Source organism: Glycomyces tenuis DSM 44171, from assembly GCF_000427885.1.
GTDB lineage: Bacteria > Actinomycetota > Actinomycetes > Mycobacteriales > Micromonosporaceae > Glycomyces > Glycomyces tenuis.
In genome coordinates this window covers 1-57077 of sequence record NZ_ATYW01000025.1, presented here as the reverse complement: position 1 = coordinate 57077, position 57077 = coordinate 1, and the positions used below count along the sequence as shown (strand labels likewise).

Sequence of the window (57077 nt, the reverse complement as noted above, 5' to 3'; positions counted from 1 at the left end):
GCCCGCCGCACGGCACGGCGGAGCTCGGCTTGGATGATCAGGTATAGGAACTGTGTGTTCATGTCGTCTCACTCCTCTTTGTGCTCCTTGAGCGTTCGTGGTGTCGGTTCACAGTCCGGTCATGATGCGCTCCAGCGCGGGGTAGCCGACGATGACGACGAAGGCCGTGGCCATGGCGACGATCGGCAGGCTCATACGTTCGGTCGCGGCCAGCGCGTCGGCTTCGATATCGGCCAAGCGCTGGCCGCGCATCGCGGTGGCGCGGTCGGTCAGGCTGGTGCGGATGCGGGCCCCTTCGGTCCCTGCCAGGGCGGTGGTCGCGGCCAGTTGGGTGTAGGCACCGACGCCAAGCCGCTCGCCGAGCTCACCGAGGGTCTCCCAGGGGGTGCGGGTGAGCAGGGCGGCCTTGTCGAGCACGGCCCTGATCCGCTCGAACGGCACCCCGTGCCCGGCACCGGCGGCGGACCGGAGCGCGGAGTCGATGCCGGCGCCGCCGGAGAGCGCCATCGCCGTCAAGGAGAGCACCACCGCCAAGGCGCGAGCGGCCTCGGCGCGGGCGCGTCCGGCTCGGGTGTGAAGATCGGCTTCGACCACCGCCCACGTCAGGGCCGCGAACGCCACGGCCGCTGTCGCGATCACCATGGGGTCGACTGCGGTACCGGCGGCGGCGAGCACGAGCCCGAGAGTGATCGGGAGGGCGGCGCTGAGCGCGACCAAGCGGGCGAGGCGTCCGAGATACGCGGCCGGTGCTTGGTCGAGGGCGTCCAGGTCGGCCCGGATGCGTTCGCGCACCAGCCCGAGGCGGCCGAGCACGGCGATCAGCCGACCGGTCAATGCCGCCGGGCCCGGCTCGGTGCCCGGCGCGGGGCCGGTGAGGTCGTCGAGGGCGGTGGCCAGGTCGGGTTTGGCCGGGACGGCGAGCGCCAAGGCGGCCCAGACCGCGGCCCCTGCGAACGCGCCGAGCAGACCGGCGATGAGCGGGCTCATGGCCGTGCTCCGTCCATCTCGGTAGTCTCGGCGCGCAGGAAGCTCGGCGGAGCTTGCGGTGTGGCGAGGCGGTGAAGCCACCACAGCCCGAAGCCGAACAGCCCCAGGGCGCAGGCGAGGACGAGCTGCCCGGTGATCGAGTCGTAGGCGGCGAGGTAGTCCCCGGCGATGGCCAAGAGCATGACCAGCATGGCCGCGGTCGCGCCGGTGATGACGCGGGTGGCGGTGCGGGTGCGGGCCTGGGTGGTGTGGACCCGGGAGCGCATCGCGGCCTCGGCGCGGGCAGTGCGGGCCAGGTCGTCGAGGACCTGGGCAAGGTTGCCAGCCTGGCGCGAGGCCACGCCGAGCGCCATCGTGACCAGATCGGCGGTCTCGTCACCGAGCCGAGCCGCGAAATGGGCCAGCGCGGTCTTCATGCCCTGGCCATCGCGCAAGTCAGCGGCGAGCTGTTCGACCTCGGTCTTGATGGCCGGTGGCGGGTGGGCGGCCGAGCGTTGGATGGCCTGCTCCAGGCCAGCGGCGGCACCGATGACGTCCCGCAGCGACTCGGCCCACGCCGCGATCGCATCGATCCGCGCCAGCTCGGCCTTGAACGCCTTGTCCCCGCCGAACAGCATCGGCCAGAACCACGCCAACGCCCCGGCCCCGGCGGCGGCCACCGGCCACCCGGTCCACCACCAAATCACGGCCCCCGCCGCTACCACCGCCATAATGCGGGCCCACGGCGCCCGGGCCGCCCACCCGGTCACCCCACGCGGCCCGGCGGCGGCAGGTTCGCCCGAACCGACTCGGCGCGGATCGGAGAAAAGCACGATGAGGACGCCCCAGACGGCCAGTCCTGAGGCGACCCCGAGCACTCCAGCGACCACTGGTGTCATCGTCACCACCGCCCTTGCATGGTCGGCGGGCGCCAGCCGTGTTCGGCCAGTCGTTCGGCGCGGGCGGCGCTGAGCGGCGTGGCCGCCTGCGCGACCCGGTCCGGACCGGTCGGCGCGTACAGCTCGTTGGAGACCACCATCGCCCCCTCCGAGCCGCACACCTCCCGAACCGAGGCCACCCACCGGCGCTCACGCACCTGCGTCAGCTGGATCACCAGGTCGAGCGAGCCGCCGATCAACTCGGCGGTCGCCTCCGGCTCATACCCTGCCGGGGCCTTGCGCGCGTAGGTCTTCATCTTGGTGAACACGCCCGCCGAGGACGAGGTGTGGATCGTCGACAACGACCCGTCCGCCCCGTTCGACATCGCGTCCAACATGACCGCGACCTCGGGGCCGCGGACCTCGCCGACGATGACCCGGTCCGGGCGCATCCGCAACGACTCGCGGAACAACTCCCCCGCCGAGATCCCACCGGCCCCTTCGATGTTTGGCTCCCGCACTTGGAGTGCGACCACGTTGCCGTGGCGCGCATCGGTGTGCAGGCCCAGCTCGTAGTTGTCCTCGATGGTCACGATCCGCTCATCGGCCGGCAGCAGCCCGGCCAGCGCGCGCAGCAGCGTGGTCTTGCCCGAGCCCATCGGCCCGGCCACGACCATGTTGCAATCGGCCGCCACCGCGGCGCGCAGCAGCGAGGCGACCTGGGGCGAGAACATCCCGCCGCGCTCGAGTTGTCCCAGGTCGACCTCGGCCAGCCGGTGGCGGCGGATGGACACGCTCGGTCGATGCGCGACATCACGGATCGCATGCAGCCGGGACCCGTCAGGCAGTTGGAGATTGAGCGCTGGTGCGGCGCGGTCGAAGCGCCGCTCGGTATCCGACAGGCCCGCTCCGGCGGCGAGGACCTGGACGGCGGCGATCAGCTCCGCATCGGAGTCGGCGACCGGCGCGGCCTGTTCCCTGGTGCCATCGGACCGCTGAATCCAGACGTTATCGCAGCCGTTGCACACGATGTCCTCGATCGACGCATCGGCCAACAGCACCGCGAGCCCACCGAGCCCGGCCAACCGAGCCGCGGTCCACTGCCGCAACTGCGTCTGGGCAGCTCCGGCAATCGGCTCGCGGCCTGCGGTGAGTAGGTCACGGTTGATCTGACGGACCGCCTCGTCCACGGCCTGTTCGAACGCCTCGGCTCGCTCACTCGCGTCAGGAACCGGGCCGGCTTCGAGCACGCGCCTGGCCACGGCGAACACCTGCTCGCCCAACTCCGGCTCGGCCGCCCCGGTGGTGCTGTGGGCGCCTCGGGAGGCGCCGATGACGGTCATGACGCCTCTCCGGTACGGGTTGTCGCAGCGCCGGTCAACGCGGGCCGGTCGAGGGCTGCGGCGAAGTCGGCGACGGAGGCGGCCAGCGCGCTCCATGCCCGGTGGGCACGGCGATCCCGCCGTCGACTGCCGGCATCGGCGGTGACGGAGGCGGCCGTTCCGGACGGGCCGAGCAGGTGCAGGGGCAGATCGGCGGCGAGGAAGACCTCCTCGACCTCGGCGGCGGTGTAGTCGGCCTCGGCCACGGCCAGCGCCGCCCGGGACCCCAACCGGGCCTGGGTCTCGGCCTCGTCGAGCCGCGACCGCAGATGCGCCAAATGCGCGAGCGTGCCCTCGACGACCAGCACGACCGCGTCCGCTGCGGCGAGCGCCTGCCACGCCGGTGAGACCGCGTACAGGTTCCCCAGATCGGCTATCACGACCCCTTCGGCGGGGTTGAGGACCTTCGAGCCCGGCGCGGTCAGCAAGGGCAGCGCCTGACGGACCACCTGTCCTCCAGGTGGGGCGCACACCACCTCCACCACGGCTCCGGCGGCCTCGATCGGTTGCAGTCCCGCCGACAGGAACTCGGGCCCCGCATCGACGGTGGAGGCGACCGCGGCAGCCACGTCGGCCAGCCCCGGCTCGGGATGCACCTGCCAGCGCCCGGCGATATCGCCGCCTTCGGGATCCAACTCGACCACCACCGGCCGGCGGTTGTCAGGCCAATGCGTGGCCAGGCCCATCGCCGTCGTCGTGACTCCTGGACTGTTCAAACTCGCGACCGTGACCAACATCAGTCGCCACTCCTTTCTTCAGTAGTTGCGGTCGCCGGTGCGGTATCGACCGCGGTCGCGACCATCAGCAACGAGGCCGGCTCGGCGGTCACCAGACCGGCCGCGGCCGACTCGGGAAGCTCCAAGCCCACCAGGGCGCCACCGGATTCGACACGTTCGACCGCCAGGACCGTCCCCGGAGCCGACCACACGCCCGTCTCGGCCACCGGGGAGGCGGCCATGAGCGAGATACTCTGCCCGGCTTGGATCGACATCGGCCACCGGCCATCGGCGAGCGCGACGGTCACTTCCACGAACCCGGCCCTAGGCACCGCCGGGGAGCCGACCATGTCCACACTCAGCAAGGTCCCCTCGCGCAGCGGCACCGCCGCGACCTGGCCGACCACCTCCGAGGCCCGTGCCACCGGCACCAGCCCCAGCGTGGCGACCTCGCTGGCCGCGACAGCGACGGCCGCGACGTCGCCTTGGCCGATCACCTGACCGGCCGCCAACGGCTCGGCCACCCGCAGCACCGACGCCTCCTCCGGCTCGGCGGTGATCGACCACGCCGCGAACGCGGTGCATAGCACCAGCACCGCGGCCAGTCCGGTCACGTGCAGCCACGCCCGCCGAGGCAGACGCCGACGTCGGCCCTCACGCGATTTCCTATCGCTCATAACAACCCCCGTAACTTCTGAGCAGTGCTATCCGGTCACCAACGCATGCGACTCGACCACCGGCCATGCGACCGACGCGGTCGTCACCATTCCCGGCACCGAACCGGACTCGCCACCACCAGACCACGTGACCTCCCACGACACCGTCACCTCCACCCTGAGATCCTCAGTAGAGGGACGGGTGTAGGTGTGGCCGCAGTCCGGCGACTCGGCCTCGGGGTCCATGCCCTGCTCCCAGACCGTTCCCGGCCCTGAACAGGTCACGGCCGTGCCGTCACCCATCGCCCACGACGCCTCGACAGGTACGGCTGTGGCCGTCACCGTCAAGCCCGGCACCGAGGCCGACGCCGACTGCGACGTCCACGACGCCCCTTCCAGCCACAACCACACCGGCAGCCGCACGAGTTGCGCCACCTCCGGCGAGGCCGCGATCTGCGGGCGCGGCAACTGGAGCGAGTCCACCGCCTGAGCCGCCAGGACCGCCGGATCGACCGCCGGAGTGCCGTCATCGCCGACCAGCACCCAGTCCGCGCCGACCATGGTCGAACCGGAATCGGGATCGGTGCAGGAACGCCCCATCAACTGGTGTTCCTCCGAAGGCCGCTCACCGGCGAACGCGCCCTGGTAATAGCCCGAATCTGAATCGACCAGCTCGTACTCCCAATTCGGGCAGATGCCTGTCGGCACCGCCTCGCCTCCGCCGCCCGAGTCGTCTGCTGCAGTCCCGGTTCCCTCACCGGCGTCTCCTGGCAGGCCGGGTAGTTCCTCATTGAGGTCGACGCCGATCTCCAGGCTGTCGTCATCTGCCTCCTGGTGCGTGTCGTAGTCGGCACGGGCGACTGCCGGGGCGGCAAAGAGGCCGACGCTCAAGCAGCCGAACCAGATCAGTGCGGCACGAATCGACCTGGTAAACATGACCCGATACTCCTCACCAGCAGCTCGGTGACCCGCCAGCCGTCTTCGCGCAACTCGACCATCGCGTCAATGGAGCGCCGTCCGTATTCCTCGCCCTTTACGGGCTCGCCGGTATCGGCCTCGACCACCGGCCACGAGGTCGTGTCCGAGCAATCGAGGACCACAACTTGGACCGGGTCTCCCTCAATCGCGTACTCCTTGACCTTGGCCGACGTCTCAGGCGCGCCCTCCGTCCGTTGGCCTGCGTCGAGCAGCTGCTGCAGGGATGACCTGGTAGTCGCCAAGGCGTCATCCGCAGCGACCTGTTCGAGTTGGGCGTAGCCGGGGTCCGGAATCGAAGCGGCCTCAGCCGTCACCGATCGGAATCGCTCATAGGCCGCTACGGCAGCCTGAAGCGGATCTTCGATGTCCTCCGGAGCCGGAGACGACGAAGAGCCGATGTTCTGCGAGATCGGATCGGTCGAGGACGCGGCGGGAGCGGGGTTCGGAGTATCGCTGTCGGAGCAGGCGACGACGCTCATCGACATGGTCAGCGCCGCCAGGGCGAGCAGTGGAACGCGAAGGGTAGTCAGGTACCGGGAGGTAGTCTGTGTAATCATGGGATCACCATGCGTCAGATTGACGACAGAAAACAAGCACAAAGCCGACAGCACCTGAACGTGATCGGCGCGGAGTGGCCGCACGGAGCACTCTGATAGCGAATGACCGTTTCAGGAAGGCGGCTCGAAACGTGGAGTACAGCCCATGCGCACGCTCGACCAGCCTGACCAGCCCGATTCAGGCTCCCGGAGGCACAGCTTCCAGATGCTCACGAGAGCGATCGATGTTTTCGTGGTGATCAGCCATAGCAAAGATGGCCGCAGCAAGCAGAGTCTCGCTAATGATTTCCGCATCCCCGAACGCACGATGGGCCGCTGCCTGGAGTTCCTCAAAGACCGCGGATGGGTCTACCGGAACAGGAAGGGCAGGTACGTCGTCAATCCCGCCGCCCGAATTCCGGCTGGGGCCGCCGACCACGACGGCATAGATGAAGCCCTCCGCAAGTTCACCAAGCGCACACGCCGCGATGTCGCACTCGCGACCCTCGACGGCCCACATCTCGTGCTGACCCATCTGCACAAGAAGGAAGGAGAGAAGTCGCTGCTCGAAGACATCCACCCCGAGGCGATTCATGCCACGGCCGCCGGGAAATGCCTGATCAAGCAACTGCCCTCCACCGAAGAGCGCCTCCGCCTGCTCGTTCTCAACGGCATGCGGCGCTACACCGACCTGACGATCACCGATCCCCGCCAGCTCGAGGCGAGCCTCGAACCCGGCGAAGACATGGTCTGGAGCGCCCAGGGCGAATACTGCGAGACCGGCGCCTGCCTGGCAATCCTGATCCATCGAGGAGCAACCTACGGCGACGCGATCGCCTTGACCACCTCGGTGACCACAGCCGAATTCGAGGAGGCCAGGGAGAAGCTCGTCTTCAATCTGTACTTCACCTTGGCGGAGATCCAGCCCGTACTCGGCCCCCTGCTGCCACTGACGCTCGGACGCGCTCCTGCATGAAAAGCGGAGCCTGCGTACTCCTGCTCAGGTGAAACAGCGTCGCCCGCGCCACACTCGGCTTACAGGTCGGTCTTGATGTTCTGAAGCTCGACGGTCTCGAGCAGGGCATCGAAGGCATGCACGGTGTTGAAACCCTCGCCCGAGGTGTCAGCGACAGACTCGTCGAGCACGGCCGGGGCATCGGCCAGACGTTGCAGCATGAGCTGCTCGTAGACGGCCAGAGCGCCGGTCGACTCGGGATGGGCGTCCCACAAGGCGATGATCGCCCTCATGACCTCGGACAGCACCCGTGTCTCCTCGGGCCATGACAGGCTCTTGCTGGGCACGAAGGTGACCATCGAGAGGTGGTCGGCGCCAAGCAACTCCGCCTCTTCCTCCCAGTCATCGTCGAGATCGACTCGAATCGAGACCCAGAGCGCATCGCTGACCAGTGGGACCGGTTTGTCCTCGAAGTTCCGATGCAGCCTGAGCGCCCCGCCGAAGTGGTCGGCAAGCACATCCTGGGATCGGATGGAGGTGTACAAGGTGTAATCGACGGACATCGCTCGACCTCGTTTCAGACGGTGAGTGGAACGGGTAGAAATCGGTGACCGTGCCACCGCGGACGATCTTGATCTCCTCCAGACCGGCAATCGGCCGGCGGCGAAGCAGCGCTTCGAGCTCGGCAGGGTCGCCAGGATTGTCATCCATGTTGAGGAGGATCCTGGAGGCTTGACGATCGTCCTCGTCAACCCCGACCTTGTCCTTGATCGACTTGCGGATCTTATCAATGCTGCGGGTCTTCGACGGCGCGTAACAGTCCCAGCTCTCCCCTTCCACCCGGTAGTCGGGGTTCTTGCCGTTCGGCAGGGTCGGCGGGTTCTGCTCGACGTCGAACCCACGCTGGGACAGCAGCACCGCCGCCTCGTTCTCCCGACCGATCGCCCGTTTCCGGTCGGGAGTGCCTTCGACGATCGCGGGCTCCCCTCGCGGTCGACGCGAAGGATCCGGCGCCAACGAGGGGCGGGTGGCCCCACCTCCGCGACTCGGTGGAACCGAGCGCTCTACGGACCCAAACGCCTTCCCGCTGGTGGCGCCTCCACTCCCGCGGAGCGCCGCAGCCCGTGCCGCCAGACCGTTCAACTCTTCACCGACTGCTGCGAGCTGCTGTTGGATTTTCGCAAGCTCGCGTGCCACCTCGTCGACTTGGGTGCCCTTGCCCTCGGCGCTGAGCGTCCGGAACGCACCGGCGAGCTCTTCGGCCTTGGCGATCGACTGGACGAGCGAACTGCCAGCGTCGCCTACGCTGCCATGGGCGGTGCCGATAGCCGCCGTGAATTCGTCGATGCTCGCCATCGCTCACCGTTCACCAGGGGGAGGTTGCGCCCCTACGATACTCAATCGACGGCACTACCAGCACTGCAGCCGACAGCTGAACCGCAACCCAGTACTCGACCGTCTGAACAAGGCAGGCGAACGTGTCGGAGTCCTTGGCGTCAGTGATCCAGGACGGCGGCCGCGCAGGCCATCACCGGGCACGTCCTGAACCACCTCGCGGCCTACCTGCCCGGGCTCGAAGCCCCACCGCCGCACCACCTCCTACCCGCACAGCCGCTGTGTAACGCCGCCCAGGCGTGGGTCGTCAACCGCCTCGATGACCTCGTGCGGGCCATCGGCATCCATTTACTGGCCGGGCTACCGAACGTCTTCGGCGACATCATCATCAAGGAGACCATCGCCTTCACCGAACGCAACTGGACCTGAGAGCCGTGGTTGGTGCGCCCGGCCCTGGCGTGCACCGGCCAGAACCCACGTCCGTTTATCCGGCTGATTCCTAGGAGATCAAGACAAGTGCTCATCCCGGACGTGATCGGTGCCGAGGGCAGTGATGATGCGGACTTGAGGAGCCGTCCACGTGGGAGTCAGTTCACCAACGGCAGTCTTGACGGCTTCGATGCTGGCGTCCTCCCATGCCTCATGTGTGGTGGCGAGGACGACTTCGTCGGCGTGAAGCGCCGTCGCAAGCCGCACCTTCTTGCGAGCGGCGCCGAGCCTGGTGCCTTTCCCTGTCTTCGGTCGCAGGTGGTTGGAGCTCTTCGCCTCCGCAACTAGGAGTCGGCGGTCGCTCAGCGCAATGAGGTCAGCTTCAGCGACTCGCTTCCCCTCCTTGAAGAGTTCCATCTCCGGCGCATCGGTGTAAGTTCGTGAATTCAGCCGAAGGTGATGGGAGAGAAGAACGGGAACTTCACCATTCTCATGGAGGAAGTCTCGGACGATGGGATGGAGGTCGTAGAACCAGGCCGGCTCGATCCCGTCCCTGTTCCAGCTTGCCGCGGTGAGCGGGTTCGACCCGTCGCATCGAAGACACCGGTTGTTCTGGGAGAGCCGGTCGATCGCGATGAACGCCACGCGGCCACAGTGCATGCACCCAAGGACGAGGCCGCGCTTCAGTACACCGAGCTTCAGGAGAGCATCAACCTCGTCTCGCAGGACCTCGGGCTCTCCCCCATGGAACTGCACAATTCCCTTGAAGTAGAGGTAGCCCTCCCTCGGCTGGCTTGCCGACCCGCCGGAAGCGAGCACGACGCCCTCACCTCCAGGGTATGCCTCTCTTGACGATTTCGCGGAAGGGTTGAAGGACCTCAACACCTCCAACATCGGACTTGCCATCGTCTCGGCGACCGATTCAGGCGAGCCCCAGAGCCGCACGAGGCTCATGAACCGAGACCCCGCCGGTGAGTACTCCATCGACCTCCCGGACGACTTGGCGGCGAGATCCGCCCATGTCGCGAGGCTCGGCCGGCGAAGGCGCGGCTCGGCGAGCTTCGAGGCCCTGGACCAGCCGTTATGGACAAAATCCCACTTCCGGGACTCGAAGGAGATGCCATCTCTCCCGCTCCGCACCCAAGTGAGATGACGATTCTCTTCGCTGGCGAGCAAGTCATGTCCATCCACCCCTCTGCCCGCGGGCACACTGTGGGGCATGAAGGAGACATCGACTTGCCACTGAAGCTCTTCACAGCCGACAAGTGCCGGATGTGCGATGTCGGGGTATCGAGGGCCCGCGGTCATCTCGATACTGCCCTGGTCGCTGTGGTGGACGCCGACCTGGGTTTTTATGTCGAACTGCTCGGCAATCACCAGCCGCGATGCCGACTCAGGATCTGCCGTCGCCGGTTTGACCTGGACAGATTCGCGATGCCGTTCGGGGAAGTCCTGTTGGGGCTCTGAGACCGCCGCATTGAACGGTGAGTCCCGAAGGTATGCGGCCATCGATTCGAGCGCGTCATCGGGTTCGGAGAGGGAGGAGATCAAGAGGGTTCTTCGCTCGCGATTGATCCTTGAGATGAGCGGGTGGAGGTGGTGCAACCCGGCGCGCGCTGCTTCATGATCCCACAGAGCCCGCGGCATCCATACGGATCGACCGTAAAGGCGTTCAGAAATATGGGCCAGCGCGAAGTCGTCGGCTGTGTCGCCGAGGACGAGATCAGCGGCTTTACGGGGCCGAGCCGAGTTGTACACCGAGACGAGCCCGTTCCGAGTCTTGGAGAAGACGAGTGGGAACTCGTTGTAAATACTGAAATTGCCCGTCAGGTTTTCCCGCACTACCATCTCGTACACGAGCGGGGCGATCTGGTCGGCGTTTCGATAGTCGTTCCAGAGCAGCCAGTTCCAAAGCTGTCGTACCTGGGCTTCTTCGAGGTCAGGCTCGGCGCCTTGCACTGGCCGAAGGGCCGCTCCGCATCGTGCGGTAAGCGCGACGCCAAGGGCGCCACCCCAATGCTCGGGCGCAGTCGCGTAAGTCCCACGCCTGTAGGAGTTGTTCGTGGCGTCTTCCACCGGCGTGAATCGCTGCCATCCGCCCGACGCGGAGATGAAGTGAACATCTTCATCCCATTCGCCATCCTCTTCCCGGCGGCGGTGCGGGGAACATATGCTGGCGACGGCCTCTCGCGCGACTCGACCAGGCTCATCCGGAACAGCATGGTCTCCGATCATCTCCAGATGCCGCCGCCGTTCTACTTCTTCCACGGGGAGATTGATCGATCCCGGATTGACCTGCTCAATGTCAGCAACAGTCTTGGTCAGCGCGACAACATAGTCGGGATCATATACGCGAATCATGGCGAGGAGCTCGGGCCGTACTTTGCCATTGTGGTGTGGGATGACCGCGAAGCCTTGCCCACCCCACACCTGAGTAGCGCAGTGCAATGCCATTCTCGCCCAGTAATGCCAATGGTCATCTCCATCAAAGAGGATGACGGCACGAGGTGGCCGCAACGCGACCTGAATCGGGACACTATCGAACTGCATTTCAGACTCCGACCGATGAAGGGATCGTCCCGATCGTACCTTCCATCGTGCCCTGTCGCAGGTGCGGACAGATCGGTGGGGGTGCCTCCACCTGGCGTCATTCGAAGGTCGCCGCTTTCGCCGCATGGGCGAGAAGCGTCTGCTGCTGAGAGCTGAGTCCGATCCGGTTCCAGTGGAATATGACGTGGTAGGCGAGCACGGACCGGAGACCGCGCTGGAGGTCACCGACGTCGGCAAACGTCCTGAGCGTCGCACCTGCATCGGCGAATGCGCGGACCCAGCGGGTGTACGGATGGAGTGGGCTGCGGTCGGCGAAGAGTTCAGTGTGGGGACCGGCGCCGATGCTCAGGAGCGGCTTGATGTCCTTCGCGAGGACTTTCAGCCGTTCGGACGGAACTTCGGCGGGCATGGGGCGGAGGCGCGTGACGTGGTGCCAGACGTCCCCCATTTCGAACCACTCCAGGTTCGCGGCATGGAGCAGTCTGGTGCACAACAGGATCGAGGTTTCTCGGATGCCCAATGGCGGGTCGGTGCGGATCAAATGGTCGAGGACGGTTCGGCTGTCGGCGCTGAAGAGCTCGTGCGCGACACGCATGCCGCTCGTGCCACCGAACGCGAGCGTCTCCGGTTCGTAGACGGTCGGCTGCCAGGCCGAGATTGAGCCCGCGTCGGTGAGATTGGCCCATATCCGGTCCAGCCGGGCGGCGAGTTCGGGTCGGTGTTCCGGGCTTGTGGCTTGTACGCGGATGCGCCAGCGGGGGTATTTGCGGATAAACCACCAGCGTCGGGCGAAACCCGTCGCGCACAGGCTGTCAAGTTCCGGGGCGATTTCATCGGCCGCGTAGTGGTGGGCCTGGTCCCACGAGGTGAATTCGACATGGGTTTGCAGCCAGGTCTCTGCGGCGGTGGCGGTTTCGACTGCGGCGCGTCCGGCTTCGTGATAGACCTCGACAGCCGAGAGCAAGGTCGTAGTGGAGACGCGATGTTCATCGGCGATCTGCGCGGGGTCGGTGTCGCGATCGATCTGGGCGATAGCGTCGAGGAGCCGCTGAGCCGTCTCGGGGGTTCGGCTGGGCCCGGCGGTCAGGTCAGGAGTAGGCATTGTTCCCATCCGGTTGTCGAGGTTGCATCGGCGGCGAGCTGCATCGCGGTCAAGGCGATGCCCGCGGTACCGCCGAGGAGGCTCCGGTTCGAGGTCGAGCGCTCGAATCCGGTCACGAAGGATGCCGTTGTCTCAGGTAGGAGCCGTGCGAGGTCGGGGCTGGCGGCGTCGCGTGCGGCGTACCAAGCGGTGAGGCAGGCGCCGGCCCAGCCGTGGCACAGCCCGGCTTCGGTGAGCTGCTCGTGATGGGCCGGGTGGGCGAGGCTGACGGCGAGGGCCTGTTCGGCGAGGCGCTGGAGCGTGGCATTGCAGGTGGCGATGGCGGCCAGTTGGACCGCCCTGGCGATGCCTGGCGTCCCGTAGCACCACGATGGGCGGGGCGGGTGCCCGTGTTCGTGGGAGTTCCCAGCGGCGGCGGTCCATTGCGGCCACCACGTCCCGGTGGGGCCGTGCTGGGCGATGCCGCTGAGGTGCTCGGTGATCGCGGTGATGGCCTCGAGCTGGCCTTCGACGGTCCGTCCAGTGGTGTAGGCGATGGACAGGAAGGCGAGTGGCCCGCTGATGCCGTGGGCGAGGCCGAAGTTGGCGTGGCCCCCGTGCGTGGGCAGGATCGGGTCGGGGTCGTGGTCGACCCACCATCCGATGCGACGGTCAGCGCCGCGCCGAATGGGATGGGTGAGTGCTATCAGGTGTTCGAGGATCCGGCCGAGCACGGCTTCGTCCGGACGAATACGCAGGAGCAGGCGCCCGATGCCGGTCAAGCCGCTGATGAGGTCGTATTCGGCGAAGTGGGTGGGTCGGCCTGCTCGGAGGCGCTCCCCGGCGGTGTCGAGGCGTTGGTGGGCGGCTTGGACGACGAGGTCGAGGAGGCGGTCACGGTGGGGTGTGTAGCGGCCGGGGAAGGACCGCTCGGCGATGTCGAGGACGAAGGCGAGGGCGGGAGCGCCAGCGTAGAGTCCGGCGCGGGCGGTGGCGCTGACCGGCTCACCGGCGGCGGCCTGCAACCATGCGTGTGCCGTCGCCGGGTCTCCTGCGCCGGTTGCGGCACGTTCGAGGTGCAGCAGCGCGATTCCGGCTGCGCCTTGTCCCAGGGATTGAGCCAGGCCCGGTGCGAGGTCGCTATCGGGTTCGGCCAGGTCATCGGCGAGGAACGTGATGAGGTCGCCCAGACTCGGCGTGTAGGCGGCTGTCGTCATGACTGTGCTCCGATGTGGATGTTTCTGGTGGCCGTGGCCCGGATGGTGCGGTTCATGGCGCGCTCCCGGTCGGGGTCGACGCCGAGGCGGCGGGTGACCAGGTCGTGGACGAGCGAGCGCAGCACGTCCTGGGCGTCACGGTCGGAGGTCAGCGACTGGCGGTAGGCGTCGAGCGCCTTCCGGCGCGCGGCCCACGCTTCAATGACTCCTCGGTCGCCGCCGTGTCGGTCGACAATGCTGAAGGCGGCCTTACGTATGCGGCGGTCGGTGCGGACTTCCTCGTGCGGGAACACCCTGGTCAGCCACTGCCAGCCTTCCGATGAGGTCGGGGCGAGAGCAGCGGCAAGGTCGACGGCAGAGGCGGCTGTAAATGCCTCGATCGGGGCCGTCTCGTCTACCGCCAGTTCGGCCAGTGCAGCGGCGCTGTCGGTCGTGAAGACCAGTTCCGCGATGGCGGGATCATCGCCCCATCGTCCAGCATGGTGGCGGTATCCGGTCAGGTCGAGATCGGCGACCAGGCCCTTGCGGTGCAGTCTCGCTGCCCAATCTCGCAGGGCGGTGGCAATATCGCGGGCAGCGGGCTCATCTACGGCACGCAGGCGGATCTGCAGGAGATGTTCGCTGTCGGGCCGGGCGTGGTCGTGGAAGCGGGTGAACCAGCGGGCCTCGGTGCTCGGTGTGACGGCATCGAGCAATTCGGGGAGGTGTCCGGTCAGGATCTGGTCAATACGGCGCGGATGGGCATGAACGGTGGCGGCGACCAGGCGGTCAGCCGGGAGTTCGAGTGCGGCGGCCGGTACCGGACGGCGCAAGGGGGCGGGTGGGAGTTCCACCGTGTGGAGGGCGAGGGCGAACTCGCAGGCGCGGCCGATCCAACTGGGTCGGGGTTCGTGTTCGGCGACTTCGAGCTTGCCGGCCCCGGCGAGGTGTGTACGCAGCAGGTGGCGGTCGAGCCGGTCGCGCAGGTCGAGCGGGAGACGGGAGTCGCCCACGGTGAACTCGACCGAGTCGGGCATTCGCCACCGCTGCCGCCATGCGTCGAACTCGGCGTCCCATTGGTGCGCCGGTGCTTTTGGGCTAGGGAAGTCCGCGGCGTCCAGGAGCCAGCGCGCCGGGGCCAGGACAGTGCGACCTGAGCGGAGACGAGGCAGGTAGGGCAAGGTGCGGGCGATGCCCAGATCGAGCGGTCCCCACCAGGTCCGGCCCGCTCCGGAGACTTCAGCGAGGAAGCGCGCCAGTGGTGGGGTGTGGACGGTCGCGTCGAGCGCGTGGAGGGCATGGGCCTCCACAACCCGGCCGGTGGTGGTGTGGATCAGGTGAAGCTGGGTGGGGTCGGCGGTGACGGCGAGCTCGTCGAGACCGATGAGGCCGGCCCTTCCAGGTGGCGGGTGTTCGCCGAGCACGATCAGGTGCGTCAGGAGGGGCGGTACGGCGGCGACGTTGCCGTTGCGGGCGCGGCGGGGCGGGAAGGACAACTGCGCGACGATCCGCTCCGGCGTCTCGGGGAACGACGCGGCAAGACGATCGGTCTCGGCCGGTCCGAGGAACGGCGCGAAGCGACCGGCCAGCGAGGACTCCGGGCGCGGGATGCCGGTCAGCCACAGCCGAAACTGCCCTCGGTCGATCGCTGCCGGGCCGGCGGCGTCCAGGCGGAACATCAGCTCGACGCGGGGCGGCGGCACGCGGTCGGTGCCGTCGCCGACCTGGAGGCGCTGGGTCACCTGTTCGGTGATGGCGATTTCTCCGGCTCCGTCGGTCTGGGCGGCTTGGATCAGTTCGATCGCGACCGCATCGCGGTCGGTCAGTTCGCGGGGGCCTTTGGCGCAGGCAGCGCCGAGGTACCCGGTTGGGTAGCCGAGTCCGGCATCGCTGACCAGGTCGCGGACCGGCACCATCGCTCCGGGCCCGTAGCGTTCCAAGAAGCGTTGGAGGTAGTCCCGCCACGGCGGCGTGCCGTACGGGTGAACCGAGAGTCGGAGCAGCGTCTCGGCGGCTGACTCGGCTTCGGCGACCACGGACGCGGGGAGGCAGAACTCGGCGTCCAGGCCCAGATGCACCGCACCGTCTCCTGTCGGTAGTTCGCTGATCGCCGTCGTCTTGGACGCGGCGGTCCCGAGGGTGGTCATGGCCGGTCGCGCGCTGGTCACCAACGCTCCGGCCTGGACCATCTGCACTACGAGGGCGCGGCACCGGCCCAGGGCAGTGCCGGGGAACCGTTCATGGAGCCGACTGGCGAGGTCGTCGAAACCGATCGGTTCGCCGGCCAGTTCGATCGCGGCCAACACGGGCGCCGAAGCACGCACCGACGCCTCGGCGACGGTGCCGTTGGACAGGTGCGTCTCGCTTGCCGGGGAAGGGATCGTGAGGCGGTCGCCCCGCACCTGGGCGAAGTCGTTCACGCATATGGAAAGTCCCGCAAGCTCGTCCGGATCGGTCTCGTACCGCGCCGCCCGGGTGTGGAGTGCGGCGGCATCGGGGAGCCGGTAGGCGGTGTGGTCGGTGCCGAGGCGGGTCTTCGTCTCGGTGCCGATGCGGGCGGGCGCGACTCCGGCGAACAGCCCGAAGGGGGTGGAGCGTCGCTCCCAGCGGGCCAGATAGGCGTAGATCGAGCCTAGGAGGCTTCGAAGGCGTTTCGGCTGGCTCTGCGTGCCGTTGAGGATCTCTTCGATGCGTTCGGCCAGGTCTGCGGAGGCGACGGTCAGCACTTGGCGGATGTCGTCTCGATCCCACAACTGCTGCAGCCAGCGGACACCGGCGCGGGCGAGGATGGCGTCGTGGTCATTGAAGTCGAAGGCTGGGCGCGGCCATGGTCGTTCCAGCGTGGAGGCGCGAGCGTAGGCGAAGCCACTGAAGGTGTAGGTGCCGGGCATGAGGAGCCTCCTGGATGGGAGCCGGAACGGGCAGGATGATGCGTTCGGGTTCCGGGCCCGCCCCGTGAGGCCGGGACGGGCCCTGCCGGGGGTCAGACCGGGTTGTTGGTGAACGAGCTGCAGGCGCTGGTCTGGCAGGTGTTGCCGCACCCGTCGCTGGTGTCGCAGCGCAGTTGCGCGATCGGTTCGAAGCTCTCGATGACGCGCAGGTCCAGCGCGAAGTCGTCGTCTTCGACGGTCATGGTCGGCGTTTCGGGTTCGGCCAGGAGCGTCGGCATGCTGGCTCTCCTTCCATCAGGGTTTCGGCCGAGCCGGAAGGCTCGGCTTCGGGTCAGGTCCGCTCCGTCCAGGAGAGGACGATCCTCCGGTGGTGCTTGTCCAGGACGAAGCCCTCCGGAAGTGCTGTTGCCCCGCGCGGCCAGATGGTGATCTTCGGGGCTGTGTGATCGGGACGCAGTGCGTCCCAGGATCGGATCTGTTCGGCCATGCGAGCGGCGGCCCGCTCGGCTCCGCCACCGAAGGCCGCCGCGGCGAACTCGAAGCGGCCGTCGTCGCGTTTGCGCGACAGGAGGTAGGCGAAGGCGTCATCGTCGACATGCGCGAGCCGGAACTGGCGTTCGTCATCCTCGGTCAGACCCGCCTCGGCAGCGGCGCCCGGCACGGTCGCCAGCAGGCAGAAGTGCGGCAGCGTGCCGGCCAGGTACAACTCCAGCGAGGCGAACGACTCTCCGGCGGACATGGTCACTCCGGTCCACTCGACTCGGCGGTCGGTGGCGAGGGCCCCGTCCAGCGAGCGCATGTCGGCCGGTGCGTTCTCGTCGTCGAATCGAAGACCGATAGCCTTGCCGAGCAGGAGGAACAGCCGCTCGTCGTGTCCGAGAGCGCCCTGCATCTGCACGAATCCGCACACCTCGGAAGAGACCGCCTCGAAGTGCTCGTCGACGGGTTCGAGGGCGAGCGAGCGCGTGATTCCCCGCATACGCAGCGGCACGACCAGCCGTCCGCCGGGGGCGAGCCGCTCGGTCCAGGCAGGCGGGAGATCCCAAGCGCCGACGGTCACGATGATCCGATCCCACTCATCGTCGCCGGGGAGGGACTCAGAGGCGTCGGTGCAGACGACCTCGACCTGGTCATAGCCGGTGGCTTCCAGCAGCTCGCCTGCCCGCGAGGTCACGTCGCGGTCGATGTCGACGGTTGTCACGTGACCGGAGGGGCCGACCAGTTCGGCGATGAGCGCCGCGTTGAACCCGCCCGAGCCGATCTCGAGTACCCGCATACCCGGCTCGATGGCGGCCTGTTCGAGCATGAACGCCTGGATCTCCGGCGCTGAGACCGAGGAAATCGCGACGCCGTGCTCATCGCGCTTGGTGATCACCGCGTCCCGGGCGCTGTAGACCTCTTCCAGCGGCGCCTCTGGGGCGAACCGATAGCGAGGCACGGCCTTGAAAGCCGCTTCCACCGGTGCCGAGCGCAGTGCGTGCAGGCTCCGCATCTCTTCGAGCATGGCTTCGGCCAATGCCCGAACCGCTGCGGGCTCGCCGTCGATCGGTTGCTCGTCCGCGCTCGGGTTCGTCTCGGTCATGGTCACCTGTTCCTCCTCGATGGTGCTGTTCATGAATGGATCGGGCGCTCAGCTGCCCTATCCCGTCTCCCGTTGGGGGAAGTCCCCGTCCGGTCGGCGGTTCCTCGACCGGTAAACGACAAGGCGGGCGAATCTCGGATGGATCGCCACCGGCAGCATCGGGTCGAGCGGCTGCGTTTCCACGACACACCACCACACCGCCATGGCGAGGCCGACCATGCCGACGACCTCGACCGAGTGGGGATGGTCGAAGTTCCCGTCACGCGGGTCGAGGATGATCTGCGGACTTTTGCCGAGGTCCCAGCGAATGACGCCGATCGCCGTTCGGAGGTCACCGTCGCGACACAGCCACATCGACCGGCCATCGTGCAGGTGGAGGCTCAGCCACTCACCTCGCACAAGGCAACGCCCGAGTTCCGTGCCGGGAGCGAGCGCTCGTCTACCGGCCCGGTCATCGCTCATCGGTTCGTCGTCTCCCTGGCCCAGGTGCGCTCCGAAGTCGATTGCGGCCGGGAGACGGGTCGACCGCGCAGGATCAGCGCGATACGCGGTCGACCCGGCCGGTCGGAGACGGCTCTGCGATCGCCTCATCCTGCCGTACTCCCGGCCTTGTGGCGGCACTTTCCACACCAGGCCCGATCTTCGCCGCATCGGCCCGGTTTGTAGCGCCAGCCGGCCGCCTCCACCCGTCGCACCCTGTCTCCGTATCCCATGAAGACGACCTCCAGGTGCGCCGGGCATCGGCAGCATGACACCGTATCGGTTCGAAGAGCACCCACCTGTTCCTCGACCTCGACGATGTCCGTATTGCGATCGTTCGTTTCCCAGGAGCGGTCGTCACGATCCGTGTTGGCGGAGGCTGCGGCCGCGGTCTCGGGCGGAATCGCCGAGATCGCGGCCGCAGCCTCCCGGGAGGAAGCCGAATCCCAGCAGCGCCCTACGGGACCGGCTTGAGTGTTAGCTCCATGTGCCTCGATCTGCCGGCGCAGCCGAGACCCGACCAGGCAGTCTCCGCGTTCCGGACGCCCGACCGCCCTTCGGCAGCGGCCGCAGTCCAGCAGGTGCCGCCCGAGGTCGGCCCTCGCCTGTTCGACCGGCGCACCGCGAACGGCGCTGTGCCCGCGGTTCTCGGGGCCGGTGTCAAGAGCGGCGCTCCGGGTCCGTCCCCACCGGAACCAGGCCACTGGGAGTGCATGATCGGTTGCCATGTATGTAGCCTGAAATACGACACCGCGCTAGACAAGCATCTGAAGCGGACAGCAACCTGGTAGGGGCTTTGTCCGCTTCGGACGAGGAGGCGGTCATGCCCTACCCGGAGAAGCAACTCCAGCCAGAGAACGGCCTCGCCGAGTGGTTCGGCGCTGAGCTGCGCCACCATCGCAAGCGCAGCCGTCTGTCCCAAGACGAGCTCGGCCAGCGCGTTTACACTTCCGGTTCCAAGATCGGCAAGATCGAGAAGGCGCAACGCGGCTGCTCGGTGGAACTCGCTGAAGCGCTCGACCGGGAGCTGGGAACCGGCGGTGTGCTGGCCCGCGCCTGGCGTCTGATCGAGGCTCAAGCGGACATACTCCCTTCTGAAGCGGACACTTTCGAGAATCGCGGCTCAGGGGTTGACGTCAGCCCCGTCGTCCGAGAGATGCTGGACTCGCATTCGTCAACTGCTCCAGGAGAGTCCGTGGATCGGAGAAGCCTTCTCCTCGCAAGCGCGGGGCTGGCGGCCGGAGCCGTCCTCGCCGACGGCGGCGTTCCCTCCGCAAAGCCGCAACTCGATCTGATGGCACAGGTCGATCAGATCGCGACCGCTTGCATCAGGATGAGTGGACAGCGCCGTATTGGACGGGCCGATCTGGCAAGGCTGGGTGCCGTCCACGACCTCTACCAGTCGCTCGACTACCAGTACGGCGGCGGGCTGGTCCACCGGAGCTTGAACCAGGTGGCGGACGCCGCCGCAGCGCTCCTGGACAGCTCCTACCCTGACCAGCTGCGGAGCGAGCTGTTCACCACCGTCGCCAACCTCCGTCTTCTGGCGGGCTGGACTGCGTTCGACCTGTGCTACCACTCCACCGCGCAGCGCCACTTCGCAGCGGCCGAGCGACTCGCGGTGTCCACGGAGAACATGAGTCTGGCCGTCTTCGTCCACTACTGCCAGGCTCGCCAGTTCCAGCACCAGCGGCACAACCGCGACGCCGTCGAAGTCCTCCGACTCGCCTCCGACCGCGTCAGATCCACGGCGACACCGGGAACGAAAGCCGTCCTCAACGCCACCATCGCGACGTCGTTCGCCGCTCTCGGCGACCGAGCAGCCGCGATCGCGTCGTTGAACCACGCGAACGACGACTTCGACCGCATCACCTCCGGCGGCGAGCCCCCGTGGATCAGCTGGATCGACCGCGCCGAGCTCGACGCCCAGTTCGGCCGGGTCTACCGTGACTTCGCCCGCCAAGACCCCCGGTTCGCCGATGAGGCCGCCGAATGGACCCGCAGGGCGATCGAAGGATTCGACGAGGGGATGCAGCGCAGTAGCGTCCTCAACCAGGTCGGACTATGCTCGGCCTGGTTCCTGGCGGGGGAGCCGGACACCGCGCTGGACATCGGCGCTCGACTGGTCGCCGACGACGGTCAGGTGCTCTCGCAGCGGGTGCGGGAGCGCATCGTGAACATGGGCCGCGACGCGCAGCGCTGTTCGGGCAGCTCGGACGTCGACGACTTCGTCCACATGATCACCCTACGGTAGGGAGCGAGCATTGACCGCCGGACGGTTCACCGACGACCGAATGCGCCGAGCCCTGGGCGGCATCGCGGCCCAGCTCGGTGTCGACGACAGCGACGCCCAGGTCCTGCACATGGCGAACAACGCCGTCTACGCGCTGCCAGAAGCGGGCATCGTGGTCCGGATAACCCGCTCGACCAAGCTCCACGAGCGCATCCGGAAAGGGGCCCGTCTCGGCTCCTGGTTCGCCGAGGTCGACGCCCCGACGATCCGCCTCCACGGCTCCACTCGGCAACCCCTGGAATACGAGGGCCTCCTCGCCACGGTCTGGGACCTCATTCCACCCGCGTCGGCCCCGAACGCCGACGATCTCGGCAACGTCCTCAAGGAGTTCCACAGTCTCCCGGCCCCCGACTTCGACCTGCCGAGATGGGACCCGGTCGGCACTGCGCGCAAACGCATCGCCGACGCCGAGGCCCTCGAAGACGACGACCGCGAAACGCTTCTGACCTGGTGTGACCGGCTGGAGCCCGAGGTCGACGCCCTCATAACCGAATCAGCAGGTTCCCTCGTCCACGGCGACGCCCATGTCGGCAATCTCCTCCGCCGTCCCGACGGCCGGGTGGTTCTGTGCGACTTCGACTCGACCTGCCTCGGCCCCTCCGGAGTCGATCTCGCCGCAGTGGCCGCCGCGGCGATCTGGTTCGCCGACACCGACGAACACGCCCGCCTCGCCGCGTCCTACGGCCGCGACATCACGACCGATCCGGCCTGGCCCGTCCTTCGAGACGCTCGCGAACTCACCTTCGTCGTCGGCGGAGTCCCTCTCATGGCGAGCACGCCCGGTGTGGCCGAGGAATTCAAGCTCCGGCTCGAGAGCGTCATGGCAGGCGACACCGACGCCTCGTGGACCCCGTACGCCGTCTTCGGCAAGGCCGACTGAACGTCGATGCTCCAGGCAAGGGAGAGGTCATGCCATACCCGGACAAGAAACTCGAACCGGAGGACGGGCTCCTGGAGTGGTTCGGCGCTGAGCTGCGCCACCACCGCAAGCGCAACGACCTGACACAGGCCGAACTCGGTCAGCGCGTCTACATCTCCGGCTCCCAGATCGGCAAGATCGAGAAGGCTGAGCGCGGCTGCACCGATGAGCTCGCGGAGGCCCTCGACCAGGCTCTGCAAACCGGCGGCGTCCTCGCCCGTGCTTGGCGCCTCGTCGAGGCCCAAGCAGACAAACAAGCTCTCGAAGCGGACGATGCCCCGAACCGCGGCTCATCAGCATGCGAAACACCGGTAGGTCGGGACATGCTGGGGCATGCCGAAGTTCAACCGTCCGAGGAGCCTCCGGTGAAGCGCCGTGAATTCCTCGCCAGTGCCGCCACCTGGTCCGCACTACTCACCACCGAGACCACCCGGATTCCCGGCCTGGCCGACCTCATCACCGCCGTTCTCAACAACGCGCCGGAGCGCTCAGGCGACCTCCCCGCCTTGAGCGAGCTCCGGGCGGGAGTATCGGCCGCCAAGCGCGAATACCAGTCCTGCCGCTACCGCGAAGTGCTCCAGCGCCTCCCTGGGCTGCTCCAAGATCTGCATCGAGCCGAAGACGACCTCGGCGAGGAGGCGACCGCGCTCCGCGCCGACGCCTACCAGATCGTCTCGGGTGTCATGCTCAAGCATTCCGAGCAAAGCCTGGCGACGCTCGCGGCAGACCGCTCCATGTCGGCGGCGACCGCCACAGGCGCTCCGATCACCATCGCTTCCAGCGCCCGCGCCGTCACCCATGTGCTCATGCGCACCGGCTACCCCGACTTCGCCGCCGACTTCGCGTCGAGCCACGCTGAGAAACTCGATTCGGATCCGCCGACGCCGGAAACGCTGTCGGTCTCCGGGGCGCTGCTGCTTCGGGGTGCCGTGGCTGCAGCTGACGCGGGGAAGCGGGCGATGGCGACCGAACTCCTCGATGCCGCCGACGACGCCGGCGGCAGGCTCGATCCCAACGGCAACGTTCGGGGCACCGGATTCAATCCCGTCAACGTCGCCGTACATCGCGTTCACATCGCGCTGGTGCTTGGCGACGCCGGTCGCGCCATCGAACTCGCACGCCGGATTGACATGGACCAGATTCGCCTCGTCGAACGCCGCGTGAGTCTCGCCATCGACGTCGCCACCGCGTTCGCCCAGTGGGGCCGCTACGATCGTGCCCTCGACACCCTCTATTTCGCCGAGGCAGCGGCACCGCAGGAGGTTAGAGTGCGCAAGAACGTCACCGAGCTGGTTTCGATCATCGAGGGGGCCGCGCCGATCTCCATCCGCCCGCACGCCACCGCGTTCGCCCGGAAGCTGGCCACGGCATGACCCGAGTCGTCTACCTCGTCATCTGCGGTGCCGGTCCAGCATCGGATGCCACGAGGTTCATCGAGGCCGCCCGTGCCGACGGCTGGGACTGCTACGTGCTCACCACGCCAACCGGAAGCGCCTTCGTCGACATCGAAACCCTCGAATCCGCCTCAGGGCATCCAGTGATCAGCGAGCACCGCAGCCCTGGAACTCCCAGGCGAGAACGTCCACCGGCCGACGCGGTCGTGGTCGCCCCGGCTACGGCGAACACCATCTGCAAACTCGCGGCGGGCATCTCGGACACCTACGCCTTGGACATAGTCTCGGAATGCATCGGCCTCGGCGTCCCGGTGGTCGTCGTACCGTTCGTCAACTCCGCCCTCGCCAACCGTGCCAGCTACCGGAAAGCCGTCTCTGCTCTGAAGACCGAAGAAGTCGCGGTCTACGACGTGCCCGCTCACCTTCCTCACCAGGGCGCGGCGCATCTGGGGAGCTTCCCATGGTCGGGTGCTCTCGCGATGTCCACCACGATGACGTCCAAGCAGTCGAGGTAGGTCCGGAACAAGTAGAGAGCCTTACTCTATTTTCGCTTTTTGTGTCGTTTACCGGATTTCTTGGCAAGAGTGAGCGACCTGCGGGCCTCGAGTTCGCTGTCGCAGAAGTCCTTCAGGATATGGAACGCGTCCTGCGACGTCCTGGTCCCCAGCCAGCCTTCCTTGATCAGGTCGATAGTGAAGGTGCTGCTCAAGTGCCGTGAGACGTTCTTACGCGAGAAGCAGGTACCGCCCTTAGGACCGGTGCCCTCGATCTCGGAATGGACCTGTTCGAACAGCGACAACGGCAGCATCATCCCGGGAACCGGCTTGGTTCCGAGGTCCAGACTGTCGACCGGATCGCACAGCTTGACATAGCACGGCTCCGGAAGGAGCCGGAAGGACCACGAGTTCGCCGCGGGCGGGCGTTCGTCGAAGTGGTCCCGAACGGCTCGAAGTCGTACGAGTTCCTTCTCAAGCTGCTTGTCCGGACGGTATCCTGGCCCGCCTCCTGGGGCCTTGTCCTTCATTCGCTTGTACTGGATCAGAACGAGCGCGTTTCGGATCTCGTCGATATAGATCAAGTCGGCACCGGTACCGTGCTCCAGCCGCTCCTTGTTGGCGTAGATGACGGTAAGCTCCCCGTCACCGTCGGGGTTGGTGAACGTCAACGCGTCGAAATCCGTCTCGACAGGCGGGTTCCAGCCGGTCAGGTTGATCCAATCATGGCGAATCATGGCGTCCTCGCCTACCCGCTGTCCGGTCGTCATACCGCGTAGGAAGCTGCGATGACCTCGTTCGTAGCCATGCGCCTCTATTCGGGCGATCGGCTGGCCGGCTATACCGAAGGTCGTGCGCATCACGTCCCGTTCGAGCGAGAGCTGACCGAGAACCTCGTTCGGAATCGGGGCAGGCTCGGTCTGCTGCCGCCACGCTTCGATCACCCCGGGCAGCCAGGGGATGCGACGTCCCAGTTCGGCTATCAGGTCTCGTTCCTGGACTTCTGTCAGATCCGTCGAACGGTCGAGCGCGTTCTTGACCGTGCGCCCTACCTGTCGGACCTCCTCGACCGAGACCCTGGCGTCGAACGGCCTCCAGGCTCGGACTTCAAAGGTCGATTCAACCCGCCCCGCGCGTTTGCCCCGACGAGCGATGACGACAGCCTGGAGTTCACCGTCAGTGCGCAGCAGTGCGACCTGCCAGCCCTTCCGAAGCTCGCAGCGGTCGGTCGGATAGGTGAAGCGCGGCCAGCCCTCGGCATCAGGTTCGACGGCGCCCGCAGGGCAGCGGTCCAGCCACCTCAGGACTTCACTGGTACACGGGATGATCGAGACGGGTGTCACCGGTCCAGTTAAGCAAAGTGTGACAACCTATGCACGCCATGCCCGTCCGGGTGGCGCGACGATGTCGGCGGGCGGCCGTAGACTGTGCGAGTGATTCAAGGCAACCTTCGCAGCAGTATCGACCGTATTTGGGACACGTTCTGGTCAGGCGGGATCTCCAACCCGCTGGAGGTGATCGAGCAGATCACTTACCTGATGTTCCTTCAGCGGCTCGACCAGGCTCAGGAGCGGGCCGAGAAGAAGGCCAACCTCAACGAGGAGCCGATCGAGAACCCCGTCTTCGACCCCGATGACAAGGAGATCCAGAAGCTTCGCTGGTCAAAGTTCAAGCAAGAAGCGCCTTCCGACATGTTCGCGATCGTCGCGGATAAGGTCTTCCCGTGGCTGCGTGAGCTCGGCGGCGAGGACTCAACCTACGAGCGCCACATGAAGGACGCCCGCTTCACCATCCCGACTCCGTCCTTGCTGGCGAAGGTGGTCGAGATGCTCGATGAGCTGCCGATCGAGGACGGTGACACCAAAGGCGACCTGTACGAGTACATGCTCTCGAAGATCGCTACATCAGGGCAGAACGGCCAGTTCCGCACACCGAGGCACATCATCGAGCTCATGGTCGAGATGACTCAGCCGAAGCCCGGAGATGAAATCTGCGATCCCGCATGCGGCAGCGCTGGGTTCCTCGTGGCAAGCGCGGCCTACCTGAACCGCGAACACCGTGAAGCGCTGTTCGACAAGAGCCAGGCCCACCACTTCCACAACAGCATGTTTCACGGCTTCGACTTCGACCGGACCATGCTCCGCATCGGCTCGATGAACATGCTCCTGCACAACGTCCAGAACCCTGACATCCGCTACCGCGATTCTCTGTCGAAGGCCGTCGAGGACGAGCATTCCAGGTACTCGTTGATCCTGGCGAACCCACCATTCGCTGGCAGCCTCGACCTCTCGTCTTCTTCCAAGAAACTTCAGGACGTGGTGAAGACCAGGAAGACCGAGCTGCTGTTCATGTCGCTGTTTCTGCGCCTGCTCAAGCCTGGCGGTCGGGCTGCAGTCATCGTCCCCGAGGGGGTCCTGTTCGGCTCCACAAAGGCTCACAAGGCCCTACGCCAGAAGCTAGTTGACGATCACAAGCTCGATGCGGTCGTGAAGCTGCCTTCCGGGGTATTTAAACCATACGCGGGAGTGTCAACCGCGATCCTCTTCTTCACCCGCACCGATTCAGGCGGTACCGACAACGTCTGGTTCTACGATGTGCAGGCCGACGGTCAAAGCCTCGACGACAAGCGGCTCCTGCTGCTAGACGAAGCCAAGTTTGGCGCCGTCCCGCGTGAACAGCTTGATGATGAGGACCACACCAAGAACAATCTCCCTGATGTCCTCGCTCGCTGGCACGAGAGGAAGACCGATGAGCTCGACCGAGCCAGAACCGAACAGAGTTTCTGTGTCCCGCGCGGGGAAATCGAAGCAACCGACTACGATCTCAGCCTCAATCGCTACAAGGAAATTGTTTATGAGGAGACCGAACATCGCCCTCCACTAGAAATCATCGAGGAGCTCGAAAACATAGAAAATAGTATTCAACATGGGTTGAGTGATTTGAAGGGGCTGATCAAGTGAGCACTCTTTCTACCTCATGGGACCTTGTGCCCTTGTCAGAGGTGTTCACTAGTATCAAATCCGGATTTGCCTACGGCAAAGATTCGCCTACCGGCATCCTCCAAATTCGAATGAACAACATTACCCCCGAGGGAACATGGGATCTCTCGAAACAGCGACGCGTTCCGCAGGACCATAAGGCGATCGCCAAATCCGATCTGACCACTGGTGACATACTGTTCAATGTCACCAACACTCCCAACCTAGTGGGAAAAACTGCTCTCTTCAAAGATTTCCCAGAGACAGCAACCTTTAGCAACCATTTTCTACGCCTCCGCACCAATGATCGTATAGCCAACTCTTCATATGTTGCCCGCTGGATGCAGTTCCTGTTTTCAATTAGAGCATTCGAGGGAATGTGTCGCCAATGGGTCAACCAGGCAACAATTAATACGGATACTTTCCTCTCCACCGAAATCCCTCTCCCTCCAATGAAAGAGCAGCGGAAGATTGTGTCTCTGCTGGACCAAATAGCTGCCCTCCGCGAGCAACGCCGTAAAACACTCTCACTGCTCGACAATCTTGAACAATCAACATTTCTTCAGATGTTCGGAGAGGCTATTCTTGGCCGTGGCAATTGGCCCATGGTGACGATTGGGGACCTAATCGAATCAACTCAATATGGCTCGAGCGAAAAAGCAGCCAATCATGGTATCCTACCAATCCTTAGAATGGGAAACATAACTAGCTCGGGTCAAGTTAGTCTTCACGATATGAAATACCTGCCAGACGCTCCAGGTGATGATCGATTTCTCGTGAAAAATGGGGAACTCTTGTTCAATAGGACTAATAGTCCAGATCTCGTCGGAAAGACGGCAATTTACCGTGGTCCAGAGCCGATGGCATATGCTGGATATCTCATTAGAGTCCGAACTGGCTCAAAGAGTGATCCCGCATACCTGAATGGATTTTTGAACTCAAAGTTCGGGAAGTTGACCTTGCGCAACATGTGCAAAAGCATTGTCGGCATGGCGAACATCAACGCCAAAGAACTGCGAGGGATTAAGGTACCCAAACCTCCGCTGGAATTGCAGCGAGAGTTTACTCGGCAAGTTCAGCAGATCAGCCGTCTGCGTGATATCCAGGAGTCGCATTTGGCTGAGCTGGACTCGCTGTTTTCGTCGGTGCAGGCACGTGCGTTCCGTGGCGAGCTGTGGGAGACTGTCTCAGGTTAGTTCCCTTGTGGCGGAAGGACACCCCCATGGCCAGTAACTTCGACTTCCTTCGGCCGGTCCGGCCTGACTGGTTCGAGCAGGCCGCTCGAGCTGAGAGGTATGCTTTTGGCGACCCGCGCGCCTCCTGCTTCTATGCACGCCACACGCTGGAACTGTTGGTGACCTGGCTGTACGAGGTCGAGCCCCACCTCGAGCTGCCCTACCGTTCCGAACTGGGTGCCAAGATCGGGGAGTCCGACTTCAAGAACCTGGTCGGTGGCGAAGTCTGGCCGAAGATGGACGCGATCCGACGCATCGGGAACTACGCCGTCCATCGCCCCGCCCCACCCCAGGATCGGGACTCGATGCACCTGGTCAAGGAGCTGTGGCATGTCATGTTCTGGGCAACTCGGCGCTACAGCCGCCGCGGTGTCGAGCTGGCCGAGAACCCACCGAGGTTCGATCATTCGCTGATCGAGCGGCCTCTCCCCGAAGGGGAGCGTAAGAAGCGCCAGGCCGAGATCCAGAAGATGGCTGACGACCATGCCCGCCAGGCCGAAGCCCTAGAACAGGCCCGGCGGGAAAACACCGAAATCAGGGAGGCGTACGAGGCAGAGCTGGCCGGACTGCGGCGTCGGATCGCCGAGGAGAAGGCCGCTGCTGCCACTGTCCCGGACAGCCATGACTACGACGAGGGCGAGACTCGCGCGTACCTGATCGATGTGCTGTTGAAGGAGTCCGGCTGGGTCCACGGTGAGAACCTCGATGTCGAGGTGCCGGTCGAGGGGATGCCGAACACGTCAGGACGCGGCGAAGTCGACTACGTCCTGCGCGCCCGAAACGGCATCCCGCTCGCAGTGGTGGAGGCCAAACGGACGAGCAAGGATCCCGAACTCGGCCGCCAGCAGGCGGTCTACTATGCTAACTGCTTGCAACGGCAATACGGCCAGCGACCGATCATCTTCTACACCAACGGATACAAGACCTGGCTGTGGGACGACGGGCCGAAGTTCTACCCTCCGCGCCTGGTCGCCGGATTCTATACGCCCGATGAGCTCGAGTCACTCTTGCAACGACGGGCCGCGAGGCTGAGCCTGCCCCAGACCGGCGTGAATCCGAAGATCGCCGGTCGGCGCTACCAGAAGCGGGCGATCGCGGCGGTCGGCCACGCCTTCGAGGACCAGCACCAACGGCACGCCCTGCTGGTGATGGCTACCGGCACGGGCAAGACCCGCACCACCATCGCCCTGGTTGACCAGCTCATGCGGGCTGGATGGGTGAAACGCGCCCTGTTCTTGGCCGACAGAAAAGCCCTGGTCAAGCAGGCCGCCGAGGCGTTCACCGAGCATTTCCCCGACTCTGCTCCGGTGAACCTGCTCAAGGACAAGAACGAGAAGGGCAGGATGTTCTTCTCCACCTACAACACCATGTCCAACCTGGTGGAGAACCGCGGCGACGACACCCAGCACCGCTTCGGTCCGGGCTATTTCGACCTGGTGATCGTCGACGAGGCCCACCGGTCGATCTACCAGAAGTACGGCGCGCTGTTCGACCACTTCGACTCGCTGCTGCTCGGGCTCACCGCCACCCCGAAGGACGAGATCGACCGCAACACCTACCGCCGGTTCCAGCTCGAGGACGGCATGCCCACCGACGTCTACGACCTGCAGGAGGCCGTCGACGAGGCGTGGCTCGTACCGCCGCGGGCGATCCAGGTACCGCTCCGGTTCCCTCGCAGCGGTCTGCGCTACGACGACCTCTCCGAGGAAGACAAGGAGCTGTGGGATGCCGCCGAGTGGGACTCGGAGGGGAACGTCCCCGACTTCGTCGAGGCCGACGCTGTCAACAAGTACCTGATGAACGCCGACACCATCGACAAGGCCCTCGAAGTGCTCATGGAGTACGGGCTGAAAGTCGACGGCGGGGAGCGGATCGGCAAGACCATCGTCTTCGCCCGCAACGAGCTGCACGCCCGCGAGATCGTCAAGCGGTTCGACGTCCGCTACCCCCAGTACGCCGGGCAGACCGCCCGGGTCATTACCTACAGCGAGCCCTACGCCGAGCAGCTCATCGACGACTTCTCCGACCCCGACAATCCGCTGGACGTGGCGGTCTCGGTCGACATGCTCGATACCGGCATCGACGTGCCCGAAGTCGCCAACCTCCTGCTGTTCAAACCGATCCGGTCCAAGACGAAGTTCTGGCAGATGATCGGTCGCGGGACCCGCCTGCGTAAGGACTTGTTCGGCCCCGGCCGCGACAAGACCGAGTTCCTGGTCTTCGACGTCTGCGGCAACCTCGACTTCTTCAACCAGAACATGCCCAGCAGCGAAGGCCGCGTGGCTCCGTCGTTGTCCGAGCAGCTGTTCCGCCACCGGGCCGAACTGGTCTTCGAGCTCGACCACAACGACCACGACACTCCGGCAGTCGACGGGGCGAACGTCGACCCCGAGCAGACGACATCCGCGCTCCGTGAGGCTTCAGCTCGTCGGCTCCACGACGAAGTGGCCGGCATGAACCGAGACAACTTCCGGGTCCGCCCGCATCTCGAGCAGGTCGAGCACTTCGCCGAGTTCTCCGCCTGGGAGCCGCCCCTGACCAGCGAGTCTTACGGCAATGCCGTCGATCTGGCCGGGCTCCCCACCGCCTACAAGCCCGACGAGGACACCAGTCCCGAAGCCAAACGGTTCGACCTGCTCGCCCTGCGTCTCCAGCTCGCCGTGCTCCAGCACGACCCGTCATTCGACCGGCTGCGGGACCGCGCCGCGACAACGGCACGGCTGCTGCTCGACCAGACGACGATCCCCATGGTCGCCGAACAGGCGGTGTTCCTCGAGGAGCTCGCCGGCGACGAGTGGTGGGTGGATGTCACGGTTCCGCTGCTGGAGCGGATGCGCCGCAGGATCCGCGGCCTGGTCCGATTCATCGAGAAGACCCGACGCAATCCCGTGTACACGGACTTCGAGGACACCCTCGGCGAGGTCTCGGAAGCCAGCCTCATCGGCGCGTCCAGCACCGTCGACCACAAGAACTTCCACATCAAGATCCGCTCCTACCTTCGCAATCGAACCGACCAGGAGACCGTCGACAAGCTCTATCGCAATCAACCTGTCACCGCGGTGGAGCTGGAACTTCTGGAGAGGATCTTCATCGAACTCGGCATGGCCACGGCCGAGGACCTCAGCTGGGCTGCCGAACAGCACAGCGGGCTCGGCCTGTACCTGCGCACGATCGTCGGTATGGACCCCGACAGCGTCCGCAAGACGCTAGACGATTTCTGCAGGAACCGCGACCTCACTCGGCCTCAGCACGCCTTTTTGGAGCAGTTGGTCGACTACATCGCCGTCAACGGGCTGCTGGAGAAGCCGGGCATGATGTACGATCCGCCGTTCACCAACATCCACCCCGACGGTCCGGCCGGCCTCTTCGAGCCCGCGGAGGTCAGGCAGATCGCAGAGGTCATCAAGTCCATCAAGCGGAATGCTCAGCCGATGTCCTGACGCAGGTTCGTAGAATGCCGCGATGGACGACACCGAGCGATTAACCTGCGAACGTGTACGTCGCGGTGTTGGGTGTCTCTGGGCTGTTGTTGGCGGCGTTGTCGTGGGGCTTCTCCCTTCGGCTCGCTCCTGACGGGCGCGGGTCGAGTCTCCACAGCCTCGAGGTCGGCCGTCAAGCGCTAATGGGGGGGATGCTCGTCCTCCTCGGCGCGGGCGGCGGACTGTTGGCGGCGGTAGGTCTCGGTGAGCAGCCTTCGACGGTCGCGTTCGCGCTGTTCGCCTCCGTGACCCCGGTGGTGGCGGGGATTGATGCGTTCAGCCACCGTTTGCCCTTCGTCTTCAGCGGTGGGGCGCTTGTTCTGGGGCTGATCTGCTTCGGCGTCGACGCGCTCTCAAGCGGGACGGTTCAGCTTCAGCGTGCTGTTCTAGCGTTTCTGGTGGTGGGAGTGCTCGCACTGGCGTGGTGGTGGGGTTTCGGCGGGCAGGTCGGCCTCGGGGATGTGATGCTGCTGGCGGCGATCGGGCTCTACACCGGATGGTGGTCGTGGGCGGCGGTGTGGGCCGGGGTCACCTTGGGGTTTCTACTGGCGGCGGTAGCCGCCCTGGTGGGCCGCTGGCGGGCTGGCCATAGCGGCGGGTACCTGCCGTTGGGGCCGTGGCTGTTGGGCGGGTGCTGGGGCGCGGTGGCACTCGCGGCGGCCCAGATCCTATGAGTCCAAAGTAGACTTATTGGATACGAAAAAAGACCCGCTTCATGCGGGGGTCGTGGAGCCGGAGCCTTCGCTCCGACTCCACGGGCGTGGACTACCTCCTTCCTCTGGGGACGCGGTGACGTCCGGGTTGAAGTGTCGTGAAGAACGCCTCGTGAAGACCTCGAACGCTTTCGCGGATCACTTCGCGAGCCTCCTCGTCGTCCCAAGCCAGCAGCGCCCGCTGAAGCAGCGCCTTCTTCGAGCGGCGTTCGATGAGCCGGGCGCACAGCTCGCAAGCGGCCCAGTCGCTGCTGGAGTGGTGCCGCCCGACCGGAGCGTCGTCCTCGCCGATAACGATCATCTGGATACCCGGGGCCCGATAGCGCCATCTGACCTTCGTGGAGGTGCAGAAGTCGCAGAACTGGGTGAGGTCTTCCTCGAAGTGCTCGGCCCGCGGCTGCGGGACCGCTTCGTGGTCAGCCTCATGGTGCCTGACGTGGGTGTAGACCACGTCCCCGACCTGTTCACCGAACTCGTTGAGCGGAATGCGGCGGCTCAGCGGCTGCGAGCAGGCTGCGCAGACCATGGCCGCCGGGAGATCGCCTTCGTCGATCATGCCGTCTGCCCCTTTCCGGGCTCGTGGATCAGGTCGGACAGCAGCTCGGGGAGCGCCATGGACAGGAAGCCCAGGGCGTTCATGCCCTTCAGAGCGTTGGCGACGGCGGCGTCGATGCCGTTGGGCGAGGACCAGCCGTAGACGACGGCGGAACGTTCAATCACGACCGTCTGCCAGACATGTCGCCCGCGACTCACTCGGTAGACGGCCGCGAGCGCCTGGAGCTTCTCGACCGCCAGGTTCTCCCGGTCTCGACGCACGTCGTCGATACAGCGGGAGAAGATCTCCCGGATATTGACGTCCGTGCCTCGGGCCAGGTGACGCTGGTCGGCGTCGTCGTAGACGAAGTTGATCTCGAAGCGTTGGCCTTGCGGAGCGGGGAAAACACCCCACAGGCCGCCCAGGCGCTGAGCACGGCACTCCTTGGCCAGTTGGGCGATCTGCCAGGCGAGCTTCGGGTCGATCCGGATCACGACAGCTCACCTCCGGTCAGGGCACGGAGGACAGCGGTCACGCCCGCCACGAACGGATCGCCTTTCAGATCGTGATCTGCCGGAACCGTGATCAGCCCCGTCGGGCTGGCCTCGTCTCGGCTCCAGCCGATCCGATGCACCGTGCGGTCATTGAAGACGGCGGTGAGCAGGTGCATCGGTCGGCCCTCCGGCTGGACTTCGAGCACGAACGCGATGCCGATCAGCCGCCTGGACTCGGCGGACACTTCGCCGCGCTCGATCTGCTCGGCGACCTCGGTCAGCCGCTTCTCGACCTCCTTTCCGGCTCCGGAGAAGACCCCCAGTGCCTGTCCGACCTCGGACAGGCGCATCGTGACGATGGCCGGTTCGTGCCGGTAGACGCCGAGGATCGTGCTGGTCCCGTTGATGACGTTGCGCTCCATCTCGTTGGCGAGGAGCTGGTTGATGCAGACGTGCGTCGCGTCGTCCATCAGGCGGCCTCGCCTTCGCGCCAGGCTCCCGAGAGGAGCCGCACCGACTCGGGTGCCGTACCCGTACAGGTGAGGTTCCAGACCGTCCAGGCCAGTGGGCCGTCGGGGTCGGCGTCGAGCGCGATCTCGGCGAACACGATCGCGACCTCGTCACCCTCGCTCCAGGCCGACAGCGCCGCGAGAGCCGCTGCCGTGGCACGCTCGGTGCCGGTCGTCTCCCGGGCGACCTGGCACCACAGCATGTGGGCGCGGTCGCTGCCCTCGAGGATGTCGTCGATCGCGTCCGAGACGACGTCGGGGTTGGCCACGGCGGCGATGCCGAGGGCGATCGCGCAGGGCATGCTCGGTCCCAACGGGTCGGCCATGCAGCGCCGGTAGAGGCGCTCGTCGTGATCGGCCTGCAGAGCCGGGTCGGTGTATTCGGCCCGGTCGGCGCGGCACTTCGCGGCGATGCGTTCGGCGGTCGCGGCTCGGTCGCCGTCGAGGGGGCGAAGCACCCGTGCCGCGTAGCGCTTGCGACAGGCCGCTCGGAACAGGAGCGCTTCGAGGCGGCCTTGGGCCGGGTTGGGGCGGACGATCGCGGCCAGCGGAGCCGCATCGTCGCGGTGGACGTCGTCGGCGAAGGCCCACTGCGTACGGGTGGCGGCCAGGCTCCGCACGCGGGTGACGGTCTTGACGCCGATCTCGTCGAGAGCAGCGCGCGCCCTGACGACTGCACTCGCCGCCACGTCGGCCTCGGTGTGGTAGCCGATGAGGTAGATCGCGTCGAACTCGTCGCCGGCCCAGTCGCGGGCCAGAGACATGCGCGATTCGGCGGCGGTCAGTGCGGCCATCGGCCAGGACGTGTAGGCGCGGGGTTCGCCGCCGAAGGCGCCGATGACGACGAGTTCCTGGTTGAGCGGACGTTCGAAGATGTAGGTCGGGAGTCCGACCATCTCGGCGGGTTCGAGGGTGTCGAGCACCCCGGAGATGCCGTACGATTGCAGGTTCACTGCACTTTCCTTTCAACGGGTTTGGTGTTGTGGCGTGCGGCCGAGCGGGTCCTAATCGACTCGGCCGCACTGGTTTTCGGCTCTGGTGAGCGCCGCTGTCAGGCGGCGTTCACCGGGTTTCGCTGCCGCACGATGTACGGCACCGGTCCTTCCTCGGCTCGGAGGCGGACGATGTGGTTGTGCGCCCGGTAGAGGGCGAATCGGTCGAGCCAGTCGTCAGCGCTCATCACGTCTTCGATCGGCAGCACGCCGACTGCGGTGGCATCGAGCCCGTGCGCATTGCCGGTGAAGACGATTCCGTGACCGAGGACGATCAGTTCGTCTTGGAATGGGATGCTCGGTGCCACGCCGCGTTCGGTGTCGGCTTTCAGGACCGGGCCCCTGACGGTGCGGACGACGGCGGTCAGCCGCATGACCTTCCCGACCGGCGGGTTCGCGAAGCGCACCCACTGGTTGCCCTCGCCGAGCAAGGCAACGCAGTTCTCCGACACGAACGGCGCCTCTCCTACCGGCCAGGTGAGGACGCCTTCGCCGAGTTCGTGGATCTTCCTGCGTTTCGGCATGCCTCATGCCTCCTTTCTCTGGTTCGTTTCCCGTTCCCGCCGACGCACTTCGGGCGTGCGGTGGAGTTCGAGGCGGACCGGTCGGCCCTCGACTTCTCGGAGCGCCGCGACGTCGAGCCACGGGTTCGGGGCAGGACGGGCGGGTTTGACTCCGATCGCGTCGGGAGTCGGTGCCTCGCCGAGCGCAGCGGTGAAGACCTCGCCTTCGCCGAGAAGGACGGGAATCTCCACGGTCTTGGTGCGCACCTTCACCCCGGGCTTCAACCAGCGTCGGCGTCTCGTGGTGACCTTCTTGAGCTTCACCGCGACCAGCTGCGCTCGAACGCCTTTGGGAACCCCGGTGAGCATCGCTCTGCCGCCGTCGACGACGAGGGCTACCATGCCGAATCGGCGTGTCTCACCTTCGGGCTTGGGAATCCGGAGAACCCCTTCCCCGACGACCTCGATGACGGTGACGGTCATAGCGCACCACCGCGCCTTCGCGATCGGTCTCCGCGCTTCCGGCGATCGGGCTTCTCCTGGACGGGCAGGCAGGCGCATCGCGGCCATGAACGGTGAGCCTCGATCTGGACCTGGATGTCCTTCAGCCTCCCCAGCGTTCCGGGCTCGAGCCACCACGCTTGGCGGCCGTCGCGGGGTCGCACGCCCACCGCCAGCGCGGGCCGGTCGTTCCAGCTGGAGCGTTCGAAGAACAACGCGCCGACGCCGAGCAGTTCGGTGCATGCCCGTCGCCCCTCGGCCTGCGCTATCGGCGCGGGGACGGTGGCGGTCAGCGCTGCCGCGTGGGCGGCCTTCATCTCGCGCAGTTGCACCGGGTTGCCGTGCTCGTCGAGGAGCAGGACGGTGCCGTATCGGCGTGAGTCGGACTCTGCCGGTGGGACGACCAGGCGTCCCTCTCCTATCAGGTGTGGTTGAGTTCGATCTGTCAAGAACTTCCCCTTTCATGGGGTAGGGTGTTGCCGCCGAAGAGCCGAGGCTCTTCGGCGGCAACACGTTTCTGAATCGGAATGCCGACTCGTCAGATGCCGAGGCAGCGGTAGGTGCGGGGGCCGGTCTCGCGAACCAGCGCAACGAGCGCCTTGCTCGGGTGCTTGAGGCGGCGGTGGTCGGGGCGGCACAGCCGGTCCAAGGCGTTCTTGACCGCCCCGTCGGAGTTGTCGCTGACCTTGTCCGGGTGGGCCGCCACCAGTTCCTTCGTGATCTGGCGGACGGTGATCTCCTCGCCCGTGTTCTGCGGGTCGGTCACCCAGTCGATCACCATGCCGGTCAGCTCCCCGGGTGCGAGCGTCCGCTTGCCGTCGTTGCGGACTCCGGTGCCCGCCTTGCGCGGCCGGGACGTGCCCCCGATCGTCTTCGTCTGCCCGCAGGTGGGGCAGGTGATGGCGTCGGGGGCGTCGTGGAGCTGCACCCGCGCGGCGGCTTCCATCAGGTCGCCGCCGTGGACGACCGTCCAGATCGTTCCGGGCTGGTCCGGGTTGTACGGGTTGGAGCACTCGACCAGGCCGTGCTCGGCCATCGCGCGCAGCGCATTGAGCACCAGGCGGCGCTTGGTCGGGAGGTAGGCCCGGTCGCACAGGTCCAGCAGACCGATCGGTTCGCCGATGTCGGCGAGGGTCCTGGCGATGTGGAGGACCTGCGGGTCCGGGTCGGGCAGCGGCTCGAAGGTGGCGGGCGGCTCGTCCGCTGCTGTTTCGGTCTCGGGCCTGCCGCCCTCTTCCTGGTTCCCGTCCGATTCGGCCTCGTCGGTGTCGCTGTCGGCCTCGGTGTCTTCGGACGCTTCCTCGTCGCTCTTGTCAGAGCTGCCGGCCGTCTCGCCATCGGCCGTGTCCTCACCGGCGTCGAGCTCTGTTGCCTCGGGTTCTTCCTCTTCGGCGGGTTCCGGCTCACCGTCTGCTTCAGCCGGTGCGGCGGCCCTCCAACGGCGCTCGTCTCCTTCCCCGGTGACGACGGTGCGGCCTTCCTTGACCAGGCGGTCCAGGGCTCGGACGGCCTGGTTTTCGGTCATCTCGGTGGATTCGAGGGCCGCAGTCCCCTCAATGACTTCGGCGAGGCTGTATTCCCCAGGGTTGTTCCCCAGCAGCGCCGCTACGGCGCGGCTGGCCTCTTTGGCATTCGCCATGATGGTTTATCACCTTTCAATGGTTTTGGTGTGCATGAAAAATGGCTTGGCTCCGGTGCGGCGCCAAGCCATGCGGAGTGCCCATGCCTCCGGACAGAGCCGGTTCGTATCGGCACTCGGGTATTCGTCGGTGAGTCCCTGGATCAGCTCAGAGGCGTTGCTCCTTCCAGTCGGTTATGCCCGGGGCGTTATTCCTCGTCGGTCTCGTCGTGCTTGAGGACGTCGGCCAGATCGATCTCGACCTTGTAGCGCTCCCCGTCTTCACCGGTGCCATCGAAGTGGCCGGGAAACCGGCAGAAGTGCCCCTCCTCATTGGCGAGGGCCGCGATGTGCGCCAGGCAGCGCAGCGCGCCCACCATCGCCGCGGACTTGACCCCGTACGGGCCTGGTTCGACGGCGACGACCGTGCGGCCGTCCTCGCTGAGGATCGGCAGGACGTCCGGATCGAGGATCTTCGGGACGTCGGAATCGATCGCTCCAAAGCTGGGGTGCGGTTGAAGCAGACGCCTCCAGGTCCCGGCATCGAGCGGCGGTTCGACCTCGATCCGTCCCTCGTAGCTGATCTCGTATCCCATGAAGCTGTTCTCCCTTTCTCTATGTGCCCTATCTTGGGCAAACGAAAGGCGACACCGATCGGCGCCGCCTCGTCTATGCGGGGGGTTGATGGACGCGGGGCTCAGTAGTCGAAGAGGTTCTCAAACTTCGTCCACGCGACGCTGGCCCAGCGGCGGACGCGGGCACGGGTGTAGTCGAGGCCGCTGCTGGCCGGGCGCTTGGTGCAGCGGCGACACGTGCACTTGAACGGGTGGAGCTCCTTCGGCGGGACGAGCATGTTGCGCTCGCCGGAGCGCATCACCAAGCTCTGGTGCTCGTCGAGGACGACGCGGATGAAAGTCCCCACCGGGTGGTGGAGCGTCTCGACCACGGTCGCCGGGTAGGTGTGCGCGGCCTTCTTCCGGTAGGTCGTGAACGGGGTGGCGGGCAGGTGCAGGATGGGGCGGACACGGACGCGCTGGCCGACCTCGAATTGGCGGATCATGGTTTTCTCCTTTGAGTTGCGGTGGAGGCTTCGTGGTGCGTAGGCACGGCGAAGCTGCGCGTCGGTAACCGGCGCGCGTGGATACAGGAGAGTCCCGGTCTGGCACGGTGTCGCCGTGCGCGCCGCCCGTGATTGGGTGGTCCGAGAAGGAATCCTCAGCACAGACTGAGGTTGCCGCCGTCGAGGGCGGTCGGGCCGAGCATGAAGCTCGGTGTGCCGCCTTTGGTGGGCGGCTGAGTGCAAGTGATGAGTCCGCCGAGTTGGGCGGCTGCCGGGTCCGACCAGCGTCGGCTGGTGGGAGGTCCGGTAGCGGTGCCCCGCTCGTGTCAGGCTCGGCCTGCGCTCGGTGTGTACGGATGAAAAATTGCTATGCCTCGACGCTAGCCGGTTACCCAGGCGATACGACCGGTTCTACGGGAGGGTAACCGGCTACCCTCGACTACCCTCGCGTCGCGAGCCTGCGACTACCCGACGCTCGACGAGCGGTGACCGGTCCGACCTCCGTCCGAGGTACACCAGGGCCAGCAGAGCTCTGCTACAACAGGAAGGTGCGCAATCCCTTCTCTCGTCCCAGGTCAACGCCCGGATCCGTCCTAGAGTCGTCAGGGGCAAGCGAGCTCGCTACTAGGAGACTGCCATGGTGGCGATCCCTGTCATTCGCCGTTGCCGTGGTAATCACGGTCGCGCTCGCGGCCACTTATGGGCTGTGGGTACTGTTCACCGGCTCGCCCGCGCTGCCCTCATACAGCGCCGATGACGACCAGGTACGCATTGACGTACTCCGGCTGGTGTTCTACGCCGTTGCGGGCATCGGCGGCGTCGTCGCTCTCACCATCGCCTACCGGAGGCAGCGGCTTCACGAGGCCGCCGAACGCCGCGATGACACCCGATTGTTCAACGAACGGTTTACTGCTGCGGCCGAACAGCTCGCCTCCGAACAGGCGGCGAATCGGCTCGCCGGAGTGTACACCATGGCCAGACTTGCCGACGACTGGAACGTCGAAAGACAGACATGTGTGGATGTCCTGTGTGCCTATTTGCGCATGCCCTACGACCCACCTCGCCTGCGTAAGAAACCCACTGACGAAGAAGTCAAGGAGTACAAGCAGGTTCGCCAGGAACAGCAAGTCAGACATGCCATCTTGGATGTGATAGCCGAGCGGCTTTGTGCTGAACCTGTCGAAGGAAAAACCTGGCATTGGTGCGATTTCAACTTCATGGGCGCGACGCTGGACGACATCAACTTCGCCAACGCTACCTTCTTCGGAGACGTGTTGTTCAACGGAGCGAGCTTCCCAGAAGGGCATATCTACCTTGGTGGAGTAAAGTTCCATGATGGCGTGGGATTTCATAAATCCAAATTCAACGGTGGCTTTGTCGACTTTTCCGGAGTTGAGTTCAAAGGACAGGTTACAACATTTGCCCTCGCGCAGTTCACTGATGGAACAGTTATCTTCCATGGCGCAAGCTTTGATTTCGAAATCAACAATTTCGTAAGTTCAGATTTTACGGGAGGGAGAGTAGAATTCGGCGAAGCTGGACGCGGTTTCAAAACACTATTCCGAAGCGGCCGTGTTGATTTTGAAGGGGTGTGCTTTGAAGGCGCTGAGGTTGATTTTCGAGGAGTTGAGTTCGGTCCCGCCATCGTGGATATGCGGAAGGTCGCTGATTGGTCAGTGCCGCCAACATTCGACGAGTTCCCGGACGGTCCACCCGATGGACTGTTGCTGCCTACCCGATGAGGGCTGAAACCGAGGCAGCGTCAGGGGCGAGAGGCGAAGGAAAGGCAGCGGCCTCGTGCCGCCCCAGCAGCTTGGGAGAGGAATATATTGTCGGACTTCGTTTCCTGGCCGGTAACCGCCCGCTTCCTGTGCGTATGCGCGAACGCGGAGCGGTAGGGGTGGACGGGGCTGTGCCGGACGCTCTGCCGGATCCAGCGTGCCGGACCCCGTCCGCCGGACACCTTGGCGGCCTGGACGCTATTCGGCGAGGTCGGCCAGGAGCATGGACGGGCCAGAGTCGTTCAGGCGGTGCCAGCGGCGTTCGGCTACCAGGCGACCGCTGGTGGGTTCGGTGCAGGTCACCGGATCGATCGGTTCGTACAGGACGACGGCGGCGGCCAGGTCGCTGGTGTCGACTCCGGCGTCGAGGAGGCCGGCCAGGCGACGCGGCCCGCAAGTCTCTATCAGGATGGTCCGGTCGGTGGTCAAGCGGATGGAACGGCGATGTGGGTAGCGTCCGAGCTTCGCGCACAGCCGGGTGAGGGTCTCGGTACCTCGGTCGTGCTCGAACCAGAACCGCAACTGTCGTCCGTCGTCCCAGGTGAGGGTTCCGGCCGCATCGGGGCGAAGCGCGTCGAACTCAGCCGCGGCCTCAGCTTCGGACAACCATTCGGTGAGGCGGAAACCGTGACTGCGGCCTGCGTGGTGGAGACGGGCGAAGAACGCGTTCACCGCCTCCTTATGGACCAGTTGCGAGGAGAAGGTGATCTGATGGGTGGCGAGCTCGGCTGCGGCCTTCGTGGGGGGACGTTCACCGTGCTCGAGAGCCCAGATGACCTGGCCGTGCCAGCCGAGGGTGTATCGCCACAATCCCGAGCCCGGTAGGAGCGTCCGGGAAAGCACGCCGAGTTCGGTGAGGGTCAACAGCCGCGCCGAGGCACGACGCCGGTCGGTGAAGAACACCATGGTGAGCATCGCCGTGGTCATGACCTTGTGCCGGGCCAGGTGATCGATGATGGCGAAGTCCCGCTCGGTCAGGCGTCGACGCAGCCCGGCCAGGCCCACATCGGTGCTTTTGCGTCGCGTCACCGGCCACTCCCGTCCGTGAAGGCGGGAAAACGGCCCGCTTGAGCGCGTACCTGCCGGGCCTTCCCCAGCGGCGGCGGGGGCCCGAGCGTGTCGAGGGTGAACGCGGGCAATTCCCGGCCGTCTGCGACGAGGCGGGCCGCGGCTTGGTACCGGTCGAGATGGGCGATGTCGTGCTCGGCCAGGTTCGGGACGGTGTGCCGCGACAGGAGCCGGGCGTCCTCGGGGCTGGTGGTGAAGTAGACCTTGTTGCGCGCGTTCGCGGACACGGCGAACTGGAGGTCGCGGTCGAGCTGGCCCATGTGCTGGTGCGCCAGGGTCATCGACAGCCCGAGCGCTCGGGCTTCGGCGAGCATGTCGGCGACCGAGTCGGGCAGGTTGAGGAAGTTGTGGGCCTCGTCGATGTACAGCGAGGCGTCCCGCCGGGCGTGCTCGGGTGCGTTCTGGCGGCCCAGGACGGTCTGCCAGACCCGGGCGACCAGGATCGAGCCCACCAGTTTGGAGGTGTCTTCTCCGAGCTGCCCCTTGGGGAGCCGGGCAAGGACGATCCCGCCCCGGTCCAGTGCGCGGGCGAGATCGAAGCACGCTTTCGCTTCCGGTGCGCCGATAGTCTCGCGGACGAAGCTCCGGCCCAGGACCGTTCGCAGCCGCGCGAGGACCGGGCCGAGCGCCTGTGATTGGATCCCGGCCGACAGTGCGTCGAACCAGGCCCAGAAACCCCGCAGGATCATCTCACGGTCGTCGAGATCGGCGATGAACGGCGCACGGGCGACCGGGTCACCGAGGAGCGTCGGCAACCCCGCCAGGCCCACCAGTCTCTCGGCCTCTTTCCGGGAGTACTGGTCGCTCAGCCATACCTGGGTGCGCAGACCCTGGCGGAGGATGTCGTCGGCTCTGGGGCCCCAGTGGCGTTCCCAGATCCGGCGGCAGATGCCCACGAAGTGGTCGATCGCGACCTCGGCGGCCTCGGTGTCCGGGGCGGCATCGATCGGCGGCAGCCCAGGCCGATGCCCGCCCTTCTCGTCAGGGTCGATCAAGACCAGGCGTCCAGCGGTCTGGGCCGGGTCGAGCCGGTCGAGTACGTCGCGAACCAAGTCGCCTTTGGGGTCGATGAGGACCGCGGCGCGCCGGTCGCGGATGTCGGCCAGGATCAAATTGAGCAGTAGCGTGGATTTGCCCGAGCCGGTCGAGCCCACCACGTGGGTGTGGTAGCGGGCGTCGGCGGCGGCGAGGGAGACCTTCCGGCCGGTCGCCGAAGCGGTCCCCACCGTCTTCGTACCCCGGCCGCCGGACGGCGTCGCCGGGACCGGAGCAATCAGACGCGCTCCGGCTCGTTCCAGGGCCGGGACCACGGCATCGTGCGGCAGGTGCGCGATCTGGGCCAGCTCGCCGCAGGTCATCAGCGGCCCGTGCTGGGCCGCCCAGGCGGCCGTGGCGCGTTCGATGCGGCGGGATCGGCGGCGCTGCCAGGCGGGCCCGAGCACCGCACCGAGCGCTGCGGCCACCTGCCCGGCGCGCTCATGGGCGGCCTTCTTGGAGGCGGCGGTGGCCGCGTAGCGCACTCCGACCTCCCACAACGTGCCCTCGGCGAGTCGGGCCTGGGTCTGCCTGCGCCACTCGGTGACCCAGCGCGGCTCCTCCACGCTGGCCCTCGTAGACCGCGAGGGTCCGGGGGTGACCAGGTCGAGCAGTCCTGCGGCCAGGCCGGTGCCGCGGCGTTGGCCGCGCGCGGTCTTGCGAGCGCGGCGGAGCCGTCTCCGGCTGGCCGGGCAGACGCTGAACTGCACCAGCGCCCGGTCAGCCTCGCGCGGTCCGGTCCCGGCCTCGATCAAGCCGCGTAGTCCGTCACCGGCCTGCTCGGGCACCAATGGCAGCCCGACCGCGCTCCGGCGAAGAGTGAACCTGCCGCCCGCGGTGATGCTCATGTCGCTTCCTCCTGTTCGTGGACGTTGATGACGGTCGTGACCGCACCCGGCCAGGCGGCGGCAAGGGCGTGGCGCACGACCGGCACCGACACGGTCCCGGGCACCCAGATCCGCACTTGCAGACCGGGACCGGTGAAGGCGTACTCGAAGACCAGATGCGGCTGGCCGCGCCAAAACCGGCGCCAAGCGCTGCGTTCGATCTGGGCCAGATGCCGCCAGGCCAGGACCGCACCGTCGGGGTCGACCTCCGGCGGGGCGGCGACGACCACCAGGCGGGCGCTGCGCCGCCCGGCACGCGCATCCCGGCGATGCAGTACCATCCGGACCAGACAGACCGCTACGGCGATCGCCGCCACTCCCAAGGCCGCTGCCCGGAGCCGTGGATCGGCGAGCGCCTCTATGTCTGGTATGACTCCATCGAGGACAGTCATAGCTTGATCCCCTTGCTAGAGAAGAACTCCTGAGGGCTCAACGCTGTATCGAACGTGGGGTTGTGAGACCTATGCACCTCCAGGTGCAAGTGCGGGCCCGAAGACCGGCCCGAGGAGCCGACATAGCCGAGGACATCGCCGGTCGCCACCTGTTCACCGACATTGACGCTCGGGCGCTGGCCCATATGGCAGTACCGCGTCAAGAGGTTCTGGGCGTGGGCGATCTCGACGTACCAGCCGCAGCCCATGATCTGCGGGGAGCCGTCCACATCGCAGGAGAGCTGACGACCGGCCGGGGTATGGGCGTTGCACACCACGGTGACCACCTCCCCCGCGCTGGCCGCTAGGATCGCAGCGCCGCGGGCGGCGCCGAGGTCGACACCGTTGTGCGAAGGTCGGGCATCGGTGCGCCACCCCGAGACGATCCCCGCGCCCGGGGTGGGGTGGACCCATTGGCCGACACAGCCGTCCACGATCGCCTCGACCGCGGCCCGTGCCTGGTCCTCGTGGGCGGCATAGGCGTCGGGGAAGGCCGAGACCTGGACGGCTTGCGCCGCCTGAGCGACCGTCATGGACTCCCAGCCCTCGATCGAGACGAGCTTGTCGTAGAACAGCCCGGCCGACCCTTCGGGATCCATGAGCACTTCGGTCGGCCCCCACGATTGCCTCTGCTGGAACAGCCCCACCGAATCGTGGTCGAAACCCTCGCCGTCATGCGTGTAGTCGTAGGAATCGGGGACGGCCGGATTCGCCAGCACCCGCAGGCCACTTTCTTGGATGGCGGTGGTGATCGCGATGACCATCGCCTGTTCGGGCAGGCCGCGGTCAGCGCCGACCTGCCAGATCGCGATCGCGTGCCGGGCCTGGACCTGCCCGAAGGCGTCGCCGAGGGCGCGGGCGACCGCGAACCGGTCGGCATCCGCGACCGAGCAGCCGCCACCGGCCAGATAGGCGTGGCGACCACCGCCCGAGGCGGTGGCGAGCACGAGCCACACGCACAACCCGACCGCTACAGCCGCAGTTGAACCGATCAGCCGCTTCATGACCGGCCGCCTTCGGTCAGGGCCGAAGCGCCGGTCAGGCACAGCCGGTGCTCCTCGGGCGAGGCCAGCGCGGCGAAGGCCACATGCACGGCACCCGAGAGCAGCAGCATCTCGCCGGTGGCGGCGGTGGCGACCAGTTCCCGCTCGGCCCCGGTCAGCGCGAACGTTCTCGCGACCGGCTCGACCGCCTGCGGGGCCTGACGGCCGACATATTGGGTGGCGGCGTTGCCGATCACCGTGCGCCCCAGCGCGGAGTCGAGGACGTCGTCCACGTCTTGGGTGACCACCGCGAGGCCCGCGAGGCGCTTGCGCGCCGATTTGGCGAGGGTCGACAGCCACTCGGCGCTGCGACCGGACCGCAGGAGTTTCCACGCCTCGTCGACGACCACCAGGCGCCGCGTCCCATCGGCACGGACGGCGCGCCATATGTCGTCGAGGACCACCAGGGTGACCACCGGCAGCAGTTCGGGACTGACCGCCGACAGGTCGAATACACGCAGCGGCGCAGGCGCTTCGGGGCCGGGGCCGGGTGCGAACAGCGATTCGGGCCCGAGGTAGGGGGCCATCCGGTCGGCCAGTGCTTGCCCGTCGCGCTGCCTGGCGAGGTGGTCGGCGAGGTCGCACAAGGTCGGGGCCGGTTGCCGCCACGTTGCCGCGTTGTCGCTGATGCCGGCAGCGATATAGGCGTCGGCGAGGCCAGCCTGCAAAGCGGCGGTCTCGGCCGAGGTCAGCCGTTCGGCGAGCAGCGTCTCGACCACGGTGGTGGCGAACAGGCGACGCCGACCCAGCTCGTTGGTTCCCACCTCGGGATCGGCCGGGAGCGCGAGGGGGTTCAGCCGAGTCCCGGCCCTGCCGGGTGCGATCACCTGGCCGCCGACGTGCTCGGCCAGGGCGGTGTATTCGGCTTCGGGATCGACGATGACGACCTCGGCCCCGCCGTAGAGCTGGCGCAGACATTCGAGCTTCGTCAAATAGGACTTTCCCGCCCCGGAGGTGGCGAGGGTGACCGAGTTGTGGTTCGCCAGACTCCAGCGGTCCCACATGACCGGGCCGCCGGAGAACAGATTCACCCCGCACAACACCGCGTCCTCGGTGACGCTGCCGGGCACGTCGGCCGAGGCGAACGGAAAACTGGCGGCGGCGGTGTCGACATCGACCGTCCGGGCCGCGCCGACGCCGTCGACGCCCAGCGGCGTACACGCCAGCAGGCCAGGGACCTGCCGGAACGTCGCCGGGCGCGCATCGAGCAGCGCCGCACTGGCTCCGGAGCGGACCTTCGCACACGCCAAGTCCAGGGCGTCCTTGGACTCGGCGTAGACGGTCACATAGACCGCCTGGCGCAGCAGGCGGGTCTCGCCACGGGCAATCCGCCCGGCCAGCTCGGCGGCGTCCTCAGCCGCTGCATCCGTGGCCGGATCATCGAGCCGACCCCGATGCGCCGCATCCGACCGCGCCGACTCGAGCCGGGTGCGGCGCCGGTGCAGTCGGGAGGCCGCGACCTCGGCGGCGACCCCGTCGAGGTGGAGGGCGACGGTGACCCGGGCGTGCTGGCCGACCAGGACCTCGAACCACCCCAACGGCAACTGCGCGGGATAGCCGGTCACGACCAGCACGGCCGCGAACCCGTCCCCGACGGCCATCCTTCGCGCCTCGATCACCGCGCTGTCCGGCCAGATCTCGGCCGGAACCGGCCACGACCGGCCACTGCGCCGGAGTCCGTTCTTGGTCTTACTGGCGCTCATGATGATTGCTCCTTCCTGGCGATACGTGCAGAGGCCGTGCCGTACGGGTCGATCGCGTACCGGCATCGGGCGGTCAATTCGGCCGCGTCCAGCCGGGTAGCGATCACGCCCATGGCTTGGGCGGCGGCTTCTACTTGGCGGGCGGCGTATTCGGCGGCCTCAGCTCGGGACGCGCGAGCGACGACGGTGATCTCCCGGCGCAGCAGACGCCGCCCGGTGGTCAGGCGACCCAGCCACGCCGTGTGCGCCGCAGCGGCGGCGGCCAACCGTGGATCGGCGAGGCGGGCGGTGCGTTCAACCTGAGCCTGGAGGTGGCCGGACAGGTCGACCGGGCGCGAGGTGACCTGGACCTGAATGTGGGCATCCACGCTGTTGAGCAGCCGGGCGAAGGCCCCCACGAGTGCGGCCTGCTCGGCCGATGAACGCAGCGTGAAGTTGACGAACCCGACGTCGATGCCGATCGACGACCCGGCCGAGCCGAGGTCTACCACCCCGTCCGTACGGACTCGGCGAACCGGGCCGGTCACCGGACGCACCTCGCCCCGCCCGGATCGCCCGAATATCGCGGCCAGGACCGATCGCGCCTCCGGGGTCGGTGCTCCAGCGGCAACACGCCCCCGGGTGCCGCGGACGGCGGCCCAGGCGAGACGGTCGAGCCCGACTGCGTCGACCTTCACCAACGCCAAAGCGAGGGCGGACGAGGCGATCGGGGCGGTGGCGATCAGGAGGACCAGGATCGGGACGGTGCCCAGCAGGGACCGCCAGGCCGCGAGCAGCCCGAGGGCGACCGGTGCCAGCACGGCCACCTGCCGGACCGTCAAGCCCCACAGCACCCGGTCGGCCAGGTCGATGTCGGCGGGGACGGGAACACTGCGGGTCATGACCGCTCACCACCCGCGTCGCCACCGTCCGCTTCAGCCTCGCGGCTGGACTTGGTGCGGACCTCGGCGGCCAGGTCACGATCGATTCGTGGGGCGTACGGTGTGCCACCATCGCCGAGGTGGAACGTGTCTTTGGTCCACTGCCGCGGGCGCGGGCGTGTCTCGGCGCGGCGCGGCATCGGTTCGCCACCGGTCCAGGCCCCAGCGTGCGAGGCGCGCAGATCGCCGCGTGGCACGTCGCCGAGCGCGTCGGCCGCATCCGCTCTGCGGTCCCGCTTGCGGACCGCGCCTCGGTCGCGGGCGGCACGGCGGGCGACCTCCCCGCGGTGCGCGTGGAAGCCCGCGGCCCGGCGCTGGAACTCGTCGTGGTCGGCCAGTGCCCGGTCAGGCACCTGCTCGATCTGCTGCCGGGCCGCTTCACTCGCCTCGACCCGGCGGCGGGTCTCGATCCGATCGGCAACCTCAGATGGATTCGGCACCGGACCGGTCGGGCGGAAGGTCCTGTCAGGGTCTCCCATCGCCGAGCCCGACCGTGTCACTAGGCCAGGAGCCTCGGCGTTGCCGGCGTGGTTCGCACGGCCTCGCTGTGGGTCGTCGACATCGCGACGGAACCGCAGCCAGGCTTGCAGACCGTCCGACTCCGGATAACGGCGGATCGGCCGCTGATGTGAACCGTTCCGACTGCCACCACCGGCATCGTCGTCGCTCTCACCGTCGCCGCGACGTCGGGAACGATGCCGCCTGCCCGAATAGCGCGACTTCGAGCGTCCGTTCATCAGCCGGTTCAACAGCAGGTACTGCAGGAAATGCGAACCCGGCACTTTGACCGTCTTGCCGCGGGCGAGCTGGAATGCGGCCTTGTGCAGCTTCCACATCAGCCACGCGATCAAGATCAGGTAGAACAGCTGGATGTGGTAGTCATCGGCGTACTTCTCCTCGTACTGCTCGCCGAAGGTGCCGTCGAGCTGGTGATAGACCCAGATCAGCGCGCATTGCCCGAGCGAGGAGGCCAGGCAGGCTCCCAGCAGCCGCCACCAGTAGTGCGCGAACCGCTCGGTCTGCGGCAGCGCATGGCATGCCAGCGCCATCGGCGCGATGATGAGCACGCAGAACCACGCGATATTCCGCAACAGGAAGATCAACAGCAGCAACAGGTAGATCCAGATCGACACCAGCTGCATGCCGATATCGAACAGCCCCACCGGACCATCGACGCCGGGCCCGGTCGCGACCATGAAGGCGTGATTGGCGAACTCGGAGCGCATCACCGCCTCGTGGCCGACGCAATCGGCCGGATCGATCGGCTGCGCCGACCCATCGGGGTAGTTCTCGCACGTCACATACCGCACCCGGTCGGAGAGCGTGAACGCGTCGGCCAGCAGCAGCGAGTTCGAATACACCTGCCAGGTGATCTCCTTAACCAACCCGACCAGCAGAATGGCGATGACCAGGCGAGGAAGGAGCTCGCGGAGCGAATACTTCGTCTGCAACGTCTCGCGGGCGAGCAGGATGGCACCTGCGGCCACGACGATACCGACATACGAGGCCATCACCAGCGCCGAGAATGCATCGGTCATGGGGCCGGCCGAGTCTGAAAAATACGAGTACAGGGTCTCGAAATACATGCCCGAGACGGTGTCCCACAACTGGGCTTTGATCTCCCACAGGGAATCGAATATTCCGGCGAGAAGGTCGTTCCAAAGGTCCTCGATCATCGCACTCACCCGGCCAGAATCTGTTGCAGGATCGCGACCAGGAACGGCGCGAGGAGGATGATCGCGAACCCGATCGCCGCCGCTCGCAGTGCGGTTTTCGCGCGCTCGGTCTCGCCCGGATCAGAGGCGAGCAGATACCGGACTCCCGCGATAGTGAGCATGACGATCACCAGGACCGCGGCGATGCCGACGATCCAGTTCCGGATGTTCGTCAGCACCGACCTGATGCGCTCGGTCGGATCGTCCTCCTGCGCCAGGGCCATGTCCGGCACCAGCAGCATCAAGGCGATTCCGGCGGCGATTCCAGCAGCCACGGTTAGACAGCGCCTGCATGCGGTTTTGCGGCGCACCGGTGCTTTCGGCGAATACATCGCAGCACCTCCATCGACGTTCCTTGTGAAGGCCGACCCGGCCATCGGCCGGGTCGGCCGGGGCTCGCCGGATTGGGGCAATGCCCGAGGGACATCACCTCCTCGAAGGCTCGGCTGCAATACACAGAGACTGGATCGCACCCGCACCGGCGAGAACCCAAGTCAGCACCCATGCGACTGACTCAATAGGTAAGAACATCGAGTAATCGACTACTGCGAACAATCGACGTCTAGTAGTCGACTACCAAGCGGCTACCAGAATTGCAAAAGGACATTCAGGCACAACCAAAGACACCGGCTACCAGCGACTACCCTGCATCGATGCCCGCGGGTAGCCGACTACCCGCACGCTGAAAGTCGTCGGAGGTAACCGGGTGTGGTAGTCACCAGCAGTCGCGGGAGTTGACGGGTAACCGAGTAGTCGGTCTTCCTGAAAGCAACGATTCCCGCACGGGAGTCCCGACGAAAAGGAAGCGTCACCATGCAACTGTCACCACTAGAGCGCGTCGAGCACGCCTACCTGCGTCATGCCTGGGGACCGGACAAGGCCATCTTCTGGGGCGGCTATACCACCGAGCTTCGACCCGGGCCGATCGAACTGCCAGAACTCACCGATATCCTCACCGACGAGCGAACGCCGCTGGTCGTCAAGGACGGCGTCTGGGCGAGCCTCGTGCGGCTCGCCCAGGCCACGAACGATGAATGGGGGGTCATTGCGGCCGGGATCGCCATCCGCGGGCTGAAGCGCGCCGTGACCCGCGCCCGGTATCACGCGCCGAACATCGACATCCGAGACGATCTCGAAAGCGCCGCCATCAGCGCCTTCCTCGAATCCATCGAGACTGTCGACACGACCAGACCGCAAATCTGCGCCAGGCTTTGTCAGGCTGCCTACATCAACGCCCGACGGTGGGCCATCGAACTTAAGCAATACCAGCAGGCGATGTGCTCAGCCGTCTACGAATCACACCCGCCACCCGACCAGTATCAGCACGTCGATCTCATTCTCACCGACGCTATTAGTCAAGGCATCATCACCAAACTGCAGGCAAGTCTCATCCTGGAGACGCGGTTCGACCGCCACACGGTCAAGCGATCTGCCGACGGACACAAACTCGCAGTCCCGAAGGCGAGGAAGGAACGACGCATCGGCGAACTGCAACTATACCAATGGCTCACCGGTCAGGGATACACGCGAAATGATCGAGATCAAACGATGCGTAGTTGAGCTGGCTATTCGTTACTATCTACATCATCGCCTCATCACCTGGATCTTGATAGACACAGGGTCGCATTCTCACTGCACAGGATGATCGGTTCTTTCCGGGTCACGCACCAGTCGTCGTGACCCGTCCTCTTGTTGCGAGATCCAGCCAGTTGGCAGTATGGCAGGTTGTGCCCGAGACCGTTCGTGAGTTGTGCCGACGTCGGCCATGTCAATTCTTGATTCTAGGCTATACTGCAACCCGGTGAATTCAAAGGTGCTGTGGAAGTGAGATCCTCCGAAAGACATCTCGCCATCAAGTTCCACATCCCTGAAGTTGGCATGCTGCTTGAAAATCGACTCAGAAAACGTCGCGAATCCTTCGAATCGAGCCCCACCGAATTGCCCATATCCGCCAAAGCTGGACCGGGTAAATTTGGCATCGCCTTTGAAACGGGCGCCAACAAATACTGCCGTACTTGCGAACCTCGCATTGGTAAAATCGGTGACTCCAAGAAACGTTGCCCTTGTGCCGAAGAACAATGGCAACCAACAATTAGAAAAGTCGACATACGAAAGAAGAGCACCGCCGAGGTTAATCTCATGTATATCCCAAAACTCCTCGGATTCCGGGGGTGGGGTCTCATCACGTTCTTCAGAGGGTCGTGGATCCTTGAAATGACTGATAATTAGGCCTTGGGCAGCTATCCGAACCTCATGCTCGTCGAAGGCTTCACTGTCTGATTCTGCTGATTCGCTAAACGGGTCGAGGAAATCGATGTTGTTGTAGACGGCGTTGAGTTGCTGGGGCGGGAGGACGACCCGCCGTCGGAGGTAGGCGGTCCAGATTTCGATAATTTCTCTGCGTTGACTTGGGTGCTCACGTCCGAGGCGATCGAGCGCATAGAGGCCGCCGAGCCGGACGGGGGCTTTCTCGTGACCAAGCTGTTCGATCGCCTGCACGAACTGTTCGGTGATTCTTTTCTGCTCGGCGTCGTGGCGAGCATCGTGAGCAACAGCCTGCTGATGCTCGTGAATACGTTCCTGGAGCCATTGGCGCCGAGCAAACAGAACGAGTGTCGCCAACCCACCGAGCCCGAACCAGATGGTGAAGGTTGTCTGTAGTGCGTCGAGCCTTTCGGCCCTTGCTGTGATCGAGAGCGGATCGACTGTAACCCAGATCCAGACCGCGGCGAGCACGAAAGCTATGCAGATCGCCGCGACCCACGGAGTCCACGAGGAGGGCAGCTTGCGGTTCTTCCTGTCGCTCATACGATCAGTGTGCCGCACAGACTACGCGGCCGCCGCCCATGCATTCGCTCGATGGGAAGTTGCCGCTTGGGCGTAGACGATGAGCAGTAGGGCTGGTCGCGCCGCTGGCGTCAACGTGTCGGTGACGGGCCAAGCCGGTCTTCACCGTTTAACGCTGGCGAGAAGCGCTTCGAACGCAGCGCCCATCTCAGGAGCGCATGGCTCCGTCGGTTACTGCCGACTACTGGCGGCTACCCCCGGCTACCAGGCGACCAGGAGCCGACTACTCGATGTTCTTATCGGGTAGAGCCTGGATTGAACAATGTCCGGTGGGACGTCAACCGTGACCGAACACCACCGAAACCGCCGCGTTGACGTGGCCCGCTACGGCACACTCGACGTGCCTTTGAGCGTCTGGCAAGTCGCCGACGCCGCCGGCTTGGTCGCCGCGCTCCTGGGAGAGCTTCGACCCGCTCGCGGTCCGATCATCACCGTCGACCTACCTGGTTGGGAGGCCATCCCGCGCTCGGCCCGTCACGCCGTGGTCTTCACCCGCGACCGAGCCGCCGCCACCGCAGCGCTCGCCTCGATCGCCGGGGCCAAGCGCGGCTTGGCCCGTCTCCAGCCGGTCGGTGCCGGAAGCCTCGCGACCCGCCTCGGCGCGATCGACGCTCGCACCAGGCTCGTGATCGCCTCGACCTGGCTTCTCCAATGCGAGGGGGCACTGGCCGCCGCTGCCGGAGCCCTGCGGCCGGATGGCATCTTGGCCCTCGTCGGCCAAGGGCAGGCGGCCCAAGCCCGCCTGGCGCACCTGTCCCGACCCCGCACCACGCCGATTGAAGACGGGGACGAGGACACACCCGAGACCCTCGGCCTCGCCTTCGCCGGGCATATCGTGGCCACCGCGCCGATCGGGTTCGACGCCGCCGTCGCCTCAGCCGAAGGGTGCACCGTCCAATCCGATCACCGACGCCGAGCCGGAGCACGGCACTTCGACGTCGTCCTCTGGCGCAAGACGGCTCGGGCCGAGGCCGGTGGTACCCATGGCTAGGTTTACCACTTCGATCTGGGCAACCGGTCAAGTCCAGCCCCGTCGCCAGCGCGATGGGCTCTATACCGAGGCCGGGACGGCGCATCCGGCGAAGATGTGGCCGCATATCGCCCGCGCGATGATCAAACACTACTCATCGCCTGGGGAGATCGTGCTTGACCCCATGTGCGGGATCGGCACGGTCCTGGTCGAGGCGATCCGCATCGGACGAGGCGCGCTCGGCCTCGACTGCGAGCGCGAATGGGTCGACCTCGCCCGTGCCAACGTCGCCTGTGCCCGCAAAGCGTATCCAGGTGTGGCCGGGAAGGTGTTCTGCGCCGATGCGACCGAACTGCACCAGGCGCTCACCGAGCGACAAGTGTCGCTCCCGGTCGATCTGGTCGTCACGAGCCCGCCGTACGGGCCGGTCGTGCACGGCCGTGTGGCGACGGCGCGGGAGACGGGAGGGAAGATCGTGCGCCGCGCGAACCGCTACGCCACCGGCAAACCGCATCCGGGTCAGCTCGCTCGTGGCAGCTCCCTGCAGCGGATGCAGCGCGGGCTGGAATCGGTCTTCACCGGATGCCATACCGCGCTCCGCGTGGGTGGGCACCTGGTCATCACCGCACGGCCGTATACCGACAAGGGCGTGCTGGTCGACTTCCCGGCGCTGGTCATCGCTGCCGCCGAGGCCGCCGGGTTCGTCTATACCGACCGGCGCGCGGCGCTCTTGGCCCGCTGGGACGGCGAGGTGCTGCATCCGCATGTGACGTTCTTCCACCCGGCCTATGTCCGTCGCAGTATCGCAGCGGGTCGCCGTGCGTTCGTTCGGGCGCACGAGGACGTCCTGGTGTTTCGGCGGCCGGCATGAGCGGGCAGGTAGGAAAGGAGGAGACGGTACCCGCATGGCCGCGCCCGGCGGAATTCAATGCGCCATTCCTGATCAGCGAGAAGATCGACGGGACGCATGTAGCCCTTGCCGTTACCGAGATCGATGCGGCGAGGGCGGTTCCCGAGGGAGCCATCAGCGTCACCGTGGGCGGGAAACGATGGATGCTCCGGGCGGCATCCCGACTGCGGTGGCTGACCGATGAGCGGGACAACTTCGGATTCCGGGCCTGGGTCCGTGAGCACGCGGCGCCGCTGGTCGGCCTCGGGCCGGGCCTGCACCGGGGCGAGTGGTACGGCCAGGGCATTCAACGCGCCTACGGGCTCGACGAACGTCGTTGGGCCCTGTTCGATGCCGAACGCTGGACCAAACTGCCCGAGGGCCTGCCGGAGGCCGTCGAGGTGGTGCCGGTCCTGGCCCGCGTACCCGGCCCTCGACTGCCCCAAGCAGTCGATACGGCACTACGGACATTGCAGAGCACCGGTTCGCTCGCGGTGTTCGGGCAGCGGGCCGAAGGCCTCGTGATCGCCTCCGCGCACGCTCCATCGGTGCGGTTCACTGTGCCGCTCAGTCGCACAGGAGGGCCAGCGAGGGGGCAGGAGCTGTCAAAGAATTAGTCCTCGATTTCGACCTCGCGCTCCTCCACCACAGGCAGGGATTCCGGTGTCCTCGACGCGAACGCGATCAAGGAGTTATTTCTTGACAGCTCCCTGGCCCGCTCGACCGGTTTCTTAAGCTGAGCTCAAATCTTCAAAGGAACCGTTGCACGCCAATCACAACCATGCACGAGGTCGTTAGGCGTAGGGTTCATCTTTTGGTTTGACGTATCCCCATATGTTGCCTGTCTCTTGCTGCGTTCGATGGGATTCCTCCTCGCTGTCTCCGTTTTCTTCCTTTTCCGAGTGCTTTGAACTGCTAAATGACTTGGTGCTCCTGCTGGCTGTCCGCCGCGAGGCTGCTGGGAAGAAAGGCGCCTGTGGGTTGCTTCCACGTTTTCCAGATCCGAGTCCGCCGGTATTTACCCATCCGGAGCTGGCAAGGCCGCCGGAAATGTTGCCTTCGTAATCGGCTTCTTCGTCCCAGGGACTTTCATTCAGCAATAGGTCGAGATTATTGCGTGCGAGGATTGTGTAGCGGTGGTCGGGTTTGAGTATCCTGTCGAAGTCGGGTAGGAGTTTTTCGAATGCGGCAATAGCACGCTCCTTGTCACCGAATTTGCCTTGCCATCGGGCGAGATTGTGACGAGTGGCAAGGGTCTCGGGGTGATCTTCTCCCAAGACACGGCGATCGTCATGGAGCACCTGCTCAAGAGCTGATATTGCGTCAGCGACATAGCCTGCTTCGCCTGTCCAGACGGCCAAATTCTGCCTGGTCCGCAGTGTGTCGGGGTGGTCCGGGCCCAAGATCCGGATTCGATCGGCGAGCAGGTCCTCCGTCTGGGCCACGGCCGCAGACGGATCGCCAGCTGCGCCTCGCCAATGGGCGAGGTTGTGCCGGGTCGTCAGCGTGAAGGGATGATCCGGGCCGAGAACGCGGTGGCAGTCTTCCAGGAGCTCCTCGTTCAGGCGCACGGCAGATGAAACTTCTCCGGCCCGTCCCCGCCATCGGGCGAGCGTGGACCTAGTTAGCAGGACATCGAGGTGGTCATGGCCGAGTATTCGCATACGATCGTCTAGAAGTTCCTCGGTTGCTGCGGTGGCCTCTTCCAGATCTCCGGCTTCACCCATCCAGTACGCCAGATTCTGGCGCGCAGCTAGGGTAGTGAGGTGATCCGGGCCAAGCAGGCGTACTCGTTCGGCGAGAACCGTCCCGAACGCCGCCACCGCACCAGTTGGGTTACCGGATTGCCCGATCCAGTAGGCGAGATCATGGCGGACAGTGAGGGTTTCCGGGTCGTCTGGGCCAAGGATCTCAAGACGCAGCTGCAGCAGGGTTTCCAACTCGCTGATCGCAGTGGCCAGGTCACCCTTTTCGCCAGTCCATCGAGCGAATCCGTGCCGGGCGCGCAAGGTATCTGGATGCGTTGGTCCATCGATCTTCGATCGGATCTGGTATAGCATTCGGAACTTGTTCGAGGCAGCCGTTGCGCTCCCTGACTCACCCAACCAGTGGGCGTGGCGATGGCGAACTTCCAAAGTGAAGCCATGCTCGGGCCCGAGTTGACGGAGACACTCTTGGCTGAGCTGCTCGAAATATGCAGCTGCACTGCTGACCTGGCCTTGTATCCCGAGGCTGTCGCCTTGCCGAATCAGGAGAGGGTGCGCGCGCTCTAGCAGGTCCGGTTCGCAGTTGTACCGAAGATGGTCGACGTTCGAACGCAATAGCGCGCTTGTTGATCGAGCAACCTCGGGTTCAGGCCAGATGTCGATTAGCGCGTCAGCTACGATGTTAGCCAATTTAGAGAGGTCTTGGGATTCAAGCTTGTCACGAATTGAACGTTGGATCAAGGCGTGGATTCGCACGAGCTGGCCGTCGAAGTCGATGAGGCCCAAACGGTGGAGTCGTCCGAGGCCCCTGGTTATGTCCCGGGAGACGAAGAAATTCGCTCTCTTTGGATCATGCAGTGATCCGGTAGACATGAAAGCCCACAGCTCATCAAATATGATTCCGCAAGTGAACAGGTCGGCTGGGATTCCAGCAGGATCAAGCAGACTGGCTACGCGAAGCAACCCCATTGCCAGGCCATAGGGCTCATCACCGTTGGCAGCCTCGATCGACAGCGACCAAGCCGCGTCGACTGACCTGGGATACCCGTCGGGAAGAGCATCTGGGCTGAGATCATCGAGCCTGATAGTGTGGTCAGCGAGAAGGCCTTGATATGCGGCGCAGGTCAGACCTGGTTGGTCCAGTATGTAGGCTGCAGCCTGCGCCAGCGCCAGCGGTAGGTGCCCTAGGTCGGCCGCGAGCGCGGTGGCTTGTTCCAGGCGGATGGGGTTGCCCTTGAGCCTTCCGATGAGATATTGGCGGGCTTCTTCCGGTGTGAACAAGTCGACTTCGATCAGGGTGCGGTGGGCGCCCTCGAGTGCGGCGTCCCTGCGGCGGGTGGTCACAATAGTGCCTCCGCGCTGGCTGGTTGGGGGCCAAAGTTCGTTCAGGTCGCCCGGGTCGGTGAGGTTGTCAAGCACGATCAACCAGCGGGGTGCCTCGGGTTGCGCCAGCCACGCCAGGAACGTTCGCGTGGCTCGATGGCTATCCGATGCGTCTGCTCCGCATACTTCGGTGCCCGCCTGCGCGAACGCGGCGAGGATCGTGTCGCGGCTGCTGGCGTTAACCCAGACCAGGAGGTTGACCTCGAGCTGACTCCATTGGTCTAGGGCGTAGTTTGCGGCGATCTGGGTCTTGCCGACTCCCCCCATACCCGAGAGGATTAGACAGACCGAGCCGCCGCCGTCATTGAGCGCCTGAGCCAGTTGCTTGTCGACGGCGCGGTCTTGACGGGCGGCAGCCAGAGTAGGGATGG

Annotated in this window: 52 protein-coding genes (1 of these 52 running past the window's edge); 14 read left to right on the top strand and 38 right to left on the bottom strand. The window is 65.9% G+C overall.

Translation table 11 applies throughout. From position 1 onward, the window contains the following. The 8 genes from YWW_RS0122720 to YWW_RS34465 form a co-directional block, all read right to left on the bottom strand. Window positions 1-62 carry the 5' portion of a hypothetical protein gene (locus tag YWW_RS0122720; protein ID WP_026931911.1) on the bottom strand. The gene continues 133 nt to the left of window position 1, outside the view, so only the first 62 of its 195 coding nucleotides appear in the window; the start codon lies at window positions 60-62; its stop codon lies off the left edge, out of view. Between the two features lie 46 nt (window positions 63-108). After that, window positions 109-987 (bottom strand): type II secretion system F family protein, encoded by an 879-nt coding sequence (locus YWW_RS32405; RefSeq protein ID WP_051326205.1) that lies wholly within the window; start codon window positions 985-987, stop codon window positions 109-111. Beyond that, entirely contained in the window at window positions 984-1865 is an 882-nt protein-coding gene (locus YWW_RS0122710) for a type II secretion system F family protein (RefSeq protein WP_026931910.1), read from the bottom strand. Before YWW_RS0122710 ends, YWW_RS32405 begins: the two co-directional genes overlap by 4 nt. Before the next feature lie 2 nt (window positions 1866-1867). Further along, window positions 1868-3127 carry a TadA family conjugal transfer-associated ATPase gene (locus tag YWW_RS32400; RefSeq protein WP_162145985.1) on the bottom strand — a complete coding sequence of 420 codons (1260 nt, stop codon included), beginning with the start codon at window positions 3125-3127 and terminating at the stop codon, window positions 1868-1870. A 56-nt stretch (window positions 3128-3183) separates the two neighbouring features. Further along, the gene (locus YWW_RS36205; protein ID WP_051326202.1) at window positions 3184-3912 is read right to left on the bottom strand and encodes a hypothetical protein; all 729 of its coding nucleotides are present in this window, start codon (window positions 3910-3912) and stop codon (window positions 3184-3186) included. 50 nt (window positions 3913-3962) lie between these two features. Beyond that, entirely contained in the window at window positions 3963-4556 is a 594-nt protein-coding gene (locus YWW_RS34470; RefSeq protein WP_026931909.1) for an SAF domain-containing protein, read from the bottom strand. Window positions 4557-4646: 90 nt separating this feature from the next. Continuing rightward, entirely contained in the window at window positions 4647-5534 is an 888-nt protein-coding gene (locus YWW_RS0122690; RefSeq protein ID WP_026931908.1) for a hypothetical protein, read from the bottom strand. Continuing rightward, window positions 5504-6133, bottom strand: a complete 630-nt coding sequence (locus tag YWW_RS34465; protein ID WP_026931907.1) for a hypothetical protein — start codon at window positions 6131-6133, stop codon at window positions 5504-5506. The genes YWW_RS0122690 and YWW_RS34465 overlap by 31 nt, the downstream gene beginning before the upstream one ends. Before the next feature lie 145 nt (window positions 6134-6278). On the opposite strand from YWW_RS34465, the gene YWW_RS34460 reads away from it, so the two are divergent. Then, on the top strand, window positions 6279-7088 hold the full coding sequence (locus YWW_RS34460; RefSeq protein ID WP_081687687.1) for an IclR family transcriptional regulator domain-containing protein: 810 nt from the start codon (window positions 6279-6281) through the stop codon (window positions 7086-7088). A 59-nt stretch (window positions 7089-7147) separates the two neighbouring features. On the opposite strand, the gene YWW_RS36200 is transcribed toward YWW_RS34460, so the two are convergent. From YWW_RS36200 to YWW_RS0122620, 9 genes are all read right to left on the bottom strand, one after another. Beyond that, window positions 7148-7450 carry a hypothetical protein gene (locus YWW_RS36200; RefSeq protein WP_155830343.1) on the bottom strand — a complete coding sequence of 101 codons (303 nt, stop codon included), beginning with the start codon at window positions 7448-7450 and terminating at the stop codon, window positions 7148-7150. 19 nt (window positions 7451-7469) lie between these two features. Continuing rightward, a complete protein-coding gene (locus tag YWW_RS36195) occupies window positions 7470-8423 on the bottom strand; it encodes a CdiA C-terminal domain-containing protein (RefSeq protein WP_155830342.1) in 954 nt (317 codons plus the stop codon). A gap of 486 nt (window positions 8424-8909) precedes the next feature. Further along, entirely contained in the window at window positions 8910-11192 is a 2283-nt protein-coding gene (locus YWW_RS36190) for a hypothetical protein (RefSeq protein ID WP_155830341.1), read from the bottom strand. A 286-nt stretch (window positions 11193-11478) separates the two neighbouring features. Beyond that, a complete protein-coding gene (locus YWW_RS0122645) occupies window positions 11479-12483 on the bottom strand; it encodes a thiopeptide-type bacteriocin biosynthesis protein (RefSeq protein ID WP_026931901.1) in 1005 nt (334 codons plus the stop codon). Further along, the gene (locus tag YWW_RS0122640) at window positions 12465-13679 is read right to left on the bottom strand and encodes a lanthionine synthetase C family protein (RefSeq protein WP_026931900.1); all 1215 of its coding nucleotides are present in this window, start codon (window positions 13677-13679) and stop codon (window positions 12465-12467) included. Before YWW_RS0122640 ends, YWW_RS0122645 begins: the two co-directional genes overlap by 19 nt. Continuing rightward, entirely contained in the window at window positions 13676-16549 is a 2874-nt protein-coding gene (locus YWW_RS0122635) for a lantibiotic dehydratase (protein ID WP_026931899.1), read from the bottom strand. The genes YWW_RS0122640 and YWW_RS0122635 overlap by 4 nt, the downstream gene beginning before the upstream one ends. Window positions 16550-16641: 92 nt before the next feature. Continuing rightward, the gene (locus YWW_RS32370) at window positions 16642-16827 is read right to left on the bottom strand and encodes an FxLD family lanthipeptide (protein ID WP_035700083.1); all 186 of its coding nucleotides are present in this window, start codon (window positions 16825-16827) and stop codon (window positions 16642-16644) included. Window positions 16828-16880: 53 nt separating this feature from the next. Further along, the gene (gene fxlM, locus YWW_RS0122625; RefSeq protein ID WP_051326201.1) at window positions 16881-18164 is read right to left on the bottom strand and encodes a methyltransferase, FxLD system; all 1284 of its coding nucleotides are present in this window, start codon (window positions 18162-18164) and stop codon (window positions 16881-16883) included. Between the two features lie 24 nt (window positions 18165-18188). Further along, window positions 18189-18593, bottom strand: a complete 405-nt coding sequence (locus tag YWW_RS0122620) for a hypothetical protein (protein ID WP_155830340.1) — start codon at window positions 18591-18593, stop codon at window positions 18189-18191. Between the two features lie 841 nt (window positions 18594-19434). Between YWW_RS0122620 and YWW_RS34455 the strand changes: the two genes are divergently transcribed. From YWW_RS34455 to YWW_RS0122600, 4 genes are read left to right on the top strand one after another with little or no spacing between them, the layout of a single operon-like run. Beyond that, the gene (locus tag YWW_RS34455) at window positions 19435-20865 is read left to right on the top strand and encodes a helix-turn-helix domain-containing protein (protein ID WP_051815774.1); all 1431 of its coding nucleotides are present in this window, start codon (window positions 19435-19437) and stop codon (window positions 20863-20865) included. Window positions 20866-20905: 40 nt separating this feature from the next. Beyond that, the gene (locus YWW_RS0122610; RefSeq protein WP_051326206.1) at window positions 20906-21784 is read left to right on the top strand and encodes a phosphotransferase; all 879 of its coding nucleotides are present in this window, start codon (window positions 20906-20908) and stop codon (window positions 21782-21784) included. A gap of 29 nt (window positions 21785-21813) precedes the next feature. Next, window positions 21814-23196 (top strand): helix-turn-helix transcriptional regulator, encoded by a 1383-nt coding sequence (locus YWW_RS32360; protein ID WP_051326199.1) that lies wholly within the window; start codon window positions 21814-21816, stop codon window positions 23194-23196. Beyond that, window positions 23193-23732 (top strand): flavoprotein, encoded by a 540-nt coding sequence (locus YWW_RS0122600; RefSeq protein ID WP_026931895.1) that lies wholly within the window; start codon window positions 23193-23195, stop codon window positions 23730-23732. Before YWW_RS32360 ends, YWW_RS0122600 begins: the two co-directional genes overlap by 4 nt. A gap of 26 nt (window positions 23733-23758) precedes the next feature. Here YWW_RS0122600 and YWW_RS0122595 read toward each other — a convergent pair whose 3' ends face one another. Continuing rightward, complete coding sequence (locus YWW_RS0122595; RefSeq protein ID WP_026931894.1) at window positions 23759-25054, bottom strand: hypothetical protein; 1296 nt, start codon at window positions 25052-25054, stop codon at window positions 23759-23761. 90 nt (window positions 25055-25144) lie between these two features. Between YWW_RS0122595 and YWW_RS0122590 the strand changes: the two genes are divergently transcribed. The 4 genes from YWW_RS0122590 to YWW_RS34450 all read left to right on the top strand — a co-directional run bounded on the left by YWW_RS0122590 (window position 25145) and on the right by YWW_RS34450 (window position 32077). Further along, entirely contained in the window at window positions 25145-26671 is a 1527-nt protein-coding gene (locus YWW_RS0122590; protein ID WP_026931893.1) for a type I restriction-modification system subunit M, read from the top strand. Further along, a complete protein-coding gene (locus YWW_RS35355) occupies window positions 26668-27885 on the top strand; it encodes a restriction endonuclease subunit S (RefSeq protein WP_081687685.1) in 1218 nt (405 codons plus the stop codon). Before YWW_RS0122590 ends, YWW_RS35355 begins: the two co-directional genes overlap by 4 nt. A 26-nt stretch (window positions 27886-27911) precedes the next feature. Beyond that, window positions 27912-31364, top strand: a complete 3453-nt coding sequence (locus tag YWW_RS0122585) for a DEAD/DEAH box helicase family protein (protein WP_035700085.1) — start codon at window positions 27912-27914, stop codon at window positions 31362-31364. A gap of 191 nt (window positions 31365-31555) precedes the next feature. After that, window positions 31556-32077: an A24 family peptidase gene (locus tag YWW_RS34450; protein ID WP_155830339.1), complete on the top strand. Its 522-nt coding sequence runs from the start codon at window positions 31556-31558 to the stop codon at window positions 32075-32077. A 91-nt stretch (window positions 32078-32168) separates the two neighbouring features. On the opposite strand, the gene YWW_RS0122575 is transcribed toward YWW_RS34450, so the two are convergent. From YWW_RS0122575 to YWW_RS0122530, 10 genes are all read right to left on the bottom strand, one after another. Further along, entirely contained in the window at window positions 32169-32672 is a 504-nt protein-coding gene (locus YWW_RS0122575; protein WP_026931891.1) for a hypothetical protein, read from the bottom strand. Further along, complete coding sequence (locus tag YWW_RS0122570; protein ID WP_026931890.1) at window positions 32669-33145, bottom strand: hypothetical protein; 477 nt, start codon at window positions 33143-33145, stop codon at window positions 32669-32671. Before YWW_RS0122570 ends, YWW_RS0122575 begins: the two co-directional genes overlap by 4 nt. Next, window positions 33142-33615: a hypothetical protein gene (locus tag YWW_RS0122565; protein ID WP_026931889.1), complete on the bottom strand. Its 474-nt coding sequence runs from the start codon at window positions 33613-33615 to the stop codon at window positions 33142-33144. Before YWW_RS0122565 ends, YWW_RS0122570 begins: the two co-directional genes overlap by 4 nt. Beyond that, complete coding sequence (locus YWW_RS0122560; protein ID WP_026931888.1) at window positions 33615-34607, bottom strand: DUF4192 family protein; 993 nt, start codon at window positions 34605-34607, stop codon at window positions 33615-33617. Before YWW_RS0122560 ends, YWW_RS0122565 begins: the two co-directional genes overlap by 1 nt. A gap of 98 nt (window positions 34608-34705) precedes the next feature. Continuing rightward, window positions 34706-35170 (bottom strand): hypothetical protein, encoded by a 465-nt coding sequence (locus YWW_RS0122555; RefSeq protein ID WP_026931887.1) that lies wholly within the window; start codon window positions 35168-35170, stop codon window positions 34706-34708. Window positions 35171-35173: 3 nt separating this feature from the next. Beyond that, window positions 35174-35632, bottom strand: a complete 459-nt coding sequence (locus YWW_RS0122550; RefSeq protein WP_026931886.1) for a hypothetical protein — start codon at window positions 35630-35632, stop codon at window positions 35174-35176. Next, window positions 35629-36099, bottom strand: a complete 471-nt coding sequence (locus YWW_RS0122545) for a hypothetical protein (protein ID WP_155830338.1) — start codon at window positions 36097-36099, stop codon at window positions 35629-35631. Before YWW_RS0122545 ends, YWW_RS0122550 begins: the two co-directional genes overlap by 4 nt. 89 nt (window positions 36100-36188) lie before the next feature. Next, window positions 36189-37289, bottom strand: coding sequence for a hypothetical protein (locus YWW_RS0122540; protein WP_026931884.1), 1101 nt, complete (start codon window positions 37287-37289; stop codon window positions 36189-36191). A 188-nt stretch (window positions 37290-37477) separates the two neighbouring features. Continuing rightward, window positions 37478-37864 (bottom strand): hypothetical protein, encoded by a 387-nt coding sequence (locus tag YWW_RS0122535; protein ID WP_026931883.1) that lies wholly within the window; start codon window positions 37862-37864, stop codon window positions 37478-37480. A gap of 101 nt (window positions 37865-37965) precedes the next feature. After that, window positions 37966-38328, bottom strand: coding sequence for a hypothetical protein (locus YWW_RS0122530; RefSeq protein WP_026931882.1), 363 nt, complete (start codon window positions 38326-38328; stop codon window positions 37966-37968). Between the two features lie 668 nt (window positions 38329-38996). Between YWW_RS0122530 and YWW_RS36185 the strand changes: the two genes are divergently transcribed. After that, window positions 38997-40070: a pentapeptide repeat-containing protein gene (locus YWW_RS36185; RefSeq protein WP_155830337.1), complete on the top strand. Its 1074-nt coding sequence runs from the start codon at window positions 38997-38999 to the stop codon at window positions 40068-40070. Between the two features lie 237 nt (window positions 40071-40307). Here the strand turns inward: YWW_RS36185 and YWW_RS32345 are convergent, their stop codons facing one another. Genes YWW_RS32345 through YWW_RS0122490 form a run of 8 tightly spaced genes read right to left on the bottom strand, consistent with a single transcriptional unit; the run spans window position 40308 to window position 49243 of the window. Further along, complete coding sequence (locus YWW_RS32345; protein ID WP_155830336.1) at window positions 40308-41138, bottom strand: replication-relaxation family protein; 831 nt, start codon at window positions 41136-41138, stop codon at window positions 40308-40310. Further along, a complete protein-coding gene (locus YWW_RS32340) occupies window positions 41135-43060 on the bottom strand; it encodes a type IV secretory system conjugative DNA transfer family protein (protein ID WP_051815776.1) in 1926 nt (641 codons plus the stop codon). Before YWW_RS32340 ends, YWW_RS32345 begins: the two co-directional genes overlap by 4 nt. Beyond that, a complete protein-coding gene (locus YWW_RS36180; protein WP_155830335.1) occupies window positions 43057-43491 on the bottom strand; it encodes a hypothetical protein in 435 nt (144 codons plus the stop codon). The genes YWW_RS32340 and YWW_RS36180 overlap by 4 nt, the downstream gene beginning before the upstream one ends. Further along, window positions 43488-44534: a M23 family metallopeptidase gene (locus tag YWW_RS0122510; protein ID WP_051326194.1), complete on the bottom strand. Its 1047-nt coding sequence runs from the start codon at window positions 44532-44534 to the stop codon at window positions 43488-43490. The genes YWW_RS36180 and YWW_RS0122510 overlap by 4 nt, the downstream gene beginning before the upstream one ends. After that, complete coding sequence (locus YWW_RS0122505; protein WP_051326193.1) at window positions 44531-46276, bottom strand: VirB4 family type IV secretion system protein; 1746 nt, start codon at window positions 46274-46276, stop codon at window positions 44531-44533. The genes YWW_RS0122510 and YWW_RS0122505 overlap by 4 nt, the downstream gene beginning before the upstream one ends. Further along, complete coding sequence (locus YWW_RS0122500) at window positions 46273-47157, bottom strand: PrgI family protein (protein ID WP_026931878.1); 885 nt, start codon at window positions 47155-47157, stop codon at window positions 46273-46275. Before YWW_RS0122500 ends, YWW_RS0122505 begins: the two co-directional genes overlap by 4 nt. Beyond that, window positions 47154-48872 carry a TrbL/VirB6 family protein gene (locus tag YWW_RS0122495; RefSeq protein WP_026931877.1) on the bottom strand — a complete coding sequence of 573 codons (1719 nt, stop codon included), beginning with the start codon at window positions 48870-48872 and terminating at the stop codon, window positions 47154-47156. The genes YWW_RS0122500 and YWW_RS0122495 overlap by 4 nt, the downstream gene beginning before the upstream one ends. Window positions 48873-48877: 5 nt before the next feature. Then, complete coding sequence (locus tag YWW_RS0122490; protein WP_081687684.1) at window positions 48878-49243, bottom strand: pilin; 366 nt, start codon at window positions 49241-49243, stop codon at window positions 48878-48880. A gap of 481 nt (window positions 49244-49724) precedes the next feature. Here YWW_RS0122490 and YWW_RS0122485 point away from each other — a divergent pair, with 481 nt between their 5' ends. Next, window positions 49725-50471: a hypothetical protein gene (locus YWW_RS0122485; RefSeq protein ID WP_026931875.1), complete on the top strand. Its 747-nt coding sequence runs from the start codon at window positions 49725-49727 to the stop codon at window positions 50469-50471. A 69-nt stretch (window positions 50472-50540) separates the two neighbouring features. Here YWW_RS0122485 and YWW_RS35350 read toward each other — a convergent pair whose 3' ends face one another. After that, window positions 50541-51719, bottom strand: coding sequence for a pentapeptide repeat-containing protein (locus YWW_RS35350; protein ID WP_081687683.1), 1179 nt, complete (start codon window positions 51717-51719; stop codon window positions 50541-50543). 385 nt (window positions 51720-52104) lie between these two features. Here YWW_RS35350 and YWW_RS36555 point away from each other — a divergent pair, with 385 nt between their 5' ends. From YWW_RS36555 to YWW_RS32330, 3 genes are read left to right on the top strand one after another with little or no spacing between them, the layout of a single operon-like run. Next, complete coding sequence (locus YWW_RS36555; RefSeq protein WP_162145984.1) at window positions 52105-52749, top strand: hypothetical protein; 645 nt, start codon at window positions 52105-52107, stop codon at window positions 52747-52749. Then, window positions 52742-53599 (top strand): TRM11 family SAM-dependent methyltransferase, encoded by an 858-nt coding sequence (locus tag YWW_RS36550; RefSeq protein WP_035700093.1) that lies wholly within the window; start codon window positions 52742-52744, stop codon window positions 53597-53599. Before YWW_RS36555 ends, YWW_RS36550 begins: the two co-directional genes overlap by 8 nt. Next, window positions 53596-54234, top strand: coding sequence for an RNA ligase family protein (locus YWW_RS32330; protein ID WP_051326192.1), 639 nt, complete (start codon window positions 53596-53598; stop codon window positions 54232-54234). The genes YWW_RS36550 and YWW_RS32330 overlap by 4 nt, the downstream gene beginning before the upstream one ends. 177 nt (window positions 54235-54411) lie before the next feature. Here YWW_RS32330 and fxsT read toward each other — a convergent pair. Further along, window positions 54412-57077 (bottom strand): FxSxx-COOH system tetratricopeptide repeat protein (gene fxsT / locus YWW_RS35345; RefSeq protein ID WP_081687681.1); only part of this gene is annotated, 2666 nt, incomplete at its 5' end.

Bases quoted from the DNA above. Each gene is read 5' to 3' on its own strand.
- YWW_RS32405 (WP_051326205.1), bottom strand. From the start codon at position 987: ATGAGCCCGCTCATCGCCGGTCTGCTCGGCGCGTTCGCAGGGGCCGCG.
- YWW_RS0122710 (WP_026931910.1), bottom strand. From the start codon at position 1,865: ATGACACCAGTGGTCGCTGGAGTGCTCGGGGTCGCCTCAGGACTGGCC.
- YWW_RS36205 (WP_051326202.1), bottom strand. From the start codon at position 3,912: ATGGGCCTGGCCACGCATTGGCCTGACAACCGCCGGCCGGTGGTGGTC.
- YWW_RS0122690 (WP_026931908.1), bottom strand. From the start codon at position 5,534: ATGTTTACCAGGTCGATTCGTGCCGCACTGATCTGGTTCGGCTGCTTG.
- YWW_RS34465 (WP_026931907.1), bottom strand. From the start codon at position 6,133: ATGATTACACAGACTACCTCCCGGTACCTGACTACCCTTCGCGTTCCA.
- YWW_RS34460 (WP_081687687.1), top strand. From the start codon at position 6,279: ATGCGCACGCTCGACCAGCCTGACCAGCCCGATTCAGGCTCCCGGAGG.
- YWW_RS36195 (WP_155830342.1), bottom strand. From the start codon at position 8,423: ATGGCGAGCATCGACGAATTCACGGCGGCTATCGGCACCGCCCATGGC.
- YWW_RS36190 (WP_155830341.1), bottom strand. From the start codon at position 11,192: ATGATTCGCGTATATGATCCCGACTATGTTGTCGCGCTGACCAAGACT.
- YWW_RS0122645 (WP_026931901.1), bottom strand. From the start codon at position 12,483: ATGCCTACTCCTGACCTGACCGCCGGGCCCAGCCGAACCCCCGAGACG.
- YWW_RS0122640 (WP_026931900.1), bottom strand. From the start codon at position 13,679: ATGACGACAGCCGCCTACACGCCGAGTCTGGGCGACCTCATCACGTTC.
- YWW_RS0122635 (WP_026931899.1), bottom strand. From the start codon at position 16,549: ATGCCCGGCACCTACACCTTCAGTGGCTTCGCCTACGCTCGCGCCTCC.
- YWW_RS32370 (WP_035700083.1), bottom strand. From the start codon at position 16,827: ATGCCGACGCTCCTGGCCGAACCCGAAACGCCGACCATGACCGTCGAA.
- fxlM (WP_051326201.1), bottom strand. From the start codon at position 18,164: ATGAACAGCACCATCGAGGAGGAACAGGTGACCATGACCGAGACGAAC.
- YWW_RS0122620 (WP_155830340.1), bottom strand. From the start codon at position 18,593: ATGAGCGATGACCGGGCCGGTAGACGAGCGCTCGCTCCCGGCACGGAA.
- YWW_RS34455 (WP_051815774.1), top strand. From the start codon at position 19,435: ATGCCCTACCCGGAGAAGCAACTCCAGCCAGAGAACGGCCTCGCCGAG.
- YWW_RS0122610 (WP_051326206.1), top strand. From the start codon at position 20,906: ATGCGCCGAGCCCTGGGCGGCATCGCGGCCCAGCTCGGTGTCGACGAC.
- YWW_RS32360 (WP_051326199.1), top strand. From the start codon at position 21,814: ATGCCATACCCGGACAAGAAACTCGAACCGGAGGACGGGCTCCTGGAG.
- YWW_RS0122600 (WP_026931895.1), top strand. From the start codon at position 23,193: ATGACCCGAGTCGTCTACCTCGTCATCTGCGGTGCCGGTCCAGCATCG.
- YWW_RS0122585 (WP_035700085.1), top strand. From the start codon at position 27,912: ATGGCCAGTAACTTCGACTTCCTTCGGCCGGTCCGGCCTGACTGGTTC.
- YWW_RS34450 (WP_155830339.1), top strand. From the start codon at position 31,556: ATGCTCGTCCTCCTCGGCGCGGGCGGCGGACTGTTGGCGGCGGTAGGT.
- YWW_RS0122575 (WP_026931891.1), bottom strand. From the start codon at position 32,672: ATGATCGACGAAGGCGATCTCCCGGCGGCCATGGTCTGCGCAGCCTGC.
- YWW_RS0122565 (WP_026931889.1), bottom strand. From the start codon at position 33,615: ATGGACGACGCGACGCACGTCTGCATCAACCAGCTCCTCGCCAACGAG.
- YWW_RS0122555 (WP_026931887.1), bottom strand. From the start codon at position 35,170: ATGCCGAAACGCAGGAAGATCCACGAACTCGGCGAAGGCGTCCTCACC.
- YWW_RS0122550 (WP_026931886.1), bottom strand. From the start codon at position 35,632: ATGACCGTCACCGTCATCGAGGTCGTCGGGGAAGGGGTTCTCCGGATT.
- YWW_RS0122540 (WP_026931884.1), bottom strand. From the start codon at position 37,289: ATGGCGAATGCCAAAGAGGCCAGCCGCGCCGTAGCGGCGCTGCTGGGG.
- YWW_RS0122535 (WP_026931883.1), bottom strand. From the start codon at position 37,864: ATGGGATACGAGATCAGCTACGAGGGACGGATCGAGGTCGAACCGCCG.
- YWW_RS0122530 (WP_026931882.1), bottom strand. From the start codon at position 38,328: ATGATCCGCCAATTCGAGGTCGGCCAGCGCGTCCGTGTCCGCCCCATC.
- YWW_RS32340 (WP_051815776.1), bottom strand. From the start codon at position 43,060: ATGAGCATCACCGCGGGCGGCAGGTTCACTCTTCGCCGGAGCGCGGTC.
- YWW_RS36180 (WP_155830335.1), bottom strand. From the start codon at position 43,491: ATGACTGTCCTCGATGGAGTCATACCAGACATAGAGGCGCTCGCCGAT.
- YWW_RS0122510 (WP_051326194.1), bottom strand. From the start codon at position 44,534: ATGAAGCGGCTGATCGGTTCAACTGCGGCTGTAGCGGTCGGGTTGTGC.
- YWW_RS0122505 (WP_051326193.1), bottom strand. From the start codon at position 46,276: ATGAGCGCCAGTAAGACCAAGAACGGACTCCGGCGCAGTGGCCGGTCG.
- YWW_RS0122500 (WP_026931878.1), bottom strand. From the start codon at position 47,157: ATGACCCGCAGTGTTCCCGTCCCCGCCGACATCGACCTGGCCGACCGG.
- YWW_RS0122495 (WP_026931877.1), bottom strand. From the start codon at position 48,872: ATGATCGAGGACCTTTGGAACGACCTTCTCGCCGGAATATTCGATTCC.
- YWW_RS0122490 (WP_081687684.1), bottom strand. From the start codon at position 49,243: ATGTATTCGCCGAAAGCACCGGTGCGCCGCAAAACCGCATGCAGGCGC.
- YWW_RS0122485 (WP_026931875.1), top strand. From the start codon at position 49,725: ATGCAACTGTCACCACTAGAGCGCGTCGAGCACGCCTACCTGCGTCAT.
- YWW_RS35350 (WP_081687683.1), bottom strand. From the start codon at position 51,719: ATGAGCGACAGGAAGAACCGCAAGCTGCCCTCCTCGTGGACTCCGTGG.
- YWW_RS36550 (WP_035700093.1), top strand. From the start codon at position 52,742: ATGGCTAGGTTTACCACTTCGATCTGGGCAACCGGTCAAGTCCAGCCC.
- YWW_RS32330 (WP_051326192.1), top strand. From the start codon at position 53,596: ATGAGCGGGCAGGTAGGAAAGGAGGAGACGGTACCCGCATGGCCGCGC.